We start from the raw sequence: 57,671 nt of genomic DNA, 5'->3' as shown, positions 1-57,671 counted from the left end.
GCGCGCACAGGGCTGTTGACCCCGCCGGGCATCAACGTCTTCGCTTTTTCAAATGCTTTTATCGAACGTTCATATTTCATGAAATGAGCCCCCTTTTCAATAATCAGACTGTTCATCTAACCAACGGGCAACATCTTTTGCATGGTACGTAATCATTAAATCCGCGCCGGCTCTTTTCATGCTTGTAAGCATTTCAAGGACAGTGCCTTTTTCATCAATCCATCCATTTTCAGCTGCCGCTTTAATCATTGAGTACTCGCCGCTTACATTATAAGCAACGACAGGAAGGTTAAAATGATTTTTAACATCACGGACAATGTCTAAATAAGAAAGCGCCGGTTTCACAATTAAAAAATCGCATCCTTGTTCAACATCTGCTTCTGCTTCCCTTAATGCCTCCAGTCTGTTAGCCGGATCCATCTGGTACGTCTTCCGATCACCGAATTTCGGCGTGCTTTCAGCTGCTTCCCGGAACGGTCCGTAAAAAGCACTGGCATATTTGACCGCATATGACATAATTGGAATATGAACAAATCCTTCTTCATCAAGCGCTTCCCGAATGGCTGCGACAAATCCGTCCATCATATTGGATGGAGCAATTATATCCGCCCCGGCTTTTGCCTGACTGACAGCTGTTTTGGCTAATAATTTTAACGAAGCATCATTTACAATTTGCCCGTTTTCCACAACTCCGCAATGACCGTGATCAGTATATTCGCATAGACAAGTATCTGCGATAACGACAAGATCAGAATGCTGCTGTTTAATTTGAGCGATAGCCCGCTGCACGATGCCGTGATCATGGTATGCTCCTGAACCGACTTCATCCTTTTCATGAGGAATGCCGAATAAAATAACTGATTTAATTCCCAGCTTGACAACTTCTTCAATTTCTTCATTTAACAGGTCCAATGAAACTTGAAAAACTCCCGGCATCGATTGCACTGGATTTTTTTGATTTTCTCCTTCGACAACAAAAATCGGATATATTAAATCTTCTTTATGAAGGCGGGTTTCCCTGACCATAGCCCGCAGATTAGCTGTATGCCGCAATCGTCTGTGCCGTGCAAAATTCAGCATGATCTATTCCTCCCTTTTTTCTGCGTATGCACACATTTTTTCCAGCATTCCATCAATTGTATATTTTTCCGGCATAATGCAAGTACACTTTATTTTATAAGACAGCAATTTATCTCTTGTTATCGGTCCGATGCAAACAAACACAATATCCTGAATCCTGTTTTCCAACCCGTTTCTTTTGACAATTTGCATAAATGCAGAAGCTGTGGAAGAACTCGTCAGCGTAATAAAATCAATCGTTTTATTTTCAAGCAAATGCAACACTTCTTTTTCATTTTCCAACAATTGTATTGTTTCATAAACAACAAAATCAAAGAAAAAAATCTTTTTTTCTGTTAATACTTCACGTAAATAAGTGCGTGCCAAATTCCCGCGGGCAATTACTATTTTGCTGTCTTGCCGAACATGATCGATTAATTCTTCCGCTAAGCTTTCGGCACGAAACTCTTCAGGACATAAAGAAACCTTCCATCCTATTTTCTCCGCAGCTTTTTTTGTCTTTACACCGACACAAGCAACGTTGACGTTTTTCAGATCTTCTAATTCCAATGACAAGTCTTTTACATGTTCGGAAAAATATTGAACGCCGTTTGCACTAGTAAAAACAATCCAGTCTTTAGATGTTAACTGTTTTAAAACGGGGAGGGCATTGAAATCCGTTTCTGTTTTCCTTGTTGCAATTAACGGAACTTCTATAGGACAGCCTCCCGCCGCTTGAATTTTCTTTGAGAATTCGGCAGCCTGGCTGTTCGCTCTCGTCACTAACACATTAAAACCATTCAATGGTTTTTCAGCACTCATTCATGGTTTAGCTCCTTTCTCACTTGTTCGACCAGCTCTTTGGCGCCTTGAGACGATAGAAGTGCTGCCATATCCTTTCCAAGTAAATTCGGATCTTTTCCAGTTTTCGTCTCTTTATATACCGTTTTTCCATTCGGAGATGCAACAAGTGCTGTTAACACAATTTCTTCATTTTCATCAACTTGAGCTAAACCAGCAATAGGCACTTGACAGCTTCCTTCCATATCATGCAAAAAAGCCCGCTCTGTCAAAACGGCTTTCTCCGTCCGTTCGTCATTTAGTTTTCTTAAAGCTGCAAGCAGTTCATGATCATCTTCTCGGCATTCTATCGCCAAAGCTCCCTGACCGACTGCCGGAACGCACATATCAGGCGGTAAAAAGTACGCTTTTTCCAATTCGTCTTTCCAGCCCATTCGTTTAAGACCTGCTGCTGCTAAAATGATTGCATCATAATCGTTGCCTTCCCGCAGCTTCTTTAGACGCGTATCAATATTTCCGCGAATCCAACGGACGGTTACATCGGGGCGGACGGCTAAAATTTGGGCGCTCCTTCTTAAGCTGCTCGTTCCAACAACAGCGCCAGCTTTCAAATCTCTTAAAGTTTGGCAATCCTTCGAAATCAAAACATCGCGGTAATCTTCTCGTTTAGGAATGCAGCCGATCGTCAAGCCATTCGGCAAGACAGACGGCACATCCTTCATGCTGTGCACGGCCATATCAATATCACCGTTTAGCATAGCCTGCTCAATTTCTTTTACAAAAAGGCCTTTCCCGCCTACTTTTGAAAGAGTGACATCAACTATTTTATCACCTTTTGTGACAATTTCTTTTATTTCGAATTCAAATGGGGCTCCAAGCTCTTTTAATCTCTTGATCACCCAATTTGTTTGGGCGATTGCTAACCGACTTCGCCTTGACCCGACAATAATTTTTCGCATAAACATCCTCCTGAGCACATGCATTAATGGAAATTCGATAAGCTTCCAAATAAAAAGAAATTAACTAACAGCACTAAAAATGAGGCAACGTTTAAAAAGGCAATTCTTTTCCATTGCCACTCTTTTACTACTCTGGCATACAAATAAAAACTGTATATGCCTAAAACAGAAAATGAGCCGATCACTTTTGCATCATACCAGTTCAAATTTGGTACCTTTAAATAAGCCCATATCATTCCTAAAATGAGAGCTAGCAGCAATATAGGTACACCGATCATATTTAAAACATATGTCATATAATCCAGTTTTGCCAAATCTTGAATGCGATGAAGCCTTTTCCCCCATTTTTTCTTTTTTAATAAGTTGTGCTGTATCAAATAAAGAATGGAAAAAACAAATGAAAGCGAAAACGCTCCGTATGATAGTATCGCCATCGTGATATGGATCAATAACAGTTCTGAAATTAACCTGCTGGATACTTCAGTCGATACTGCCTCTGAAGGAGCAAACGTCCGGATGGCCATAATGATAAAACCAATGACATTCGTAAAGAAGACAATAAAATCGACTCGAAGCAGCCGGTTGATCACAAGGGAAAGAGTGACCAATACCCATGCATAAAAATAAAGGCCTTCCGCTACGTTTAAAACCGGAAATCTGCCCGTTTGCGCCATTTGCGAAAATAAAAAAAAGGATTGTAAAACCCAGACAATAGAAAGTAACCAGAAGGCTATTTTGTTTGCCTTCCGGTTATGATGCAAAAAATCTATAAAATATAAGAAAACGCTCAATGCATATAAAACAATCATCAATTCGTTTAATCTAATGATATTCCAATCAAACATATATTAGTTTTTCCTTTCACTTACATTTCAAGTGAAACATTTTTTGAATGCGTTTTTAATTGAACGGAAGGAGTTTGTTCTATTAATTCCTCATCTAAATCTAAATTAAAAATCTCTTTAAACAATTCCAAAGATTGTTCGCCATTTGGAAGAGCAGCCAGCTCTTTCACTTTTAAAATCGGATCTCTCAACATTTGATTGACAATGCTTTTCGTATGTTTATTTAATATTTTTCTTTCGCGTTCTGTCAAATTCGGCAGCTTCCGTTCAATACTTTTCATTGTTTCCGATTGGATAAGAAGAGCTTTTTCCCTCAATGCAGCAATAACCGGAACAACCCCTAATGTATTCAGCCATTTCGAAAACTCCAAGACCTCTCGCTCGATCATGATTTCAATTTGTTCAGCCGCTTCTTTTCTTTCCTGCAAATTCGCTTCGACAATTCCTTCCAAATCATCGATATCATATAAAAAAATGCTGTCTATTTCACTCAATGCAGGATCTAAATCGCGTGGAACCGCAATATCCACCATCAGAAACGGGCGGCCTTTTCTTAACTTTTCAACATCTAACATCATGTCTTTCGAAATCACAAAACTCTTTGCACCTGTTGAACTAATTAAAATATCTGCCTCAATAAGCGCACACTGAAGCTCAGACATCATTTTTGCTTGTCCGGAAAAACGCTTCGCCAATTCATTCGCTTTTTCAAATGTACGGTTCATAACTGTAATTTGTTTGACTCCGCTGCCATGTAAATTTTGTACGGCAAGCTCTCCCATTTTTCCTGCGCCTAAAATAAGCACATGCTTGCTCGATAGGTCGCCGAAAATTTTTTTTGCCAATTCTACGGCAGCATAGCTGACGGAAACAGCATTTGAACCGATTTCCGTTTCCGAATGTGCTTCTTTAGCCAATGTAACTGCCTGTTTAAACAGTTGATTAAAAATCGTTCCGATCGTGTTATGTTCTTGAGCTAATAAAAAGCTTGAACGGACTTGTCCTAAAATTTGCGTTTCGCCTAAAATCATAGAATCCAGGCCGCATGCCACCCGAAACAAGTGCTGGACAGCCTGTTCATTTTCAAAGTATTTTAGATACGAATCGAACTCCTCAATGTCCATATTGAACCATTCAGCTAAAAATGCTTTTATATAATAACGCCCTGTATGAAGCTGATCAACAACTGCATAGATTTCTGTCCGGTTGCAGGTGGAAACGATCACGTTTTCCAAAATGCTTTTTTCATTCTTCAACCGTTTCATTGCAGAAGCTAAATCATTGCTGCTAAAACTCAACCTTTCGCGAATTTCAACAGGGGCTGTTTTATAATTTAACCCAACAGCTAAAATATGCATCTCCGACCCCCCAAAAGCAAATACATACTGACTTTATTATAACAAAATATCGACAAAAAAATGTGAACAGTATATGAAACTGTATGATATGATGAATTAAGTAAGAAACAGATATAAATTATATTAATTATTACATTAAAAATATTATCAAAAAAGAGGGCCGGAATCAAGTCATCAAAACAGAGGTGATCGTTAAGTGCGTTGGACGTTTGTTGCTATGATTATGCTGGAGATCGGGCTTTATTTCTTGTTGAAAAATTTCGATCTCTTTTTCAATATGAACATGAACACTTTGCCTTTCTTTTTCATCATGTTTGGCATCGCCTTTATGGTTCAGGCAAAAGCGGAAAAGGATGACCAAGCAATCGTTCCTGCCGTTCTGCTGCTTGGCCTTGGCATCCATTTTTTATGGGGAAAATCATTCCCGTTCTGGCCTGATGATTTAACCGCAATGATCTGGATCATTGCCCTTGCTTTCATTATTCGGTCTGCTCAAGCAAAAAGCGGGTTTGCACAAGGATTTATCCTTCTTTTGATCGGAAGTTTCCTTTACTATTTTCCTTCCGCTTTGACATCTTTTATTCAAAAGAGCGTTTCCAATTGGCAAGCCTTTTGGCCGATTCTTTTTGTTATTGCAGGTTTGTATTTATTGTTTTTCAGAAAAAAATAAAAGGAAACAGCTCGAAGCGGTTAAGCTTCTCGAGCTTTTCCTTCTGTATCCAGCCTAAAGCAATTTCATTTTATGATAGGAATGGATAAATGGCTGACCATGCATCCTCTTTTCCGTAACCAGTTTCTGCTGAAAAAAGAATAAGCGGATCATTTTTTTCCATTTTTAGCGTTTCTTTCACTACTTTTAAGTGTTTTTGCCATTTTCCTTTAGGAATTTTATCCGCCTTTGTGGCGACAATTACAGCAGGAATTCCATGATATTTTAAAAATTCGTACATCATGACATCATCAGATGTAGGTGCATGGCGGATGTCTATGATAAGAATACATGCTTTAAGCTGTTCTCTTTTGAGCAAATACGCTTCGATCATTTTCCCCCATTTTTCCCGCTCCCTTTTCGACACTTTGGCAAATCCATATCCGGGAACATCAACGAAATAAAATTGATCGTTAATTAAATAAAAGTTTAACGTTTGCGTTTTCCCAGGCTTTGAAGAGGTTCTCGCCAAATTTTTTCTATTGATCATTTTATTAATAAACGAAGATTTCCCGACGTTAGACCTTCCTGCCAGAGCGATTTCTGGAAAATCGGTTGATGGATATTGATCAGATTTAACCGCACTTATGACAATTTCTGCTTTTGTTACCTTCATTCTTTTTCTCCTGCCAATGCATGTTTTAATACTTCATCCATATGTGAGACAAGAACAAAAGTCAATTCTTTTCTCACGCTTTCTGGTATATCATCTAAATCCTTTTCATTTTCCTTCGGCAAAATAATTTTCTTTAAACCGGCACGATGGGCGCTTAATGTTTTTTCTTTTAAACCGCCTATCGGCAGAACGCGACCTCTTAAAGTAATTTCACCTGTCATTCCGACTTCTTTTCGAACCGGTCTTCCAGTTAATGCTGAAATAAGCGCCGTTGCCATCGTAATGCCTGCAGACGGTCCATCTTTTGGAACAGCTCCTTCAGGCACATGAATATGGATATCATATTGTTCGTGGAAATCTGGATCTATCTTTAGTTCTTTTGTTCTAGATCGAATATAGCTGAAAGCGGCTTGAGCCGATTCCTTCATGACATCTCCGAGCTTTCCGGTTAAAATCAGCTTGCCTTTACCCGGAGAGATGGACACTTCAATGGACAGCGTATCGCCGCCGACCGTCGTATATGCGAGACCGGTTGCCACACCGATTTGATCCTGCAATTCTGCCTGACCGTATCGAAACAATTTTTTGCCCAAAAAGTCTTCAAGAGTTTTAGCGGTTACAACAATTCTTTTTCTTTCACCTGTTACAATCGTTTTCGCTGCTTTTCGGCATATTGCTGCGATTTGGCGTTCTAACCCTCTTACCCCTGCTTCGCGCGTATAATAACGAATTATATTTAAAATTGCTTCTTCTCTTATTTGCAAGTGACCTTTTTTCAGTCCATGCTCTTTTAATTGTTTTGGAAGAAGATGATCTTTGGCGATATGAACTTTTTCTAATTCGGTATAACCGGCAATTGTGATAATTTCCATTCTGTCGCGCAGCGGACCTGGAATAGTTGCTAAATTATTGGCTGTCGCAATAAACATGACTTTTGATAAATCATATGGCTCTTCAATATAATGATCGCTGAAATTATGGTTTTGCTCCGGATCCAGCACTTCAAGAAGAGCAGCTGAAGGATCACCGCGAAAATCGCTGGACATTTTATCAATTTCATCCAGCAAAAATACCGGATTAATGGTTCCCGCTTTTTTCATCCCTTGAATGATCCGACCCGGCATCGCACCGACATATGTTCTTCTATGGCCTCTTATTTCCGATTCATCCCGAACGCCGCCAAGAGAAATTCGAACGAACTTTCTATTTAATGATTTTGCAACAGAACGGGCAAGAGATGTTTTCCCAACGCCAGGCGGTCCCACTAAACATAAAATAGGGCCCTTAAGCGAATTTGTTAATTTTTGCACTGCTAAATATTCAAGCACCCGTTCCTTTACTTTATCTAGTCCGTAATGCTCTTCATTTAAGATCACTTCCGCCAGCTTTATATCCAGTCTGTCCTCTGTTGCCTTGTTCCACGGCAAAGAAATAAGCCAGTCTAAGTAATTGCGGATCACCGCACTTTCAGCGGATGTTGAAGGGATTTTTTCATATCGGCTGAGCTCTTTCATAGCCGTTTTATAAACATGTTCCGGCATTCCCGATTTTTCGATTTTTTCAGTCAAATCTTCTATTTCGCCCGTTTTCCCTTCCTTTTCTCCGAGCTCTTTTTGAATGGCCTTCATTTGTTCGCGCAAATAATATTCTTTTTGCGTCCGTTCCATTGATTGACGGACCCGCTGGCCTATTTTCTTTTCAAGCTGCAGGACTTCCTTCTCATTATGGAGCATTTGAATAATTTTATTTAATCTTTCTTTCACATCAAATGTTTCTAATATTTCTTGCTTATCTTTCAGCTTGATCGGCAAGTGGGAAGCAATAATATCGGCCAATCTTCCCGGTTCATCTATATCCAAAACGGTTGCAAACGTCTCACTTGAAATTTTTTTAGACATTTTTATGTATTGCTCAAAATATTCAAGCGCAGTTCGCATCAAAGCTTCTTCTTCAACATCTTTTTGAAGCGGTTCTTCATAAGTATCAACTTGTACAGAAATATATGGTTCCTTGCTTTCAAAACTTTTGATTTCGCCTCTTTTTTGTCCCTCGACAAGCACGCGAATGGTGCCGTTCGGCAGTTTGAGCATTTGCTTAATTTTCGTCAGCGTTCCAATATGGTATAAATCATCCTCTTTTGGATCATCTATTGAAACTTCCTTTTGTGTTGTTAAAAATATCATATGATCATCCATCATCGCCTTCTCAAGCGCCTGTACAGATTTATCGCGTCCTACATCTAAATGTAGCACCATCGATGGATAAACTAACAAACCTCGAAGCGGTAGGAGGGGGACGATTCTATTCTCTTTTTTCGCCATATTTTTACACCTCCATCATGTGAAAAATAGATTATACAGCGTCCTTGTTCAATTCTATCCTATTCTTTCTGCACTGTCTATTTTCAAACTTATCTTTATTGAAAGGAATAAATAACTGCCTCAATAAAAATAAAGGTTCAGTGCCACGGCCTGAACCCTGTTAGGCATTTGGAATAAAGACTCTGCTTTAAACCGATTTTTTCTCTATGATTGTCTCTGGATAAATTTGCTCCGTTGGAGGATTGATGAGCGCACAATCTAACACTTCCTGAAAGCTTCGAACAGGAATAATTTCAATGTCTTCAATCGTTTTTAAAATTGACTGCATATTCTCCTCTGGTATGATCACTTTTTTTGCACCTGCCATCTTGGCAGCTTTTATTTTTGGAATAATTCCGCCAATCGGTTTTACATTCCCATGAATGCTGATCTCTCCAGTCATCGCAACGGTATTATCAACAGGAATTTTGTGGATGGCAGAAAAAATGCCGGTTGCCATCGCTATTCCTGCACTCGGTCCATCAACAGGTACCCCGCCGGGAAAGTTTACATGAATATCATAATCATGGGCATTAACTCCCATTGATCGTAACACTGTTATGACATTTTCAACGGAGCCTTTGGCCATGCTTTTTCTTTTGATGGATTTTCCGCGGTCGCCAATGTTTTCTTCTTCTACAATACCTGTAATGTTGATCGTTCCTTTTTCTTTTGCCGGAATAACCGTCACTTCCACCTCTAATAAAGAGCCGCTGTTTGGTCCGTAAACAGCAAGACCGTTCACCAGTCCAACTTTAGGTTCATTTCCAATTTTCTTTTCATATTTTGGTGTAAGCTGGCTGGAATGGACAATCCATTCAATATCTTCGACTTTCACTTCATTTCGGTCCTCGGTGATGGCAATTCCAGCAGCAATTTGCATCATATTGGCAATTTCTCTTCCATTGCGGGCATAAGAAGTTAAAATGGATATTCCTTTTTCTGAAATTTTTACATTTACTTTTTCAGCCGCTTTCCGAGCAACGACCGCGAGTTCATCGGCCGTTAAATCTCTAAAAAATACTTCAAGGCAGCGCGAGCGAATGGCGGGCGGTATTTCAGATGGTGTTCTTGTAGTTGCCCCGATCAAGCGAAAATCAGCCGGGAGACCGTTTTGGAAAATATCATGAATATGACTTGGAATTTGAGAATTTTCTTCACTATAATAGGCGCTTTCTAAAAAAACTTTTCGGTCTTCAAGTACTTTTAACAGTTTATTCATTTGAATGGGATGGAGTTCGCCAATTTCATCAATAAACAACACGCCGCCGTGTGCATGTGTCACTGCTCCTTGTTTCGGCTGTGGAATTCCGGCTTGTCCCATCGCCCCAGCACCTTGATAAATGGGATCATGAACAGAACCTATTAAAGGATCAGCTATTCCCCGTTCATCAAATCTCGCTGTTGTTGCATCCAATTCAACAAAAACAGCATTATGTTGAAAAGGAGACTTTTTATTTCTTTTCGCTTCTTCAAGAACGAGCCTTGCAGCAGCCGTTTTTCCTACACCAGGAGGTCCGTAAATAATAACATGCTGGGGATTCGGCCCGCATAAAGCTGCTTTTAATGCTTTGATGCCATCCTCCTGTCCGACGATGTCAGAAAAGCTTTTTGGACGAATTCGTTCTGAAAGCGGCTTTGATAATTGGATAGCTCTCATTTTTCTCAATTGTTCCATTTCTTTTTTCGACTCGCGGTCAATGGAAATTTTTTGCGTCCGCTGATTCCGCAATAAATTCCAAAAATAAAGACCGACAATGACTCCGAAAATTAATTGTATGAAAAGGGCAATCCCTGTCCAGTTCATCCTGAGTTTCCTCCTCAACAAATGTTTATCCCCTATTATCTCCTTTGCATATACGGATTAAACATATGTTGAGGACGGATTTTAATGAAAAGAAGGATCGAGTTGTATGAACTCGATCCTTCTTATTTTTATGAGAACAACTATCTTTTTACAAAAGCAAATTCAAGACTAAAAAGCCCGTCAAAACCTGTCTTATGCGGAAGTTTTCGTATCTTCATTTATAATGGTTCCATCATTTGCAATCAGCTTCGGAGGAATTTTTTCTCTTACAGTGTTTGCCGTGATGACACATTTTGTAATATCATCACGAGACGGCAATTCAAACATCACATCAAGCATAATGCCCTCAATGATAGAACGAAGGCCGCGCGCACCTGTTTTTCGTTCAATTGCTTTTTTCGCAATTTCTGATAATGCTTCTTCTTCAAATTCCAGCTCAACGCCATCTAGCTCGAGCATTTTTTGATATTGTTTAACAAGCGCGTTTTTCGGTTTTGTTAATATTTCGACAAGTGCTGCTTCATCAAGCGGTTCAAGGCTGGCAATGACAGGCAAACGCCCGATAAATTCCGGAATTAACCCGAATTTTAATAAATCCTCAGGTAGCACCTTTGAAAGCAGCTGCTTTTGATCAAGCTCTTTGTTTCGGCTATCTGCTCCAAATCCAATGACCTTTTGCCCTAATCTGCGCTTGATGATTTGCTCTATGCCGTCAAATGCTCCGCCGCAAATAAATAATATATTAGTCGTATCGATTTGGATAAATTCTTGATGCGGATGTTTTCTTCCGCCTTGTGGAGGAACACTTGCTACAGTTCCTTCCAAAATTTTCAGAAGTGCTTGTTGGACGCCTTCACCAGACACATCTCTTGTAATGGATGGATTTTCTGATTTTCTAGCAATTTTGTCAATCTCATCGATGTAAATAATTCCTTTTTCCGCTTTTTCCACATCGTAATCAGCAGCTTGGATTAGCTTCAGCAAAATATTTTCAACATCTTCCCCAACGTATCCAGCTTCCGTTAACGACGTTGCGTCAGCAATTGCAAATGGAACATTCAAAATGCGTGCAAGCGTTTGTGCAAGCAGCGTTTTTCCGCTTCCTGTCGGCCCGATTAACACAATATTACTTTTGGACAGCTCAACATCATCAATTTTATTGTTTGAATTAATCCGCTTATAATGGTTGTAAACTGCAACCGCCAAAGATTTTTTTGCCTGCTCCTGCCCGATTACATATTCATCTAAGATGCTGAGAATTTCTTTCGGTTTCGGAACATCCTTAAATTCAGCCTCTTCTTCCGTGCCAAGCTCCTCTTCTACAATTTCTGTGCAAAGTTCAATACATTCATCGCATATATAGACGCCAGGACCAGCAACCAGCTTTCTCACTTGATCTTGAGTTTTTCCGCAAAACGAACATTTTAACTGTCCCTTTTCATCGTTAAACTTAAACATGATATCACCCCTTAATTTCCTTCATTGCCTCCCCACCCATATATAAACCGCACGCATGAATCGGGGAACAATGCTTTTCAAACAAAAGAAAAGTATGTATCGCATTTTATCATAAAACAAAAGAAAAGCGGTAATGAAAAGTATGTATAGTTATGTGACAATTATTATGTACAGTTTCGAACGATTTAACGCTTTTCATTTTATAAAACAAGGCACGATCAAATCGCGCCTTGTTATCAACTTTATCAAAGATCATGATGTTCCTGTAACTATATTATGCAACATCTTTTCTATTTTCTACAAGAAAATCGACCGCTTTTTTAATTTTTAAATCTTCTTTTATTCCTTCTGTTGAACCGAGTGCTCTCTTAACGCTTTCAACTGGCATATTGTACATGTCAGCCATTTTTTGCAGCTCTTCATTTACTTCTTCTTCTGTCACATCAATGTTTTCAGCTTTCGCAATTGCTTCTAATGTTAAGTTATATTTCACGCGCTTTTCAGCGTCTTTTCTCATTTGTTCACGCAATTCTTCTTCGCTTTGGCCAGAGAATTGGTAATACAGTTCTAAGTTCAAGCCTTGCAATTGCAAGCGTTGTTGAAATTCATTCATCATTCTTTCAAGTTCATTGTCAATCATCACTTGCGGAATGTCCACTTCAACATTTTCTGCAGCTTTTTCAACAAGTTCATCACGAAGTTTATTTTCAGCTTGTGTGTTCTTTTGCTCTTCTAAACGCTCTCTAATTTTCGCCTTTAATTCTTCAAGTGTTTCAACCTCATCGTTTACATCTTTTGCAAATTCATCATCCAATGCAGGGAGTTCTTTCGTTTTGATTTCATGAATTTTCACTTTAAAGACAGCCGGTTTTCCAGCAAGCTTTTCCTCATGATATTCTTCAGGGAACGTTACTTCTACATCCTTTTCTTCGCCTGCTTCAAGCCCGATCAACTGATCTTCAAAACCAGGGATAAATGTGCCGGAGCCGACTTCCAAAGAATAATTCTCAGCTTTTCCGCCTTCAAACGCTTCGCCGTCAACAAAACCTTCGAAGTCGAGGACGACTGTATCTCCCTCTTCCACTTTTCCTTCTTCTTTCACAACCAATTCAGCATGCCGTTCTTGAAGCTGTTTTAATTCGTTTTCCACATCTTCATCCGTAACGGTTGTATCTTCTTTTTGGACATCCAAACCTTTATATTCGCCAAGTTTCACTTCTGGTTTGACCGTTACTTTAGCCGTAAAAATAAGCGGTTTATCTTTTTCAATTTGTTCAATATCAATTTCAGGACGGTCTACCGGTTCAATTCCAGCTTCTTCAACCGCTTTTGGGTAAACTTCTGGAAGCAAAATATCAAGCGCATCTTGATATAGCGCCTCAACACCGAATCTCTTTTCAAAAATAGGGCGCGGCACTCTTCCTTTTCGGAATCCTGGAACGGCTACATTTTTTACAACTTTTTTAAATGCTCGATCCAGCGCTTCTTTAAATGTTTGTGCATCTACTTCAACGGTTAAGACTCCTTCGTTTTTCTCTAATTTTTCCCATTTAACTGACATTTGTTTCCCTCCAACAATCTATAAATATTATTCGTGAGTACACGATAAAAATTTTTTATATGCCTTGTCCGTAAAGAAACAAGCCATAAAATAAATATGTCAAAAAAGGGTAATCGGCACCAATAGCAAGAAAGGTGCATACAAAAAATATACATTTTACAACCATTTTATTATACCATAGGATACAATCCTTTCAATAGGACTCTACCATCTAATGTTTGAAATTTCTTCAATTTGTCTAATTTTATCGCAAACTGAAATAAACTCAGCACTTTTTATGTTGTAAATCCGCTCAACTTCCGTCAGCTTGATGACGATCCCAAAAATTTCGTAGCCAACGTAATGAAGCGCTGCTGCCCAAATATTTGCATTTTCCGGTTTAGGATGAAAAGGATACATGACATATAAATGACGAATCCATATATCTTTTACAGCTTCGAAAAGGGTTGGATTTTCATTTCCTAAAAAATCGTCCAAAAGATTGAGCACTTTTTTGGCAAACGTCATTTCTAATAAATCTTGAAGATGGATAGGATTTACAGCGGTAGTTTCCCCGAATTTCTCAACGGTCATTATTCGTGCTATTTCATGATCTCGCAATATTTGCAGCAGCATTGTTTTCACAACCGGATGGACCGTTTTTGACTGAAGCATCTCTTCAATCGTATGTAAATTTTTTTTAACATTATTATTATTTTTGATCGAATGTATGTAGGAAATTTGCTTGTCCAGCCTGCTGAAAAGATCATCGTCATTCGGTTCTGGACTGATTTGCTCTTCGCTCATCCTCCGGCTAAAATGAAGCAGCTTGTAAAACTGTTCTGCATGTGCTGCCGGAAGTTTATTTTCTTCCAAAACCGCTTCAATCGTCGTTTTTACCTCATCATATTGTCCAAGCTGTACTAAAATCGTTAAATACATCTGCAATATTTCAAAATAATTTCCTTTTGCTTCGTGAAGCATTTTTTTACAAATTTGTTTTGCTTCCTGATATTCTCCAAGCTCCATTAAGCATAAAGCAATTCCTATTTCAATATCAGGGTGATTTGAATTCCAAGATCTCGCCTCTAAAAAAAGGTCAAGCGCTTGTTCAAATTGTTTATTATGTAACGCATTCATTCCTTTTTCAATCAATCGTTCTTTAAGTCGGGGAAAGGGAATGATTTTTCCATTCGCTTTTTTCATTGTAGAAAACCTCTTTATGATTTTGCTACAAGTTTACCAGCTGGGCAACGAGAAAACAAGAATCAAAAGAAAAAGCGGAGGATGCAATCATCATCCCCACGCTTTTGCCTTTTGTTCAAATTGGCTGATCTGCTCTTCATATAATAATGTAAATCCTATTTCGTCGCGTCCATTTAAAAGCATTTCCTTCCAATGCTCATTAATGTCAAAATGAAACTCAAATCCTTCTTGATCAAATACTTTTTGCTGCTCTAAATCAATCGTGCATTCGTACACATTTCCTTCCGCTTTTTTGAGCAATGTTTCAAACACTTCTTCATTGACCCGTATCGGCAGGATTCCATTTTTTAAACAGTTTTGATAAAAAATATCTGCGAAGCTAGGCGCGATAATTGCGCGGAAACCAAAGTCTGCTAAAGCCCATGGAGCATGCTCTCTTGATGAACCGCAACCAAAATTTTCGCCAGCCAGCAAAATTTGTGCGCCTTTGTAGGCTGGCTGATTTAACTCGAATTGTGGATTTTCCTCACCATTATCTAAATATCTCCAATCAAAAAAAGCAAATCTTCCATAACCTGTCCGTTCAATTCGTTTTAAAAATTGTTTCGGAATGATTTGGTCCGTATCCACATTTGTTCTATTTAATACTGCAATATGGCTAGTTAATGTTGTAAAAGGCTGCATGCTGCTTCTTCCCTCCTCATTTTACTGCTTCAAGCTTCTCTGTCCGAATATCAACAAACTTACCATAAATTGCTGCCACTGCTGCCATTGCAGGACTCACTAAGTGAGTTCTTGCCCCTTTCCCTTGACGTCCTTCAAAGTTGCGGTTGGAAGTAGACGCACATCGTTTTCCAGGAGGCACGACATCGTTATTCATGCTTAAACACATGCTGCATCCAGAATCTCTCCATTCAAAACCAGCATTGATGAAAATTTCATGCAATCCTTCTTGTTCTGCTGCTTGTTTTACTTTTTGGGAGCCTGGAACTACGATCGCTTTCACATTTGGAGCAACCTTTCGTCCTTTAATTACATTCGCCGCTGCACGCAAATCAGTTAGTCTTGAGTTTGTACATGATCCAATGAATACATAATCGATTTCAATGTCTTGAATGTTCGTTCCCGGTTCAAGTCCCATGTACTCATACGCCCGTTTGAAGGAAGCTGCTTCATTTTCATTGCGTGCATCCTCAAGTGTCGGAATCGAATGGTCAACAGGCAGCACCATGCTTGGATTTGTACCCCAGGTAACCATCGGTGCGATGTCTTCCCCGCGGATTTCAATCGTTTTATCAAATGTAGCTCCTGGATCAGATCTTAAAGATTTCCAGTAAGCAACTGCTTTTTCGAACTCTTCCCCTTTCGGAGCATATTTTCTTCCTTTTATATAATTAAAGGTTGTTTCATCCGGAGCTATTAAACCGGCGCGGGCACCTGCTTCGATTGACATATTGCAAATGGTCATCCGTTCATCCATTGATAAGCTTTCAATCACTTCACCCGAATATTCAATAACATAGCCTGTACCGAAATCAACACCAAATTTTCCAATAATGTAAAGGATGACGTCTTTGGCCGTGACTCCTTCTGACAAAGATCCTGTCACTTTCACTTGCAAAGTTTTCGGACGGTGCTGCCATAATGTTTGAGTGGCCAAAACGTGTTCTACTTCACTTGTTCCGATTCCAAATGCCAGCGCCCCAAAAGCGCCGTGTGTCGATGTATGGCTGTCTCCGCATACAATAGTCTTTCCTGGAAGAGTAAGCCCTAATTCCGGACCGATAACATGGACAATTCCTTGATCATCGCTGTCTAGTCCTGCCAGAGTAATTCCAAATTCTTGGCAGTTTCTTTCTAAAGCACTTATTTGGTTTTTAGCTACATCATCTTCAATGACAAAGCGGTTCACGGTTGGGATATTATGATCCATTGTGGCAAAGGTTAGATCAGGACGTCTCACTTTCCGTCCGTTTTGTCTCAATCCTTCAAAAGCTTGCGGTGATGTAACTTCATGTATGAGATGAAGGTCAATATAAAGCAGATCCGGTTTTCCCTCTTCCCTCACGACCACATGATCATCCCAGATTTTTTCTATTATGTTTCGAGGCTTCATTTTCTTTTTCCCCCTATTTCCTGTTTTGTATCTATTAAGAAAACGGTGAGCTTCTCCTGCCGGAAAAGCCCACACCCCCCCATTTTATTCGTAGGAATCGATAATATTTAATAGTGCATAATCGTTCGCAAGCACTTCTTTGATTTCTTCCACCATTTCAGTTGTATGAATAAATGCACCTTCATTATTTGTTAAATCTCTCGTGCACTTTCCGGAATCCAACACATGTTTAACCGCTTTTTCAATGGCTCTAGCTTCTTCATGAAGATCAAAGGAATAGCGGAGCATGAGCGCACCAGATAAGATCATTCCGACAGGGTTTGCCAGGTTTTGGCCAGCAATGTCAGGAGCTGATCCATGCACCGGTTCATATAAGTGCAATCCACTGTTTGATAAGCTTGCTGAAGGAAGCATGCCCAACGATCCAGTGATCATAGATGCTTCATCGCTTAAAATGTCACCGAACATATTTTCCGTTACAATCACATCAAACTGGCTTGGCATGCGGATCAATTGCATGGCCGCATTATCAACAAGCATATGCTCCAATGTGACATCAGGGTATTTTGAAGCCAATTCTTCGGCAATTTCACGCCAAAGCTTGCTAGTTGTAAGCACGTTTGCCTTATCAACAGACGTTACTTTTCCTCGGCGTTTTTGCGCCATTTGAAAAGCTGTTTCCAAAATGCGTTCAATTTCTTTCCGTTTATAAAAAAGCGTGTCAACCGCTGCTTCTTCTCCGTCTGAAACGATTCTTTCACTCGGTTTCCCGAAATAAAGTCCGCTTGTCAATTCGCGTACAATCACCAAGTCAACATCTTCTATTTTTTCTCCCTTTAACGGAGATATTTCTTGAAGGGCTTTATAAGTTTGAACAGGGCGGATATTTGCAAATAAGTCCAACTCTTTTCGAATGCCTAGCAATCCTTTTTCCGGACGGAGTTCAGGAAGATTTTTATCCCATTTCGGACCGCCTACAGCTCCTAATAAAACCGCATCGCTTGAACGACATAATTCAATCGTTTCTTCAGGAAGAGGTGTCCCGCACTTATCTATCGCTTCTCCGCCAATTAAGCCGAATTCAAATTCAAAATCATGTTTGTAATATTGTCCAATAGCCTTTAAAACCTCAATAGCTCCGTTCGCTACTTCTTTTCCAATGCCGTCTCCCGGCAAAACAGCGATTTTTTTCTTCATCACGTTCCACCCCTTTCATGATTTTATACAGTCGCCTGATGTTTTTCCTTCGCTGTATGTTTGAGTAATATCGCCCTGTTGACAGCATTTAGATAGGCTTTGGCAGATGCTTCAAGCACATCCTGGGCAATGCCGCGTCCTCCCATTTCAATTCCGTCCACGTTAACTTTTACATATACTTGCGCTAACGCATCGCGTCCTCCTGAATTAGATTGGATTCGGTAGTCCAGCAAAGTGACGGACTGCTTCAAACAGCGCTCTAACGTATTGTAAATAGCTTCTACGCTTCCATTTCCTGTCGCAGCCTCTTGAATTTCCTCGTTTTCTTTCGTTTTCAGCGTCACAGTGGCAGACGGGACTCCAGTCGTACCATATGTTACCTGCAGCGCCGCAAGTTCATATGTTCCTTCTTCACCTGTTAATTGTTCTTCTAATACAAGAGCTACAAGATCATCTTCCGTCAATTCTTTTTTCTTTTCAGAAAGTTCCTTAAAAGCAGTGAATAAACGATTTGTCGCTTCTTCATCCATTGTAAAGCCTAATTCCTTGAGCTTTACCCGAAATGCGTGACGACCAGAATGTTTTCCTAATACTAAACTGTTGGACTGTACCCCAACAAGTTCAGGAGATATGATCTCATATGTTGTTTTTTCTTTCAGCACACCGTCTTGATGTATGCCAGATTCATGGGCAAAAGCGTTTTTCCCGACGATCGCTTTGTTTGGCGGAACTATCATTCCTGTCAATTTGCTCACTAAATCACTTGTTCTCTTAATTTCATTTAAGCGGATGTTTGTTTCAACTTTGTAATAGTCTTTTCGAATGTACAGAGCGACAGCCACTTCCTCTAAAGCTGAATTGCCCGCACGCTCTCCAATTCCGTTAATCGTACCTTCAATTTGCCCTGCTCCATGTTCTACAGCGCTGAGAGCGTTCGCTACTGCCATTCCTAAATCGTCGTGGCAATGAGCGGACAAAATGACTTGATCAATGTTTTTCACATTTTGTTTTAAATATTCAAATATTTTGCCATATTCAATCGGAGTGATATAGCCTACAGTATCAGGAATATTGATGACTTTCGCGCCGGCTTCAATCACTTTTTCAACAATTTCCGCCAAAAAATCGAGTTCAGTGCGGCAGGCATCCTCTGCAGACCATTGTATAATAGGGAAAAATTTCGCTGCATATTTGACGGATTCTACTGCACGCTCGATCACTTGCTCCTTCGTCATTTTCAATTTATATTCCCGATGAACAGGCGATGTTGCAATAAACGTATGAAGTCTTGGCTCCGCCCCGTCTTTCAATGCTTCCCACGCCGCATCGATATCTCCTTTAACAGATCTCGCCAATCCTGTAACAGAAGAATTTTTGATTGTTCTGGCAATTTCCTGTACTGAGCGAAAATCTCCTGGAGAGGAGGCAGGAAAGCCTGCCTCAATAATGTCCATTCCAACTCGTTCCAGCTGTTTTGCGATTTCTAATTTTTCTTTTAAGTTTAGGTTTACTCCAGCGGATTGCTCGCCATCTCTTAAGGTTGTGTCAAAAAAGTTAATTTTTCGCACCAGTTACCACCGCTTCCTTATTTTTAGGCTTTACAAACGGCATCATGTCTCTTAACACTCTTCCGACCTGTTCAATTTGATGCTCATTTTCACGATTGTTGATCGCGTTAAACTGTGGTCTTCCTACTTGGTTTTCCAAAATCCATTCTTTCGCAAATTTTCCAGTTTGAATATCATTCAATACAGCTTTCATGTTTTCTTTTACATGCGCATCGATTACGCGCGGTCCAGATACGAAATCACCCCATTGAGCTGTATCGGAAATGGAGTATCTCATGTTGGAAAGTCCGCCTTCATACAGTAAATCCACAATTAATTTTAGTTCGTGCAAACATTCAAAATATGCAACTTCAGGCTTGTAACCTGCTTCAACAAGCGTTTCAAATCCAGCTTTCACAAGGGATGTTAACCCGCCGCAAAGAACTGCTTGCTCACCGAAAAGATCCGTTTCTGTTTCTTCTTTAAACGTTGTTTCAAGAACGCCGGCACGTGCGGATCCGATTGCTTTTGCATATGCTAAAGCCAATTCTTTCGCTTGACCTGTTACATTTTGCTCAACAGCAATCAATGCCGGAACCCCAGCTCCTTCAGTGTAAGTTCTTCGCACAAGATGACCTGGGCCTTTAGGTGCAACTAAAAATACATCCACATCGCTTGGCGGAACAATTTGATTAAAATGAACGTTAAATCCATGGGCAAATACGAGAGCATTTCCTGCTTTTAGTCCCGGCTTCACTTCATTTTCATAAAGCTCTCTTTGCTTTTCATCCGGAACAAGCACCATAATAATGTCTGCTTCTTCAACAGCTTCACGAACTGTTTTAACTTCCAATCCATCCTCTTGAGCTTTTTCAAATGATTTACCTTTTCTAACGCCAACTACTACATCTACGCCGCTTTCTTTTAAATTTAAAGCATGCGCGTGACCTTGAGAACCATATCCTAAAATCGCTACTTTCTTCCCTTCTAATACAGCTCCGTTAATATCTCCGTTATAGTATACTTTTGTCATTTGTACATCTCCCTTTCTTAAATGTTTTACTATATTTAAAAATGTATTAGACGATTGAAAAAGTTTTTTCGGACTGCTGCAGCTTTTGTGTACCGCGAGGAAAAGCTGTCAGTCCTGTTCTTGCTATTTCCTTGATGCCGTACGGTTTCAATAAGTCAATCAGCGCTTCAATTTTGTTCGGCTCACCTGTTACCTGTACGACAACGCTGTCTCTGCTAACATCAATGATCGATGCGCGAAACGGTTCGATCACACCGTATATTTCCATTCTTGTCGATGGATTTGCAACAACTTTAATTAATGCTAGTTCTCTTGCAACAATTGATTGATTTGTGATATCCATCACTTTCAACACATCAATTTGCTTATTTAATTGCTTTGTAATTTGTTCAATTTCTTTTTCTTCTTTAACATTTACAACAAATGTAATTCGCGAAACGCCTTCTATTTCCGAATGGCCGACAGAAATGCTTTCGATATTATAGTGTCTTTTCGTAAACAGGCCAGTAATTCGGTTTAAAACTCCTGATCTATTCATGACAGTCAGCGTAATGATTCGCTTCATTTCTTTATCCCCACCATTTCATTCAGTCCTTTGCCAGGAGCAATCATTGGATATACGTTTTCTTCCGGTGCTACGACGATTTCAATCAGCTCCGGCTCTCTGTTTGCAAAGCTTTTTTCCAACACTGTCTTAAGATTTTGATGATTTTGGATTCTTACTCCTTTTATTCCAAACGCTTCTGCCAATTTAATAAAATCAGGCTGCGTTTGAAAGACGGAATGAGAATAACGTTTTTCATAAAAGAGCTCTTGCCATTGGCGAACCATACCGAGCGAATTGTTGTTCAAAACGATTACTTTGATTGGCAAATTGTGCTCTTTGATTACCGCAAGCTCTTGGAAGGTCATTTGGAACCCTCCATCTCCCAATATCGCGACAACCGTTCTGTTGCGGTCAGCAAATTGCGCGCCGATAGCTGAAGGGAGTCCAAAGCCCATCGTTCCAAGTCCGCCCGATGTCACCCATCTGTTTGGCGAATTAAAGCGATAATATTGCGCAGCCCACATTTGATGCTGGCCTACATCTGTTGTAACAATTGCTTCTCCTTTTGTTTGTTTATAAATTTCTTCGATCACTTCTTGAGGTTTGATTTCATTTTCAGATTTTTCATACCATAATGGATATTCTTTTTTATATTCAGCAAGATGCTGAATCCACTCTTGATGATCGCCTTTATTTCCTTCCTGCTCGATCAAAAGCTTCAATACTTGTTTCGCATCGCCGACAATCGGAATTTGTGTGGGAACATTTTTACCAATTTCGGCAGGATCAATGTCAATATGTGCTACAGTTGCATTAGGCGCAAAATGTTTAAGATTTCCTGTTACTCTGTCATCAAAGCGGGCTCCGATGCTAATCAATAAGTCGCATTCATAAAGAGCCATGTTAGCCGCGTATGTTCCATGCATTCCTGCCATTCCTAAAAATAGAGGATGATCCGCTGGGAAACTTCCTAATCCAAGTAGAGTGTTTGTGATCGGAATTTGCTGCTGTTCAACATATTCTCTCAGTTCATTCGCAGCATTGGCATGGAGAACGCCGGCACCAGCTAAAATCACCGGTTTTTTTGCACTGCTGACCGATTCCACCAGCCTGCGGATTTGCAAGTAATTCGGCTCTAATTTCGGCTGGTAGCCGGGCAATGACAATTCCATATCATATTCGAAATTGCCTTCCGCCTGTGAAATATCTTTTGGAATATCGATCAATACAGGTCCTGGTCTTCCAGTTGTTGCGATATGAAACGCTTCTTTAACAATTCTCGGTAAATCATTTATATCCCGAACTTGATAATTATGTTTTGTAACGGGCATGGTAATTCCGATCACATCTGCTTCTTGGAAAGCATCAGAACCGATCACAGTTGTTGCTACTTGCCCTGTAAAGACGACGAGCGGCAAAGAATCAATTAATGCATCCGCAAGCCCTGTCACTAAGTTGGTTGCACCAGGTCCTGAAGTGGCAATGACGACACCCGGTTTTCCGGATATACGTGCATATCCTTCAGCAGCATGGATTCCTCCTTGCTCGTGTCTTGTTAAGACGTGAAAGACTCCAGAATTATATAGCTTATCATATATTGGCAAAACGGCTCCACCGGGATAGCCGAAAATGACTTCTACATTTTCCCTTTTTAAGGCTTCGATGAGCATTTCCGACCCCGTCATGGTTGTTGTTGTACATTTGGTTTTCAACTCATCCAACTGTACATTCGCAGTCATGAATATATCCTCCTTTTAAACAGATGTGATAGAATTTTTAGATAATGAAAAACCTTCCCGCCCCTATGAAACCCACTTATAGCAGGCCAAAGGGGCGAGAAGGTTGAATTCCCGCGGTACCACCCTTCTTCGTGATCAAATCGATCACCTCATGAACGGAATATCCGTTCTTTTCCTAACGAGTGCATTGGGATGCACCCGGCCAATCCTACTCGCTGTCCGCTTTCGAAAAGGCACTCGGAGGCGAGTTCATCCTTGGTGATAACGCCGGTTTTCAGCTCCCCCGGCTCTCTGGAGTTATCTTAACCAAAGATTACTAATCCTCTTCATCGTTTTCATCTATAAATTTTTACATTCAATCCTTATACGAAAATTTATGTTTGAGCCTTATAATACGCTGATTTTTCAAAAGTGTCAACACCATTTTTATGAATTATTTGATTATTTTTATGAAACAGTTTTTTGGCAACGTTTACAAACTTATTATTTCAACATTTTATAATACAATGAAAATTTTTTATGCTCTAAATTGAAATAAATAACGATTCCAAACCATTTGGCAAAATGTGCGTAATATTTTATGAAATTAATTTGAATAGCCAACGTTTTCAACAAATGCGGCAAAAGAAAAAACATCCATTTTATTCGAAATTACACCAGTTTTTCTTAAAGGCTCGGCAACCCGAACACTTCAGAAAGAGGGCTGTAATCTGTTTTAAACAGTAATGCAGCATATGTATGTTCTAAAACCTTGAACGTTATTCGATTTTAAATAAAAGCCCTTCACTTGAAACGAGCAATTTCGGAAGAAGGAAAAAAGACAAAGTATGTTGTATAAAAAATATTTGGAACAATATATGGTGGAGGAGATTATATGATGAACAAACAAAAGCTTGAATCTTTCTGTCTCAAACTTCCCGGTTCTGTTCATGATTACCAAATTGATTGGGAAGCAGACCGATATAAAGTGGGAGACAAAATATTTGCGATTATAGGATGTGATTCTGAAGGAAAGCCAATCATCACGTTAAAATGTGATCCGCATCATTCTGAACAATTAAGAGAAAATTACGATGGCGTCATCCCAGGGTACTATATGAACAAAAATCATTGGATCTCAATATATTTTAACACGAACATCCCGGAGGAAATTTTGGAAAACCTGATTTTTCGTTCCTACGAACTTGTTTTTCAAAAATTGCCGAAGAAAATACAAAAACAAATAAAACTGCAATAACTTCGGAAATAATGACATTGCTGTTTTGGGCGTCACTTATTAGATGTGAACTCCTCCTCAGTGAAAAGCCTCAAATCTTTTTAAATGGAGCTTAGAATTGGATTTGCATCCACGGATTTCGCTTATACACATGCTAGTCTTTCAATGCATAGAAACCATAGGCCTGCAGCAATAAATTTTTAAACATTGAAACGATAAAAAGCAGAGCAAGCTAAATCCTTACTCTGTCTAATAAACTGTATTAATTATTTTTTTAAATTACTAATTGTTCTAAAGCATGTTCATTGTATTTATTAAGATCTACAATATCAAACCCGATAAAATGTTCAAACTCTTTATCAGAAAAGCAAAAATTAAAAGCTCATAAATATTGACATATCAATATTTATGAGCATTATGTAATAAATTCATCCTATTCAAAATTAACATAAATGGCGTCCCAGGAGAGATTCGAACTCCCGACCGACGGCTTAGAAGGCCGCTGCTCTATCCAGCTGAGCTACTGGGACATTGGATAATTTTTTATTATTTTTTCGAAAGACAATGTTTATTATAATTTCATGCTAAAAGTATGTCAACTACTTTTTTAAAAAAATTTTTTGAGGGAGAAAAATTCTCCCTCAAGGAAGAGTGGTTAAGCAAATTGGAATTTAGTGGACAAGTTTGAAATTTTCTCTCCATGAAGATTGTAAAAATCTACAATTGCTTGGCCATTCATCAATTCTAGTATAGCATAAGTTTTTTCATTTCTCATCCTCGGAAGGAAAATACTTCCTGGATTAATAAACAATTTCCCGTCTACAAGCTCTGCTCCGGCTATATGCGAATGGCCGAAACAAACAATGTTCGCTTGCGCTTCCTCTGCACGATATTTTAATTTCATTAAAGTCGTTTTGACAGAATATAAATGGCCATGGGTGATAAAAAAGCGATAGGTTCCGATTGTTTCAATGATTTCATTCGGGAAGCTTCCAAGGAAATCGCAATTTCCTTTCACGATCAACATATCTTGAATTTGTTCCGCTCCATCATTCAGCTCTGAATCACCGCAATGGATGATTGCTTCTACTTCGTTTATATGCCTTTTCTTAATTTCCACAAGCTCATCCGTAAGACCGTGACTATCACTTATAATTAAAACTTTCACGATTAGCCTCTCCCCAATCGCCTATTAATTTTTCTAGTTTCTTCAAAGCTTTTGCACGATGGCTGATTTCGTTTTTTTCGAACTGCTCTAGTTGAGCCATCGTTTTTTCTTTGCCGTCCACAAGAAAAATAGGATCATATCCAAAGCCATTGTCACCGCGAGGTTCAGTTGTAATTTGTCCTTCACACACACCTTCCACCGTCATCGTTTCAAGGTCTGGAGCAGCAAACGCCAAAACACATATGAACCTTGCTTTTCGATTTTCAACGCCTTCCATTTTTTTTAAAACCTTTTGAATATTTTTTTGATCATCTTTTTCATTTCCTGCATATCGGGCCGAATAAACCCCCGGTTCGCCATTTAAAGCATCAATCGAAAGCCCGGAATCATCTGCAACAACGGGTTTATTAAGCAATTGGCTGATTGTCTCCGCTTTTAGAACAGCATTTTCATAAAAAGTTTGGCCGGTTTCTTCAACATCTGGCAAATTCGGATAATCCAACAGTGACTTGACCTGTATTCCTTTTTTTTCTAACATCGCGCGAAATTCTTCGATTTTCCCTTTGTTTTTGGTGGCGATCACCAATTCTTTCATGAGCATCCCTCTTCCCGCTGATCCCTGTTATTGATAATTTTTGCAGTCCATTCCCCTAATGCCGCTTTTTGTTTTTCGATTAGTTCCAAAATTCCTTTTTCAGCATATTCCAACAGTAAGTTCAGCTCTTCTTTTGAAAACGTGGATTCTTCCCCAGTTCCCTGCAATTCAACAAAATGGCGGCTTGATGTCATAACAACATTCATATCAACTTTTGCCGCTGAGTCCTCTTCATAATTCAAATCTAAAATGACTCCGTGTTCAGGAACGATCCCTACAGACGTAGCTGCTAAAAAATCTGTTACTGGATATGTATCTAGTACACCGTCATTGAATAATTTACCGAGAGCGAGATTTATTGCAACATAAGAACCTGTTATGGAAGCCGTTCTCGTTCCCCCGTCCGCTTGAATTACATCGCAATCAATCCATAATGTTCTTTCACCCAGTTTCTCCAAATCAACTACTGCACGCAAGCTTCTTCCAATCAGCCGTTGAATTTCCATTGTCCTTCCGGAGATTTTTCCTTTTGATGCCTCCCGGACCGTTCTTTGAGCCGTTGCACGCGGAAGCATGGAATATTCTGCGGTAATCCATCCTTTCCCTTCACCTCTCATAAAAGGAGGGACACGGTCTTCTACACTTGCGCTGCATATCACTTTTGTATCTCCAACCGTTATTAAAACAGACCCTTCTGGATGCTTCAAATAATCCGTTACTATTGTGACTTCTCTTAACTCATCTTGATTTCTGCCATCAAGGCGCATTGTTTTCCCTCCTACCAACTGCAATGTACGAAAACATGAAAGAAGAGGCAGCTATCATGCTCGCCTCTAAAGTCTCATTCTTATAGTATATCAAAAATAGATGTTTAAAAACTACCTGTGTTTACATTTTCAGGTCTTGACACTGGCTCTGACAAACTTTTTCCATCTTCATTCACAAGGTCTTGCTTGCCGTTCACTTTTAGTGCTACTTTTTCTATTCCTTCCTGCTCCGTCAATGTAAGCACAAGGGAGTTTATAACATGATTGGAAACGATCTTTTTCTCCTCATCATAGCTTCCATAAATCGCTTCGTTGAAGTTTAAAGTGACTTGACCGTCTTCATATTTTGGCTTTTCAATCAGCTTCACTTCAGACTGAAACTCGCTTAATAATCCGCTTGAACGGTCTGGACCTTCAACTAATGCGTTAACAGCAGCTACGACTTCGTCTTTTTCTTCATTGCTGATCCTCTTTGTCACGGGAACATAATATACGTTATCCCCTTCCTCCCCAATATAATACACGGTTAGAGGATGAGTATCCGTAATATCAACGGCATCGCTCGTATCAATATTGATGCCGTCTTTTCTAGTCGTTCCTTCGCCGATTGGGGTTCCGTTTACTGGCATTTCTTTCAGTTCATGGCCGTTCACCCAGAGCTTTACTTTATTAATATTTTTAAATTGGGTTAATGTCCATGTAATTGCCTGCAAAATTTTTTCTTCATCTTCCGGCTTGTAGTTAGTAAATTCATTTGAGAAATCTACAATAGCCGTTCCGTCTTTAATATCTACTCCTTTAACAACTGTATCTTCCGGCAATACCGCACGGAACCCGTTCGGGAGAATGTTTGAAACGGGCCCTCCAGCCACTAAATATTCAACGGCTTGTTTGGCTACTTCCTTCGTGTTAGGCAGCTCCAATGTTTGTGGAACGACCATTCCGTTTTTGTCAATTAAATACAGAACTCTTTTCACCGTTTCCTTTGAGGATTCCTCTTTGTCGGACGTTGATTTCGCTGAGTCTAATTGTTGATCAAGCTGATCCCCGTCCTCCAAATAGGTAATATCCTGCGGCGGATCTATTTCTTGTTTTGAACTCTTGCTTCCAAATGAAGAACACCCTGAAAGCAAAACAAAAGTAGCCAAAACTGCTGCTGTCACATTCACCCATCTGTTTTTTGGCATAACAATCCCTCCTAAGGCAGTTTGTACTACTATGTATACGAGCATTGAAAAAAAATAGACCAGCTCCAACCAAAAATTCAATGGACAAAAAAACAGCTTGCTCATTTAGAGCAAACTGTTTTCGTTAAAGTTATACTTTCTACATGATCAATGTGATGACCGAACCATTTTGAAGCAATCTTTTGAAACATTTGTTTCGACCCAGTAGTTAAAAATTTATGGTTTTTATTGCCATCCTCTTGGTTTAAACAATGATGAAAGGATAAAATAGCGCTCACTTCCCGGGCTGTTTCATCTCCCGAGGTGATTATTTTTACGTCTTTCCCGATATATTTTTGAATTAAAGGCCGTAATAGAGGATAATGTGTGCATCCTAAAATAAGCGTATCAATTCTCTTTCCTTTAAAAGGAAGTAAAGATTCTGCAACAATATATTCCGCCCGTTCACCTTCAAATTCGCCGCTTTCTACTACCGGCACAAACTCAGGGCAAGCGAGACTCTCCACAATGACGGAACTATTAATCGTTTTGAGCGCACGAACGTACGCGCCGCTCGATATAGTTCCTTTTGTTCCGATTACACCAATATGGCCTGAGCGTGTAGCATTTATGGCAGCTCTTGCCCCTGGTTGAATTACACCAATCACAGGGATATCAAGTTGTTCTTGAATTTCTTTTAATACAACTGCTGTTGCAGTATTACAAGCAATGACAAGCATTTTGATATGAAAGTTTGAAATTAAATAGTTGGTCAGCTCCCATGTAAATTGTCGAATTTCCGTTTTCGGCCTCGGGCCGTACGGACATCGGGCGGTATCACCCAAATAAATTAATTCTTCTTTTGGAAGCTGCCTCATCAACTCTTTAACAACAGTTAATCCACCAACACCTGAATCAATAACTCCAATTGGTCTATTCAAAAAATCGCCTCTATTCTTTCATTTCTTGTTGCAATTTTGCTAATAGCTTTTCCAATTGAACAATTTCTTGATCCGAGAAGTTTTTCAAAACTTCTCTTAAATATTCTTGCCGCTTCGCTAATGCAGCCTCGATAACGCGTTGTCCATTTTCAAGCAATTGAATCCTGACTAATCGACGATCCTTTTCGTCTTTCACCCTTTTAACAAGGTTGTTTTTTTCCATTCGATCAATTAAATCCGTGATCGTGCTGCATGCAAGATACATTTTATTTGAAAGTTCTCCAATTGTCATGTTTCCTGATTCATTCAATAACAGAAGCGCGTCAAATTGCGGAGGAGTAATCGAGTAGTTGCTTAAAATATCACGGCCCTTCTTTTTTAAGATCGCAGCTATGCAGCGGAGGGATTTTTCTATTTCTTCAACAGTATTGAAAACGTACGTCATAACGGGGAACCCTTTCTTTCAAGATTAACAGATAAGATCAAATCTATTTTCCATTTTTTTATGTAAAATTTCAAGCATAGCCGTATTTTCAAAATGTGGAAAGACGAATTTTTTCAAAAAGTCACAAGCCTTTTTAAGAAGCCAATGATTCATAGAAAAAGAGTAAAACAAACTCTGTCCTTATCAATCTAAAAAAGGCAGCCGACGGCGAAGTTCCACTAAGGCTGCCTCTACTGTTTAAAGCTTTAGTTCTCCCATACGAAGAAGTTCTAAGACTGCTTGTGAGCGCCCTTTCACACCTAATTTTTGCATAGCATTTGAAATATGGTTCCGCACCGTCTTTTCGCTTATGAAAAGTTCACTGGCTATTTCTCTTGTAGTCTTATCTTGCACTAATAACTCAAATACTTCTCTCTCTCTCTTTGTTAGCAGCGGCTTTGGCTGAAAATCCTTCTCATTCAAGTATTGTAACCCTCCTTGCAGATGAGAGCCAGTCGACAGGATGGATTTAAAAATTGTCACCATATAGTATGATCGCAAAAAGATGACCGTGACAAGATTCATAAAAGAAAGTTGCATTTTAGGCGAAAAGAAGCTTCTTTACGTTAAAGGGACTCGTTTGAAGGAGGAAATGTTCGAGAAAGATTCAACCGTTTCTAAAATTAGGAACACCTTGACATTGCAAGGTGTTCCTTTTTCACAATATACATCAGCTGTCAATATAGTCGCTTCCGAACATTTTACGAAATGCGTGAACAGTTGTTTCTCTATTTAATGCTGCAATCGATGTTGTAAGCGGAATTCCTTTTGGACAGGATTGAACGCAGTTTTGGGAATTTCCGCAGTTCGCAAGTCCGCCGTCGCCCATAATAGCTTCCAAGCGTTCTGATTTATGCATCGCGCCTGTCGGATGAGCGTTAAACAAACGAACTTGTGATAATGGCGCTGGACCGATGAAGTTCGATTTGCTGTTTACGTTTGGACAAGCTTCAAGGCATACGCCGCACGTCATACATTTTGAAAGCTCATATGCCCATTGGCGTTTTTTCTCAGGCATTCTTGGTCCTGGTCCTAAGTCATACGTACCGTCAATTGGTATCCATGCTTTTACTTTTTTCAAAGAGTCAAACATGCGGCTGCGGTCTACTTGAAGATCGCGAATAACCGGGAATGTGCGCATCGGCTCGAGACGAATAGGCTGTTCCAACTGATCAATAAGCGCTGTACATGATTGGCGTGGCTTCCCGTTAATGACCATTGAACAAGCACCGCATACTTCCTCTAAACAGTTCATATCCCATGTCACAGGCGTTGTTTTTTCGCCTTTGGCATTAACAGGATTACGGCGAATTTCCATTAAGGCCGAAATAACGTTCATATTCGGACGATATGGCACTTCAAATTCTTCTTGATATGGTTCCGTGTCTGGTCGATCCTGTCTAGTGATAATAAACCGCACTTTTTTTTCACTCATTGTTTACTCCCCCTTTTCTCCCAGCTTTTTTAATGTTTCTTCGTATAGTCACGCACACGAGGCTTAATGAGTGATACATCAACATCTTCGTAGTGGAATTTAGGAGCTTCCTTCAAGCCGGCAAACGTTGCCATAGTTGTTTTGAGCCACTCTTCATCATTTCGTTCCGGAAATTCTGGTTTATAGTGAGCACCTCGGCTTTCATTACGGTTATAAGCCCCAAGCGTAATAACCCGAGCCAACACAAGCATGTTTCTCAACTGGCGAGTAAAGCTTGCGCCTTGGTTGCTCCATTTCGCAGTATCGTTAATATTAATTCTTTCCCAACGTTCCATAAGCTCTTGAATTTTTTCATCTGTTTTTAGAAGTTTATCATTGTAGCGCACGACTGTAACATTATCCGTCATCCATTCACCAAGCTCTTTATGAAGAACGTAAGCATTTTCGTTTCCATCCATTTTCAGGATTTCGTCCCATTTGCTTTGTTCTTCTTTTACGCGTGCATCATATAATGTGGATGGTAAATCGTCAGCTGATTTTTCCAATCCATTCATATATTCAACAGCTTTTGGTCCTGCAACCATACCACCGTAAATTGCAGAAAGCAATGAGTTTGCTCCAAGCCGGTTCGCACCATGCTGAGAGTAATCGCATTCACCAGCTGCAAACAAACCAGGGATGTTTGTCATTTGATCGTAATCGATCCATAGACCTCCCATAGAATAATGGACGGCAGGGAAAATTTTCATCGGCACTTTTCTTGGATCTTCACCCATGAATTTTTCATAAATTTCGATAATACCGCCTAGTTTAATATCAAGCTCTTTTGGATCTTTATGAGAAAGATCAAGATATACCATGTTTTCGCCATTAATGCCTAATTTCAAGTCTACACATACATGGAATATTTCTCTCGTTGCAATATCACGAGGAACAAGGTTTCCATATGCCGGATATTTTTCTTCAAGGAAATACCATGGTTTTCCGTCTTTATATGTCCAAATTCTTCCGCCTTCGCCGCGTGCAGACTCGCTCATTAATCGAAGCTTGTCATCTCCAGGGATGGCTGTCGGATGAATTTGTATAAATTCCCCGTTTGCATAATAAGCTCCTTGCTGATAAACGATAGAAGCAGCCGATCCCGTATTAATCACAGAGTTTGTTGATTTACCAAAGATAATTCCAGGTCCTCCTGTCGCCATTATTACGGCATTCGAACGGAAAGCTTGAATCTCCATTGATTTTAAATCTTGAGCAACGATGCCGCGACAGCGTCCTTCATCATCTTGTATGATTCCCAAAAACTCCCAGCCTTCATATTTCGTCACAAGACCTGCTACTTCGTGACGTCGAACTTGCTCGTCCAATGCATATAAAAGCTGTTGTCCAGTTGTTGCTCCGGCAAACGCTGTCCGGTGATGCTGTGTTCCTCCAAAACGACGGAAATCCAACAATCCTTCTGGTGTACGGTTAAACATAACACCCATGCGATCTAAAAGGTTAATAATTCCCGGTGCTGCTTCACACATCGCTTTAACCGGTGGCTGGTTAGCCAAAAAGTCTCCGCCATAAATCGTATCATCAAAATGGATCCACGGAGAGTCTCCTTCTCCTTTCGTATTTACCGCCCCGTTGATCCCTCCTTGAGCACATACTGAATGGGAACGTTTTACAGGTACTAACGAGAATAAGTCAACAGACACCCCGGCTTCCGCAGCCTTTATAGTTGCCATTAAGCCAGCCAAGCCGCCGCCGACAACAATTAATTTTCCTTTACTCATTTTTTTGCCCACTCCCTTGAACGCAATTTAGTTAGATTAGACAAACGCAAAAATGGCACGAAGACCTACGATTGAAAGCAACACAAAAATACCTATTGTCACATAAGTTGAGACTAGCTGAGATTTTGGAGTAACCGTAATTCCCCAGCTGACTGCAAAAGACCATAGACCGTTGGAAAAATGGAAAATCGCTGAAAGAACGCCTACTATGTAAAACACTAAACTAACAGGATTGCTTAAAATGGATTCCATCATATCAAAATTAACTTCAGCCCCAAACATCGCGGCAATACGAGTTTCCCATACATGCCATGCAATAAAAACAAGGGTAATAATACCAGTTACACGTTGAAGCAGGAACATCCAATTGCGGAAATAGCCAAAGCGACCTACATTGTTTTTTGCTGTGAAAGCAATATAAATCCCATAAATGGCGTGGTATAACAGAGGAAGGAAAATAATGAAAATTTCCAGAAAATAGCGGAATGGTAAATTTTCCATAAAATGCGCTGCGTTGTTAAATGCTTCTTCGCCCCTTGTGGCGAAATGGTTGACAGTCAGGTGTTGAATTAAAAATACGCCAATCGGTACAACACCTAAAAGTGAATGTAGTCTGCGGTTTGCAAATTCTCTGTTACCAGACATATGCGTTTACCCCCTAATCTTAATAATTTGAAAGATTTCTTAAAAATCTCCTGCTCCCCCTGCTTGGCATGTAAAAATCCGCCGACAAAATATGACGAAATCTTAAAATAATAGGACAAATTCATTGTACTCCCATAAAGTAGTACCGTCAAGAAAACGTCTACAAAGTATTATTCAGTAAAATCATTTTTTCTGATCGGAAAATAGAATATTTCCCGTATCCGAAATTGATTTTATAAACTCTTTCATCTTATGTGAAAGCTGATATAATATAATTGTTCGCTAGAAAGAGGGGAAACGATTGAAAGAGCTGTCATATCACGATCAATTAAAAGAATTAGAAGAAATAACCTTACATCCTTTTAGCGTTTTGCTGCTTCGCGACTATTTACTTCCTGAACTTCTAGGAAAAGAGCATCATTCCATTTTGTATTGGGCAGGCAAACAGCTAGCTCGAAAAATTCAATTATCTACGTTAGAAGAACTTATATCTTTTTTTTCATCAGCCGGATGGGGCGATCTTCATATTATTCGCCAGAAAAAAAACGAAATGGAATTTGAATTAACAGGCCAATTGATCGAAAAAAGGATGAAGCTTTTCAAAGATTTATCCTTCCAACTAGAAGCAGGATTTATCGCGCAGCAAATCGAATGTATGAACGATGTCGTCACAGAAGCGTATGAACAGATAAACAAACGCTTAAACAAAGTTATTTTCATTGTAAAATGGGATGAAAAAGATAAAATTTAACAGAATGAAAGGGCAGTAGGAGGATTTAAAAGCTTCCTCCTATTTGTTTTATTACATCGCTATTCGCTGAAATATTGTAAAATGTTTTGTGCTGTTTTTTCAGGCATTCCTGCCTGTTTTAGCTCTTCAAGCGATGCCTTTTTAATATTTTCAACGGAACCGAACGATTTTAACAGTTGTTTTTTACGCTTAGGTCCTATGCCGGGGATTTCATCTAATACAGACTTAAACGTATTCTTTTGGCGGACTTGTCGATGAAACGTAATGGCAAAGCGGTGCACTTCATCTTGAATGCGCTGAAGCAAATAAAATTCTTGGCTGCTTCTTGACAATTGAACAGCAGCTTCCCGGTTGCCGAGAAGCAAATCGCTCGTTTTGTGCTTGTCATCTTTCACAAGCCCGGCAACAGGAACGTCAAGTCCCAGTTCGTTTTCTAATACATCCATAGCTGCTTGTACCTGTCCTTTTCCTCCATCAACAATAATAAGGTCCGGCAACGGCAGCTCCTCCTTCAGCACTCTAGTATATCGCCTGCGAATTACTTCCCTCATCGATTCATAATCATCAGGCCCGCTGACTGTTTTTATTTTAAACTTTCGATACTCTTTTCTCGCAGGTTTTCCATCTATGAAAACAACCATAGCCGAAACAGCGTCCGCGCCTTGAATATTGGAATTGTCAAAAGCTTCAATCCGATGTGGTGTAGGAATATTCAACTGCTTTCCTAAATTTTCAATTGCTTTGATCGTCCTTTCTTCATCTCGTTCAATGAGTGAAAACTTCTCTTTTAACGAAATTTTTGCATTTTGATAAGCTAGCTGTACGAGATCTTTCTTTTTTCCTTTCTTTGGTTTGCTGACCTGTACTTGTACTAAAGCTCGAACCATTTCCTCATTGACATCTTCCGGAATGACTATTTCTTTCGGAAGAAAATGGTCGTTCTTTGCGTAAAATTGACCAATAAATGTTAAAAATTCCTCCTCTGGCTCTTGGTACAGAGGGAAAATGGACACATCCCGTTCTATCAGTTTTCCTTGTCTGATAAAAAATACTTGGACGCACATCCATCCTTTATCGTAATAATAAGCAAATACATCGCGATCAATAAAATCATTGAGAACCATTTTTTGCTTTTCCATTGTTGCTTCGATATGCGCGATTTGGTCCCGATATTCTTTTGCCCTTTCAAATTCAAGATTTTCTGCACATTTCAGCATTTTTTCTGTTAATTCTTTTTTGATCTCCTTATATCCACCATTTAAAAAACGGATGATGCTTTCCACCATTTGTTTGTTCGTTTCTTCGGAAACTTCGTGAACACAAGGCGCAAGACACTGGCCCATATGATAATAGATGCAAACCCGGTCTGGAAGCGAATTGCATTTTCTCAAAGGATACATGCGGTCAAGCAGCTTTTTTGTCTCTCTCGCAGCTTGGACGTTTGCATACGGTCCAAAGTATTTCCCCTTATCTTTTTTTACTTTTCGTGTGACGATCAGCCGCGGATGGCGCTCGGAAGTAATTTTAATATACGGATAGCTTTTATCATCTTTTAGATTGACATTGTATTTCGGTTCATGTTTTTTAATTAAATTCATTTCTAATAGAAGCGCCTCAATATTCGAGGATGTTACGATATATTCAAAATCGGCAATTTCTTGAACGAGTCTTAACGTTTTTCCGTCATGTGATCCAGTAAAGTAGGAACGAACCCGGTTTTTCAATACTTTTGCCTTTCCAACATAAATGACGGTTCCGTTTTTGTCCTTCATTAAATAACAGCCAGGCTTATTCGGAAGAAGCGAAAGTTTTTCTTTTAAATGCTCATACATCGGTAAAACACTCCAACTTATTCTAATCTGTGCTGGATTTATTCAGCCGTTTTCATTTAAAAGCAAGAAGGCGCTCCAAAAGGTAACTTTCGTGAGCGCCTCTTTTTATATTTTATATTACAAATGTTTGTTAAGCAATTGCGCTAAAGCTTCTTTCGGCTGGTAACCGATCGCTTTATCCACTGCTTCACCATTTTTAAAGACGATTAACGTCGGAATGCTCATGACTCCGTATTGACCGGCAGTTTCTTGATTTTCATCCACGTTAAGCTTAACAATTTTTACTTTGTCACCAAGTTCTTGATCCAATTCTTCAAGGACTGGGGCAATCATTTTACATGGACCGCACCAAGGCGCCCAGAAATCTGCCAATACTACACCCTCGCTTGTTTCTTGGGAAAAATTCTGGTCAGTAACGTTTACAATTGCCATCTTAATTCCTCCTAATTCACTTTTTCTATGTGAAGTATACCATGTTCTTTCGCTTGAAGCGAATGTTTTGATCTGCAACTATTTTTTCATATTTTTTGTATTTTATGTACGTCGTGACCCGTCTCCACTTATACTAGGAGGAATGGATTTGTTCAAAAAAATACGAGTCCATTCAGGACACGTTAAGAGGAATGGATTTTTAATTTTTTAAATTCTTCCGTAAGCATTGGCACAACTTCAAATAAATCTCCGACAATACCGTAGTCTGCGACGTTGAAAATGTTCGCTTCCGGATCTTTATTGATTGCAACAATTACTTTAGAATTCGACATTCCCGCTAAATGCTGAATGGCTCCAGAAATTCCGCAGGCAATATATAAATCCGGTGTAACGACTTTTCCCGTTTGTCCGATTTGCAGCGAGTAGTCACAATAGTTTGCATCACAGGCACCGCGTGACGCCCCTACTGCTCCTCCGAGCACAGATGCCAATTCTTTTAACGGTTCAAACCCTTCTGCACTTTTTACCCCTCTCCCTCCGGCAACGATCACCTTTGCTTCAGATAAGTCAACGCCTTCCGCTGCATTTTGGACAACCTCACGCACGATCGTGCGCAGATCTTTTATTTCTACCGATATGGAAGCAACTTCTCCGCTCCTTGATTCATTTTTTTCGAGAGGTGGAATATTGTTCGGACGAACGGTCGCAAAAATAATCCCATCCGTAATGATTTTTTTCTCAAAAGCTTTTCCTGAATAGATCGGTCTTGTGAAAACAACGTTACCGCCCACTATTTCTACAGCGGTAGCATCAGAAATAAGACCTGCGTTTAATTTAGCCGCTATTTTTGGAGATAAATCTTTGCCTAATGCCGTATGTCCGAAAATAATAGCGTCAGGCTTTTCACTGTCAATGATCGCCATGACAGCTTGTGAATACCCGTCCGGACTATAATATTTCAATTTTTCATCTTCCACGATGACAACCCTATCCGCTCCATAATAAATCATGTCATTTGCAAGCGTTCTAACGTTCTCTCCAATTAATCCGGCGACCACCTCTCCGCCTTCGGATATTATCTTGCCGGCTGCAAGCGCTTCAAATGATACGTTCCTTAAAAATTGATCCCTTATTTCTCCCAATACGAACACTTTTCGAGCCATTTTTTCATCCCCCTGCTATATTCGTCTCCACTAAATAACTTTTGCTTCTGATCTCAATAAAGAAACAAGTTCCTTCACTTGATCCTGCAGTTCCCCTTGCAATATTTTTCCTGCTTCTTTTTTAGGCGGCAAATAAATTTCTAACGTTTTTGTTTTCGGCATGACATCTTCTTCTTCAAGATCTAAATCATCAAGCTCCAACTCTTCAAGGGGTTTTTTCTTTGCCTTCATAATTCCCGGCAAAGACGGGTATCTCGGTTCGTTTAAACCTTGTTGGGCAGTTACTAAAAGAGGGAGTGTTGTTTCAATGATTTCCGAATCCCCTTCAACATCTCTCACAATTTTCACGTTTTTTCCATCTATTTCAATATTTGTGATCGTTGTGACATACGGAATGTCAAGAAGCTCCGCCAAACGGGGGCCTACTTGGCCAGATCCTCCGTCAATGGCAACGTTTCCAGCTAATATAATGTCCGCTTCTTTATCCTTCAAAAATTCATATAGAATTTTTGCTGTTGTAAATTGATCTCCATCTTCCAAATCTTCCTCAATATTTATTAAGACAGCTTTATCGCATCCCATCGCAAGAGCCGTTCTCAGCTCTTTTTCGCTTTCTTCTGATCCTACTGTAACAACAGTTACTTCTCCGCCATGAGCCTCCTTAAGCTGCAGCGCTTCTTCAATGGCATATTCATCATAAGGGTTTATGATGAATTCTGCATCATCCTCGGAGATTGATCCGTTTTCAATTAAAATTTTTTCTTCTGTGTCAAAAGTTCTTTTCATAAGGACAAAAATATTCACCTTTCCCATCCCCTTTTTAAAAATTGATCATTCTCTTTTTATGAATGATTGCTTTTAAATCCGTTGATTAGCAGCTCAGGAATTTTTTCTGCAATTGCGAGGAGATCGTATTTTTGATCTTTCATTACCCACGTTGTCGCCGTTTCGTCCATCGTCCCAAAAATCATTTGTCTTGCCAGCCTTAAATCCAAATCTTGTCGAAACTCTCCCGTTTTTTTTCCGAATTCGATCACTTCGTCTATTACTTTCAAATATTCTTTAAAAATTTCATTTATGCGCCGGCGCAATTCTTTGTTTACTTGCCGCAATTCCAATTGAAGAACCACTGCCAAATTCCGATCATGAACTAGCATTTGAAAATGCTTTTCGATCAGCGCAAACAATTTTTCTGCAGCAGTCTGCTTTGCATCAATGCTTTTTTTCACTTCAGCGATATGATTCATCAATCTTTCTCGAAAAAGGGAGATTAAAATATCCTCCTTGTTTTTAAAATACAAATAAATCGTTCCATCTGCTACGCCCGCCTGTTTGGCAATTTTCGAAACCTGAGCGGAATGATAGCCGTTCTCCGCAATGACGACAATAGCTGCGTCAATGATTTGTTTATATTTTGCCTTTTTTTCTTTCAACGTGTATCTTCCCTTCAAAATGAATGAATGGTCATTCATTTATATGATATTTAGATTAAGCCTTTTTGTCAAGCATTGAGGGAAGTTTTTATTCTCGTTCAAAACCGATAGATGTCCGTTTTATATTTTTCTTTCTTCCTCTACTAGTTTTCTTCTTAAAATTTTTCCTACTGCTGTTTTCGGAAGCTCGTCGCGAAATTCGTATTTTTTCGGCACTTTGTACGGGGCAAGATGTTTTCGGGCGAATTGGTCAAGCTCTTGCTCCGTAAGCTGTGCTCCTCCCTTTGGTACAACATAAGCTTTCACGGTCTCGCCTCTGTAAGGATCCGGAACACCTGCAACGACAACCTCTTTAACCTTTTCATTAGCATACAACACTTCTTCTATCTCGCGGGGATAAATGTTGTACCCGCCAGCAATAATCATATCTTTTTTACGATCGACAATATAAAAGAATCCGTCTTCATCCATATAGCCGATATCTCCTGTAAAAAGCCATCCGTCTTTTAAAACCGCTTCCGTTTCCTCTCGGTTGTTCCAGTAGCCTTTCATCACCTGCGGTCCTTTTACAATAAGCTCGCCGAATTCGTTTACATCTGCAAATCCTTCTTTTTCAGCCGAATAAATGGCAGCATGCGTATTGGGCCAAGGGATGCCAATGCTTCCTTTTTTCTTGACATCTGAATAAAATAAGTTTGCATGCGTAACGGGAGAAGCTTCCGAGAGTCCATATCCTTCAACAAGCTTCCCGCCTGTTTCTTTTTCAAAGCGCTCCTGAATTTCTACCGGAAGAGGAGCCGAACCGCTGATACAATATTTAACCGAGGACAAGTCGTATTTTCGCAAATCTTTATGATTTAAAAGAGCAACATAAATCGTTGGCACTCCTGGAAAAAGCGTTGGCTTTTCTTTTTCAATCGCTTTCAAAATTTCGGTTGAATCAAATTTGGGGATTAAAATCATTTTAAAACCTTCCATGATCGATAAATTCATTACAGTCGTCATGCCATATACGTGAAAAAAAGGCAAAACTCCTAGTATGGACTCTTCTCCTTTCCTGCATTTATACATCCAGGCAGCACACATTTTCGTATTGGAAATTAAGTTTTCATGCGTCAACATCACCCCTTTAGGCGTCCCTGTCGTCCCTCCTGTATATTGCAAAAGGGCAATATCTTCTTTCGGATCAATATTTACTGTCAATTCTTTAGCAGGCGATGTTTTTAAGATCTCTGTCCATACATGAACACCATTTGCTGCGTTTACCTTTATTAAAAGATTTTGCTCCTTCTTTTGAATGAGCGGGTATAGAAGATTTTTTGGGAAAGGCAAATACTCTTGGATCTTTGTTATTATGATATGTTTGATATTTGTGAGAGATTTCAATTTCGAGGCTTTTGGATAGAAAAGATCTAATGTAATGAGATGTGTAGCACTGCTGTCATTCAACTGGTACTCCAGCTCTGATTCTGTATAAAGAGGGTTCAATTGAACGACTATTCCGCCTGCCTCCAGAACTGCATAATAAGCAATAACTGCCTGTGGACAGTTTGGAAGCATAATCGCTGCCCGATCCCCTTTTTCAAACCCTGTTTGCTCCAAATAATTAGCCAATTGAAGCATCTGTTCGTATAGTTTGCGGTACGTAATGTTCTTTCCAAGAAATGAAACGGCTGTATGATTCGGAAACTGATTAGCCGTATCTTGAAAATATTTGGAAAGCGGCTTATTCTCCCAAGAGATATTATGCGGAATTTCCGAGGGATAAAAATTGAGCCAAGGTTTTTGACATTCCATTTATCTCCTCTCCTTTGAAAAATAATGATGATTTTATTTCATTATATCAAAATAAAATTCAGAAATATAATTATTTTTAGAATTTTAAATAGGAAAAAGCGGAGACCTTTTCTTTTCTCCGCTTTTTCAAGCAAAAAACACCATATAAATAATACCGATCGCAATAAACAGACCGCACAAACCAAATAAAATTTTAGCCAGCGTTTCCATGTTCCCCTCTCCTAATTTGTAATTCCTGCTCCGATTACAAAGGACAAGCCTATGGATATGACCATTGAGATAAAACCAACTGCACGGTTATCCTTTTGAATTTCATCATCAATATTAAATTTAGGAGTCAGAAATTCAAAAATAAAATATCCGATTAAGAGCAAGGCAAATCCGTAAAAGCCCCAGCCAATCATTTCAAAAAGACCGTCATGCTGTTCAATTGAGAAGCGGAAAACGTTTGAAATCCCGAAAATTTTGCCGCCTGTTGCCATTGCAACAGCCACATTGCCTTTTTGGATTTCTTCCCAGTTTTTATATTTCGTCACCAATTCAAAAATGACTAAAAATAAAACCCCGCACAATATGACAACACTATAATTAGCAGCAGTTTGAACATATACGTTCTCCCAAAACAGATTCATGTTTACTCTCCTTAAAGAAAAGTTTATTTGAACTCCACAATCGTAACACCTGTTCCGCCTTCATTTGCTTCACCGAAACGGACGTTTTTAACAGCGCGGTGGTTTTGCAAAAATTCCCGCACCCCTTTTCTTAAAGCGCCCGTCCCTTTGCCATGAATAATGTGCGCCCGCGGATATCCTGCGAGAAGACAATCGTCAATATATTTTTCAAGACGGATGAGCGCATCTTCATATCGCTCTCCCCGCAAATCAAGTTCTAATGAAACATGAAAATCCTTCCCTTTTACTGTTGCGAGCGTTTTTTCTCCCTCTTGTTTCGGGCTGCCAATATATTCAAGATCTTCTTCTTTTACTTTCATTTTCAATATTCCAATTTGTACAAGCCATTCACTTTCATTTGCTTTTTCAAGCAGATGTCCTTTTTGATTTAAGTTGATCACTTTTACCTCATCGCCGGGGCGCAGCTGCTTTTTGCTTTTTTGTTTTTCAGATTTTTGTTCAGTATTTATAAATTCAGGCGCTGCATATTCAAGCCGCTTTTTTGCTTCTATTAATTCATGCTCTTTAATAGCTGAACTGTGCTCTTTTTGCATGTTTTTCAATTTTTGAATAATCTGATCTGCTTCTTTTTGCGCTTCTTCCAGCCTTTTTTTCACCATTTCCTCAGCTTCTTGATATAGGCGGTCTTTCTGCTTATTAAATTCAATGATTTGTTCTTGTAGTTCTTTATGAAGTTTTTCTGCTTCTTTCAGCGTTTTTTCAGCTTCCATCCAATCCTCTTCAGCACGTTTTTTGCTTTCCTCAAGGGAGGCAATCATTGCATCCGTTTTGGATCTGTCAGCGCTCATGAACGATTTGGCGCGCTCAATAATTTCTTTGCTCAATCCAAGCCTTTTTGATATTTCAAACGCATTGCTTCGGCCAGGTACACCGATCAACAATTTATACGTCGGCGATAATGTGTCGACATCAAACTCAACGCTTGCATTGATCACGCCCTTACGGTTAAATCCGTATGCTTTCAATTCGGGATAGTGGGTGGTTGCAACAACTTGCGCTCCTCTGTTTAAAGCTTCATCCAAAATTGCAATGGCTAGAGCAGCACCTTCTCCAGGATCTGTACCTGCCCCAAGTTCATCAAATAGTACGAGTGAGCGATCATTAAGTTCCTGTAAAATTTTGACGATGTTCACCATATGAGAAGAAAATGTACTCAAATTTTGTTCAATTGACTGTTCATCCCCAATATCTGCGTAAACTGCCTCAAATACCGGCATTGTAGATCCTTCTTCAGCAGGGATTTGCAGACCTGATTGCGCCATTAGTGCGAGCAGTCCAATTGTCTTCAGCGTCACCGTCTTACCGCCGGTGTTTGGACCGGTAATGACAATCGATTGAAAATCTTCCCCAAGTTCAATTGTATTTGGCACAACGGTTTCAGGGTCAATAAGAGGATGGCGGGCTTTATATAGCTTCATAATGCCACGATCATTTATATTTGGCTTTGTAGCCTTTAATTTTTTAGCATACAATGCCTTGGCAAACATAAAATCGATTTCACCCATTACAGTGATATTATGAATGATTCCCTTGCTTATGTCAGCAACCATTTTCGACAATTCCGTTAAGATCCGTTCAATTTCGCGCCTTTCCTTAATCCGCGCTTCATTTAAAGAGTTGTTCGCTTCTACGATAGCCTGCGGCTCAATAAACAGAGTTGCTCCTGAGGAAGATTGATCATGGACGATTCCTCCGTAAACTCCTCTATATTCTTGTTTGACAGGAATGCAATAGCGGTCATTTCGAATCGTAATAATGGCATCCGAAAGATTTTTTTGTGCAGATGGGGAGCGAATGATCGATTCCAGCTTTTCGCGAATACGAGCCTCCAGTGTACGGATTTGACCTCTTATCGCTTTTAATTTATCGCTCGCATCATCAACAATTTCCCCGTCATCGCGTATGCAACGTTGAATTTCTTTTTCTTCTTTTAAATAAATTCCGATTTCGCTGACCAATTGTTCTAAATGAGGAAGTGAAACCTCCTCTTCTTGAGTCAACTTTTCAATAAATTGCTTCATTTGTCTTGAAGCATATAACACGGCAGAAACAGCCACAAGCTCTTGCGGACCTAAAGTTCCGCCTATTTGCGCACGCTTTACACTCGGCCGTATGTCGCTTAATCCTCCGAAAGGGGCAGAGCCTTTCAATCGGAGCACTGTTAGTGCTTCATCTGTCTGCTCCTGCCTCTTCAGTACTTCGTTGATGTCTCCTGATGGCATAAGCTTTAACGCTTTCTCTTTTCCTAAAGAAGAAGAAGCATGCTCTTTCAGCTGTTCTCTTATTTTATTAAATTCCAAAACATGTAACACTCGTTCCTGCAACTTCTCAAAACCTCCTGACAGTTGAATGGTCAGTCTTTCCTTTTTAAAAATTGCTTTAATTGTTCAACATCCCACGTATTCACAACGTCATCCGGCTGAATGAAAGCTTTTCGCGCATACGCAACCCCTATCTCCATATGTTCTAGCATGTTTATGCTGTGGGCATCTGTATTAATCACAACCTTTACACCGTATTCCTTCGCTTTTTTCAAATGTTCTACACATAAGTCAAGCCTGTTCGGATTTGCGTTCAATTCTAAAATAGTATCTGTTTCCTTTGCAAGTTCTAAAAGCATTTCTATATCAACATCGTATCCTTCTCTTCGCCCAATTAACCTTCCAGTCGGATGAGCGATAATATCAACATGGTAATTATATAGGGCTGCTTTCAGCCTTTTCATAATTACACTCTGCGGCTGGGAAAAGTTCGAATGGATCGATGCAATAACTATATCTAGCTCTTTTAGACAATCGTCGTCATAATCAAGTGTACCGTCCGGCAAAATATCCATCTCGATTCCTCTGAAAATCGTAAAATCAGAATATTGTTCATTCAACATGTCAATTTCTTCTTTTTGTTCTTTCAGCTGCTCAGGAGTCAAGCCGTTGGCTACTTTTAAAAATTGCGAGTGATCTGTAATCGCGATGTACTTGTAGCCTTTTCTTTTAGCAGCCTCAGCCATTTCCTTGATTGAATGAGCGCCGTCGCTCCATGTTGAATGCATATGGAGATCTCCCTTTATTTCCTCGAGCGAAATAAGATTTCCTTTGTATTTTTCCACTTCCTCCCCATCTTCCCGAACCTCTGGCGGAATGTAGGGAAGCTGAAAGTGTGCATACAGCTCTTTTTCTGACTCAAATGTGAGCACTTCTCCGGATTCTATTATTTCTACGCCGTATTCGCTTATTTTTTCTCCTCTTTCCTTCGCTAGCTGGCGCATTTTTACATTATGCTCTTTTGAGCCTGTAAAATGGTGCAAAGCCGAAATGAATTCCTTTGGGTGCACGATGCGAAAATCGACCTGAACCTTGACATCAAACTTGAGTTCAATCGATATTTTCGTATCGCCTTTCGCAATGATTTCAGTTATATTCGGCATTGTTAAAATGTAATCTCGCACAGCTTCTTTATTTTCCGCCGCAATAATAAAGTCAAGGTCTTTTATCGTTTCTTTCATTCTTCTTAAGCTTCCTGCGCGAGAAAAGCGAACTATTCCGTTTCCTTGTCCTTTTTCTAAAAATTTCTCTATTTTTTCTGCAATCGGCAGCATATAAGCAAGAGGCAGTCGGCCCGGTTTTTTATTCATTTCATCGATCGCAGCCAATATTTTTTCTTCCGTTACTTTTCCAAAACCTTGTAAACTTTGCACTTTATGTTCTTCACAGGCTTTTTTTAAAGAATCGATGTCCACAACACCTAAATCCTTGTACAATTTTGCAATCTTCTTTCCGCCCAGCCCTGGCAATTGAAGAAGAGGGATTAACCCTTCAGGAACTTCCTTTTGCAAGGTTTGCAGCGTTTTTGACTCGCCGGTTTTTATGAATTCTTCGATGACTGCACTCGTTCCTTTCCCAATCCCACTGATTAAAGTAAAATCGTGGATGTCTGATAGGCTTCTCGCATCCCTTTCAAGGGCATTGGCAGCTTTATAAAACGCGGAGATTTTAAAAGGGTTTTCGCCTTTTAACTCCATATATACCGCAATTTTCTTTAACAGGCTGACAACATCCTTTTTGTGAACCGTCATGTTTTACGTCACCTCTTGAATCTTAAACAATATAAAAATCACCTGCTATTGAACTATTTAATAGAAACAGAGAAGGACGATGGGGGTCTAAATAAAGATGTTTCCATCGTCCCTTTACGTCTAACTTCCTTTACCGAAATAGCCGATCCAAAGATCGTGAATTTTATCAGATAAGACAGGGGTATGATTGACAATTAAATCAGCCAGCAGCGATTTATCGATAAGATTTTGAATTTGCTCGGCTGGAATGAGCGCTGCCAAAAAAAGCAGAATGAATAAAATGAGGTAAGTTTCCGCAAAACCTAAAACCGCACCCAGCAAGCGGTTGATTTGCTTAAGTATTGGAAGCATCGCAACAAAATCAAACATAGATCCGATGATGTGAAGCGCTATTTTTGATCCGATAAACAAAAGCACGAATGCAACTCCGCGATAGTAAGCTTCCTCCAAATGGCCCCCTGTCAATATAGATAGAGCAGCATTTGAATCTCCTATATTTGGATACGGTACCCATAATTCCAGTTTAGGAGCAAGATCGTCAAAATATGTTCTGGCAATTATGAAAGACACTATAACACTTGATAAATAAACTACTTGGAGAATAAATCCCCTTTTAAGGCCAGTGAGCAATCCGAATACTAAGAAAAATAAAATGATCAAATCAAGCATTTTAAATTTCAATCCTTTTCTTGAAGTTGCTTTTCTAGTTCTTCAAATTTCTCCTTTAATTTGAGATAATCATGAACAGCATTAACCGCAGTTAGTACTGCCAGCTTGTTTAAATCTAGAGATGGGTTTTTTTGACTGATTTCCCGCATTTTTTCGTCAACAATTGAAGCGACAAGCTTCATATGATTTACGCTCTCATTTCCAACAATCGAATACTGCTGTCCATATATATAAACAGTCGCTTTATTTTTAGGTTGATCAGACAAAGCGAATCCTCCATCCTCTATGAAAAAATATCGCAAAATGATTCAAAATCCTAATCATAATCATAACATGTTTGTCGAAAAGATGGAAAGAAGAACAAAAGAAAGGGTACAATAATATAGCATCCATTTTAGGAAAGCGAGGCGTTTTTTATTGTCCAATATCGTCATAAAAGTTGATCATGGGGGAATTCAAACTTTGAAAGATTTTTATAATCCTTTCATTATAGACAGAACCCCTCCAGGTGCCGTCTTTTCTGCCAAATTGACAAACTGTACGATCACTGCTTACAAGTCGGGAAAAGTGCTTTTTCAAGGATCTGCCGCTCAGCAGGAAGCAAACAGATGGGAAAAAACAGCAAAAACAGCCCCTTCTCAAACAGAGGATGAGCTTCAACAGCTTCAACAGATGTCAGTCATCGGCTCTGATGAAGCAGGAACGGGGGATTATTTTGGACCGATCACGGTTGCTGCAGTATTTGTCCCTAAAGAAAAAAGAAAACTGGTTCAGCAGCTTGGAGTAAAAGATTCAAAGGCTTTGACAGACAAACAAGTTTTTTCAATCGCCAACACTTTAATAGAGACAGTTCCGTACAGCCTCTTAATTTTGCGCAATGAAAAATACAATCAATTGCAAAAATCTGGAATGAACCAAGGGAAATTGAAAGCTATCCTTCATAATCAAGCGATCCATCATTTACTCAAGAAAATTTCTCCTGATAAACCAGAAGCTGTGTTGATCGATCAGTTTGCAGAGCCGAATGTTTACTTTCAATATCTTAAAGACCGGGATGTTCCGTTTAAAGACATAACCATCTTTAAACCGAAGGCGGAGCATATACACATATCTGTCGCTGCAGCATCCATTATCGCAAGATATGCTTTTTTAAAAGAATTAAACAGCTTATCCAACGCAGCCGGATTTTATTTGCCAAAAGGAGCCAGCCATACTGTTGATGAAGCTGCTGCCAAATTAATAAAGGAAAAAGGGAAAAACACACTTGGCAAAATGGCAAAGCTTCATTTTGCCAACACCGAAAAAGCTTTGAATCTATTGAATTGAAATGACGAATCCGGAAATCTTATTTTCTGAGGTTAGCAGGACCAATTTATGATTTCAATAAAAATGAAGGTGCTATCTGCACCTTCATTTGTTAGCTGGAATTATTTTAGGGATTTATCGTCCTGCGTTAGCTGCGAAGAACTGCTGAAAATTTTTCCTCTACCGCCTTAATTACTTTTTCATGAGCTTTTGCTGCTTCCTCATCCGTCAATGTTCGTTCAGGATCGTAGTAGCGGAGTGAAAATGCGATCGATTTTTTCCCTGCCCCCAAACGTTCTCCTTCATACACATCGAAAATGGAAATCTCTTTTAACAGTTTTCCGCCCGCTTCCCGGATCGTTTCTTGAAGCTCGCCAGCATGCACATGCTGATCAACGACTAAGGCGATATCCCTTGTAATGGATGGGAACCTTGGAATCGGCGTATATATGACTGGCTTAGCTTCATATTGAATGAGATCGGCTAGCTTCAGCTCAAAAACATATGTTTCATCTAAATCATACTCTTTTTCAACTTCCGGATTTAATTCGCCGACAAATCCGATGAATGATCCGTTTAAATAAATATCTGCCGTTCTGCCGGGATGCAGCCCTTCACGTTTTGCCTGTTTATACTCAATTTCATCCAACAGTCCAAGCAGATCAAATAAACCGTCTAAAATTCCTTTCACAACATAAAAATCAACTTTTGTTTTTTCCCCTTGCCATGGGTGATAAACGTAGTGACCCGTCATGACGCCTGATAAACGTTCTTTTTCCAAAGGCTTTTCTAAAGCATCGTCCGAAATGAAAACAGAACCAATTTCATAAAGATGAATATCATCGATTTGCCGCGCTTTATTATATTTTACGGACTCAAGCAAATGAGGAAGCAGGCTTAAACGCAAAACACTCCGCTCTTCACTCATCGGCAATGCTAATTGAGTAAAGCTTGACGTCTCCAGCGTAAATTGTCCCGCCTTTTCTTTGCTCGTTAATGAATATGTGATCGCTTGATAAAGCCCGGCGCCTTCCAAAAATCTTCGCACTTTTCTTCTTTTCAATTGATAGTCTGTTAATGCTCCGGATGTTGAAGATCCTTCAGGCAATGTTGACGGAATATAGTCATATCCGTAAAGGCGGGCTACTTCTTCAATTAAATCTTCTTCAATCGCAATATCGCCTCTTCTTGTCGGAACGGTTACTGTAAAAAGACCGTTTTCTTCAACGGTTTCAAATTGCAAGCGGTCAAAAATTTCTTTTATTTCATCTACTGCAATGTTTGTCCCTAAAACGTTGTTAATTTTCTCAGCGGAAATGGTGATCACTTTTTTCTCGATTGAAAAATCATGAAATTCTGCTTCACCTTCTAAAACAGTTCCGGAGGCGTATTTTGCGATCAATTGTGCTGCCCGCTCTGCTGCAGCTTTTACCCTGTTCGGGTCAACTCCCTTTTCAAATCTCAAGCTCGCTTCACTTCTAAGTCCGAAATCCTTCGACGCTTTTCGGACAACACTGCCTTTAAAATAGGCGGCCTCAAGCAAAACGGTCGTCGTATCGTCTCTTACTTCAGAATCGGCCCCTCCCATTACACCAGCTAATGCAACAGGTACTTTGCCATTTGTGATCACAAGGTGATCGCTTGTAAGCTTTCGTTCTTGATCATCAAGGGTCACGATCGTCTCTCCGTCATGTGCGCGGCGAACGAGTATTTCCTTTGATCCGAACCGGTCATAGTCAAACGCATGAAGCGGCTGGCCGTATTCTAATAAACAATAGTTTGTAATATCGACGACGTTGTTATGCGGTCTGATTCCGGCTTTTATTAAGCGCATTTGCATCCATAAAGGGGAAGGGGCAATTTTGACATTTTTAATAATTTTAGCTATATAGAATGGATTATCTTCTTTTGCTTCAACATTCACAGTAATATAATCAGTTGCTTTTTCTTCGGCAGCCTCATAATGAACTTCCGGCTTTCGAACCTCTTTCTTTAAAATTGCTGCAACTTCATAGGCAACACCGATCATGCTTAAACAGTCAGAACGGTTTGGTGTAAGACCTAATTCAAGTACATAATCGTCCATAAACAGCTGTTCCATCGCATTTTTTCCAACTTCAGCATCACTAGGGAAAACAAAAATGCCGTCAGAAAACTCTTTTGGGACAAGCTTTCCTTCAATGCCCAGCTCTTGCAAAGAACAAATCATACCGTTAGATTCTTCACCGCGCAGCTTTGCCCGTTTAATTTTGAAATTGCCCGGCAAAACCGCACCAACTTTGGCTACCGGCACTTTTTGACCTTTTTCAACGTTTTGGGCGCCGCATATAATTTGCACTGGTTCTCCTTCACCGATGTCAACTAAACATTTGCTTAATTTTTCTGCATTTGGATGCTGTTCTTTTTCAAGCACCTGTCCAACTACAACATCTTTTATTCCTTCATTAACAGCTTGAACATTTTCAACTTCAATGCCGCTCTTCGTTATTTTTTCAGCCAGCTCCTCAGGGGAAATGTCTAGATCAACATATTCAGAGAGCCATTTGTATGAAACGAACATGAGAAAACCTCCTTTTAAGCTTGTTTAAACTGTTTCAAAAAACGCACATCGTTTGTATAAAAATGACGAATATCATCAATTCCATATTTCAACATGGCAATCCGTTCCGGTCCCATTCCAAATGCAAAACCACGGTATTTTTTCGAATCGAATCCCGCCATTTCCAAAACGTTTGGATGAACCATCCCTGCTCCTAAAATTTCAATCCAGCCTGTTCCTTTGCATACATGACAGCCTTTCATGGAGCATTTAAAACAGGATACATCGACTTCCACCGACGGTTCAGTAAACGGGAAAAAGCTCGGACGCAGACGAATTTGCCTGTCTTCACCGAACAGTTTTTTCGCAAACACTTCGAGCGTTCCTTTTAAATCGCTCATGCGAATGTTTTCATCCACAACGAGCCCTTCAATTTGCGTAAATTGATGGGAGTGCGTTGCATCATCTGTATCACGTCTGTATACTTTCCCTGGACAAATGATTTTTACAGGACCTTTCCCTTTATATTTTTCTAGCGTTCTCGCCTGAACTGGAGATGTGTGTGTGCGCAGCAAAATTTCATCAGTTATGTAAAAGGAATCTTGCATATCCCTTGCCGGATGGCCTTTCGGCAAATTGAGCGCTTCAAAATTGTAATAATCTGTTTCAACTTCTGGACCTTCCTCTACTGTGTATCCCATGCCGATAAACAAATCTTCAATTTCTTCAATGACCGCTTGGAGAGGATGATGGTTTCCTGTTCGAACCGGTCTGCCTGGAAGGGTAACGTCAATCGTTTCTTGCTGTAATTTTTTCTCGATTTCTGCTTTTTCGAGTTGTTCTTGCTTACTTGTTATTTCCCCGGCAATCACTTCCCGAATTTCATTTGCTAACGCACCTATTTTCGGCCGTTCTTCTTTCGAAAGCTTTCCCATTCCGCGAAGAACTTCGGTAATCGGTCCTTTTTTTCCAAGATATTGAACGCGAATATTTTGCAATTGTTTTAAATCCGTTGCTTCCCGTACCTTTTGCAACGCTTCATCGCGAAGCTTTGTTAATTCTTCCTGCATGTAAATTCCTCCTTTTTTAAAATAAATAAAAAAACCCATCCCAAAAAAGGGACGAGTTGAATTTCGCGGTACCACCCTTATTAACAAAGAAAGAATCTTTGTTCACTTCATTATCATAACGGCACAGCCGGAGCGCCTTTACATGCTTCCGCATGGTCCTGGCGTCAACTCTGGAGGTGAATTCGTTTGCCTCTACCATAAAAATGCTTCCAGTCTACGGCATTTTCTCCCTAAATGGCGACCTGCAAACTACTCTTCTCCGTCATCGTTATTCCTTTATTCAATTGCTTTTAATTATAAAAAAAAGAAATTAAAGGCGCAACACTATTTGCGAAGATGGTACATGAAAATAGCTGAAGCAACGGCAACATTTAATGACTCCGCTTTTCCATAAATCGGAATGTGTAAATTTTGATCCGTCATATCCAGCAGCTCTTTTGAGACCCCATTTCCCTCATTTCCTACAAGGAGGGCAAATGTTTCAGATGGAGGGATCTCTTTATAGAAAACAGCATTTTTTGTTGAAGTTCCAAATACAGGAATTTTCTCTTCCTTCAATTTGTTTATAATCTGTTTTAATGACGAATTGACCACAGGCAAATGAAAAATTGATCCTTGTGTCGCCCGGATCGTTTTACTATTGTACAAATCAACCGTCCCGTCACCTAAAATCACAACATCCATTCCAGCCGCATCTGCAGTACGAATGATCGTACCGAGATTTCCTGGGTCTTGAACCGCATCTATTAACAGCCATTTTTTGGCGTTCAAATCGATTTCCCACCTAAGCTGCTTACAAACAGCCATGACACCTTGCGGGGAATCCGTTTCAGACAGAAGCGAAAACACCTCTTTGGAAACAATCGTTGTCGGAATAGTACCTTCGAAAAAATGATTTGGCAGCTTCGCTCCGTCTAAAACAATTAACTCTTGAACAATTGATTTGTATTTGAGAGCTTCCTCGATTAAATGCAAGCCTTCAATTAAAAACAGCCCGCGCTCTTCCCGTTTTTTTCTTGATTGCAGCTTTTTCCATTCTTTTACTCTTTCATTTTTAGTTGACGCAATCCGTTTCAATGATGGTGTCTCCTTCAACTGATAGTTCATTTCATATACATATTATAGAAAACAAAAGAAAAAATAAAGAAGAATGAAGAAAAACGAGGTGAAGGATATGAATTTTGATTTGCGCAATGCAGTCATTGCCAACATATCGCAAAATTCAAAAGACGAGCTGAGAGAAACGATCGTTGATGCCATCAATAGCAAGGAAGAAAAAATGCTTCCAGGGTTAGGCGTGTTATTTGAAATTATCTGGAACCATTCAAGTCAGCGTGATCAGCAGGAAATGGTTGAAACACTTGAACAAGGATTAAAAGAGACTGGAGCTGGGAAATAACCAGCTCCTGCTTTTTAGTTGTACGTAATGTTTTCAACCGTTTTTTTGTCGAGGCGTTTAATGACTTCTGTCAATAATTGAACCGTATGTTCAAAGTCTTCGCGATGAATCATCGCAGCGTGTGTATGAATGTAGCGCGTTGCAATCGTAATGGAAAGCGTTGGAACACCATTTCCTGTTAAATGAATCGATCCGGAGTCTGTACCGCCACCCGGCATAGCATCATACTGATATGGAATGCCGCATTCTTCAGCGACCCCTACGACAAAATCGCGAAGCCCTTTATGGGAGACCATAGAAGCATCATATAAAATAATTTGCGGACCTTTCCCCATTTTTCCCATCGCTTCTTTTTCGGAAATGCCTGGAGTGTCGCCGGCTATTCCGACGTCTACGCCGAAAGCAATATCAGGCTCAATATAATGGGCTGATGTGCGGGCTCCTCTTAATCCTACTTCCTCCTGAACGGTTCCTACACCGTAAACGACGTTCGGATGGTTTACCCCTTTCAGCTTTTTCAAAACTTCGATCGCTATTGCACAACCGATGCGGTTATCCCAAGCTTTCGCCAAAAGGATTTTATCATTTTTCATAACGGTGAACTCAAAATAAGGCACAATTTGGTCGCCGGGACGAACACCAAATTCCATCGCTTCTTCTCGGCTGCTGGCGCCAATATCAATAAACATGTCTTTGATCTCTACAGGCTTTTTTCGTGCTTCTGCCGGCAAAATATGCGGCGGCTTGGAACCGATGATGCCGGTCACATCTCCTTTTTGGGTGACAATCGTCACTCTTTGTGCGAGCATAACTTGATTCCACCAGCCACCAACAGGCTGAAAGCGAATGAACCCTTTATCATCAATTTGCGTAACCATAAAGCCGACCTCATCAAGATGGCCCGCGATCATAATTTTGGGTCCGCCTGATTCTCCTTCTTTTTTGGCAATTAAACTGCCGAGTCCATCCGTTTGGATATCATCCGCATAATCTTTTATGTACCCTCTCATTACTTCTCTGACTTCCCGTTCATTGCCGGCGATGCCTTTCGCGTCTGTTAAATCTTTTAACATTTTCAATGTTTCATCCCATTTCTCCACACTGAAACCTCCTTTAATTTATATTCTTCATTTTTTCCAAACGGAATTGTTAATATCCTTGATTTTGTCTAGCATGATTGACTTCATTTTTCGCCATGTATGCTGAAATAATATCTTCCTCTGAAAAGCCCAGCGCAGAGCCGAGTGTAACATAGTCGTTAAATAAATCGATATACGCTTGGACAGACAAATATTCACTGAATTTTGCCGTTTTTTGATAAACGTTTAAAAAAAGATCGGTCAGGCTTTTATCGATTTTTCTTGCTTTCATTTCCGGCAGTTTTTCAATATACAATTCATGGCCGATCGACAATAAAAAATGAAGGCCGTCTACATACTCTTCCAAAATAACCTCTCTGTCGGAAGGCGGCTTAACGCTCCAAAATTTAAAGCAGCGCGTTTCATTAGCCAATTCGCCAATTTCAACAAGCAAGGCTAAAACTTTTCTCTCGATCAGCCTTTCTTCCTCCAAACCGTGTTTCTTTTCAATTTTTTCATCCAATTCTTTTTGCATTTTATATAACTGTTCAAAATCCATTTTCTCAACCCCTAAAATATATCTAAAAAAATTATAGCAAATGTGATCATTAATGAAACCCCTTCAATTCCTTTTTCGTAATGTATATGTATGAATATGACCTTCGGGGAGGTTTAAAGTAAATGATTGTCATCCTTCTTCGTCTTTTCATAATTGCTGCGATTATTTTCCTAATTTATTCATTCATTAAATATTTATTGAACCCGAAGCGAAAGTTAGAATTGGCTCATGAGCAAAAAAAATTTTTCTTTCTTGATGATAAAGAAAATGTCCACAAAAATTTTTTGTTAACGCATAAAGGAGTTTTATTTGAAGGGGAAAAATATTTAGGCACGACTGAAACTTCTTTTGAAGTTATCTCCGTTTTTATTTGGACATCTACTCCAAATAAGTTAAGGGGGTTTACAAAAGAAGATTTTCAATTTATAGAATCGAAAATAAAAGAAGCATATCCTTACGCCAAAATCGACTGGAAAAGTCCAATTAAAGAGTTTTTGAATCGGAACGAATCGGAATTCCCGACACTATCTTAAGACGGCAAAAAAGAAAGAGCAGCTTGACATTCCCGTTCAAAATTGACAGCGTTAAAAGACTATGCGGTTCATGACTGGACGATCATGGTGTCGCTTTTTTGATCAATCTATGCAACATTTCTGATTTAAAAAGAAAATAAGCATTCTGAAGGCAGTTCCCATTGCGGGAGCTGCTGTTAGCTTCCATTTCTATTTTTATCCCATTACCTTTTCTCTTCCTCTATGAAATTTTGTAAAACAGCTCGGTAATTGATTATAATTTTTCGAAGTCTCCTTTTTAATGGGGTTTGGTCACTTTCATTATAAAACAGAGTGCTTCGTAAATGCTTTTTTCATTTTGATGATATTCTTGATCCCAACATTTAGTATAGAACCTAAATTTTTTGCATCGGCCTAAAAAACCCTTGAACTTTTGACTTTTTTCACTGTTGAGAAACGTAAAGCCATAATCGTTTACCTTTTCAGCCATATAAAAATCCCCTCCAAATAGAAGTGCAGCATCCGCGAGTCATTGCGCAGATTTTTTACACGTCTACTTAAAGGGGATCAATTATGTGCTGTTCAATTATGTCCAGCCCAAAGGGCAATGTACGTTTATAGGTGGCTTGCTTTTTCGATTACTTATTTAATTCAGCTTTAGCTGTTTCGGCGAGTTGTGCAAATCCTTTTTCATCATTTACTGCTAAGTCAGCAAGCATTTTTCTGTTTACTTCAATGCCAGCAAGCTTTAAACCGTGCATGAACCGGTTGTAGGAAAGACCGTGAATGCGCGCAGCAGCATTGATTCTCGTAATCCAAAGCTTACGGAAATCGCGTTTTCTTTGGCGACGGTCACGGTATGCATACATTAAAGATTTCATTACTTGCTGGTTAGCAACTTTATATAAACGATGCTTCGAACCGTAATAACCTTTTGCAAGCTTAATAATTTTTTTGCGGCGTCTGCGTGTCACTGTACCGCCTTTAACACGTGCCATAATGCATTCCCTCCTAAAAAATCGAAGTTAAAAATTATTTTATATTGTCAAGCATTTGATGAATACGTTTAAAGTCACCTTTGCTTACTAATGCTGGTTTGCGAAGTTTGCGTTTTTGCTTTTGAGTTTTGTTAGCGAATAAATGACTAGTAAATGCATGAGACCGTTTCAAATTTCCGTTCCCAGTTTTTTTAAATCTTTTCGCAGAGCCGCGATGAGTTTTCATTTTAGGCATAAAAGGATCCTCCTTCTATTTCTTTTCGTTTTTCGGTGCTAGCACTAGAAACATGCTGCGCCCATCCATTTTCGGCTTCGTTTCAACAGAACTGATGTCAGCGCATGCTTCAGAAAATCTTTCTAGAACTCGTTGGCCGATTTCTTTATGGGTAATCGCTCTTCCTTTAAAGCGGATCGATGCTTTCACCTTGTCACCCTTCTCCAAAAATTTCCGAGCATTGCGAAGCTTTGTATTAAAGTCATGCTCTTCAATTGTTGGGCTTAGGCGGACTTCCTTCACATTAATAACTTTCTGCTTTTTACGCGCCTCTTTTTCTTTCTTTTGCTGCTCGAAGCGGTATTTTCCGTAATCCATGATGCGAGCAACCGGCGGTTTTGCATTCGGAGCAACAAGAACGAGATCCAAATTGGCATTTGCGGCAATATCAAGCGCTTCTTGCCGTGATTTAATGCCTAATTGATTACCGTTTTGATCGACCAGTCGAACTTCACGAGCGCGGATGCCCTCGTTTACTAACATGTCTTTGCTAATAATGAGCCACCTCCAAGATTTTATAAACAAAGTGCACGTTCGCCTTGACAGAGCTTATACATTCGTTTATGCAAATAAAAAACGCGTAGACGCACACTGCACCCACACGTTGAATACACGAACTTTTTGTCCAATGTATAAACCTGTCAACAGCAACGATGTGCGTCAATCAGGTGAGAAGCGGGTGCTTCTGCTTGTTCTCCTTGACTATAATATTCTATCATGGCAAAGCAGCTTTGTCAAAACAACATTTCTTCAAAAACGATACCATTTTAAACTATTCAAACAGAAAATGCAAGAGACTATTTGAATGAACATACATAAATCGGAATGGAGTGGACATGATAATCAATATATCATATAACTATTGGAGTGATCGAAATGGATGCAAACCGCGTAAAACAAATTTTATCCTCGCCGGCTGATATTGAAGTTCTCTATAACGGAGCTTCCGTTTGGATTGATCAGCTAAATGAAGATGGAAAAACAGCAACCGTTCATGTAAGAGGTCCGTTTAAAGAACGTACGGTTGTAAATATTTCTGAGCTTGAAGAAAAATAATTCCTCCATTGTTTTAAACTTTATTGATATAAAATAGCTCCCAATGCTCCGGTAAAAGAACCGTTTGATAAAAATATGCTTTGCAGACCTGTCATGGAATCAAAGCTTTGGATGATTTGTTGTAAAGGAGGGTTTTGCGAAATTGCAGCTCCAACATAGACACACGTGTCCACTTGATGAAGCTCGGCACATTGCTTTGCCAAAAGAACGATCGTTTCACCAATCAATTGAAATAACGCTGCAGCAGCATCTTTTTTCCGTGCTCTCGATAAATCCGGATTGCCAAAATTAGCAGCGGTTAAATCTCCTAAAATTGGAGGAGCCTCTTCTCCATACAAATCTTTTACCAACAAATCAACATGGCTTCGATCACCTTTTTTCGCCAAATCAACGATTTGATAAAAATTGCTCTCCTGCAAAATGAGCCGGCTTAAACCGGAAATAACACCGCCGCCGATACCGCTACCAAGCAGACGCTCATAACGCTCGCCCTTCATAAGGAAAAAAGATGTTCCCGTTCCGATGCTGACGATTAAAAAATCGCTCTTTGGCTCCTTTCCTTCTTTTACTAAAAGCTCTCTTGTTCCTATACAAACTGAATCAAATTCTGGAATAAAGGTCACATCAGCTCCGGTCAATTTTTCTTTTACTTTTGCAGCTCTGCCTCCTGTTATTCTATAGCGGGCAGCCGGCTTCAATCTCTTCATCCAAGAAAGAGCTTGATCCATTTCATCAATTGGAAACCATTTATACCGATATCGCCCATGTTCAACATAAGCAATTTTTAATAAACTTCCCCCTGCATCAATTCCTACTATTTCCATCCGTACACCCCTCGCTTATGTTTCAAAAAAAGGGGCTGTCCGATAAGTCCCTAAAATGAAGCAAGTGGAGAAAAACAATTCGTTTCTCTCCACTTGCTTTTATATTTTTTCGATTTTTAT

General features: G+C 39.6%; 57 protein-coding genes, 1 tRNA gene and 3 other annotated features (1 of these 61 running past the window's edge). Of the genes, 7 read left to right on the top strand and 51 right to left on the bottom strand.

Annotated features, from left to right (window positions below; genetic code table 11):
* The 6 genes in view from hemL to hemA are tightly spaced (at most 23 nt apart) and all read right to left on the bottom strand, a layout consistent with a single transcriptional unit that may run on beyond the window.
* Positions 1–80, bottom strand: partial view of a glutamate-1-semialdehyde 2,1-aminomutase gene (gene hemL / locus FB379_RS07480; protein WP_144597683.1) — the start only. Its footprint begins 1,204 nt before the window's first position; only the first 80 of its 1,284 coding nucleotides appear in the window; the start codon lies at positions 78–80; its stop codon lies off the left edge, out of view.
* Between the two features lie 16 nt (positions 81–96).
* Positions 97–1,080 carry a porphobilinogen synthase gene (gene hemB, locus FB379_RS07475; RefSeq protein WP_144597681.1) on the bottom strand — a complete coding sequence of 328 codons (984 nt, stop codon included), beginning with the start codon at positions 1,078–1,080 and terminating at the stop codon, positions 97–99.
* Between the two features lie 3 nt (positions 1,081–1,083).
* Positions 1,084–1,881: a uroporphyrinogen-III synthase gene (locus FB379_RS07470; protein ID WP_144597679.1), complete on the bottom strand. Its 798-nt coding sequence runs from the start codon at positions 1,879–1,881 to the stop codon at positions 1,084–1,086.
* On the bottom strand, positions 1,878–2,819 hold the full coding sequence (gene hemC, locus FB379_RS07465) for a hydroxymethylbilane synthase (protein WP_144597677.1): 942 nt from the start codon (positions 2,817–2,819) through the stop codon (positions 1,878–1,880). Before hemC ends, FB379_RS07470 begins: the two co-directional genes overlap by 4 nt.
* Before the next feature lie 23 nt (positions 2,820–2,842).
* Positions 2,843–3,664 (bottom strand): cytochrome c biogenesis protein, encoded by an 822-nt coding sequence (locus FB379_RS07460; protein ID WP_144597675.1) that lies wholly within the window; start codon positions 3,662–3,664, stop codon positions 2,843–2,845.
* 20 nt (positions 3,665–3,684) lie between these two features.
* Positions 3,685–5,022, bottom strand: coding sequence for a glutamyl-tRNA reductase (gene hemA, locus FB379_RS07455; RefSeq protein WP_094246302.1), 1,338 nt, complete (start codon positions 5,020–5,022; stop codon positions 3,685–3,687).
* A 196-nt stretch (positions 5,023–5,218) separates the two neighbouring features.
* Between hemA and FB379_RS07450 the strand changes: the two genes are divergently transcribed.
* Positions 5,219–5,692 (top strand): hypothetical protein, encoded by a 474-nt coding sequence (locus tag FB379_RS07450; protein WP_063387466.1) that lies wholly within the window; start codon positions 5,219–5,221, stop codon positions 5,690–5,692.
* Between the two features lie 70 nt (positions 5,693–5,762).
* On the opposite strand, the gene yihA is transcribed toward FB379_RS07450, so the two are convergent.
* The 13 genes from yihA to ilvB form a co-directional block, all read right to left on the bottom strand.
* On the bottom strand, positions 5,763–6,347 hold the full coding sequence (gene yihA / locus FB379_RS07445) for a ribosome biogenesis GTP-binding protein YihA/YsxC (protein WP_063387465.1): 585 nt from the start codon (positions 6,345–6,347) through the stop codon (positions 5,763–5,765).
* Positions 6,344–8,668: an endopeptidase La gene (gene lon, locus FB379_RS07440; RefSeq protein ID WP_066249767.1), complete on the bottom strand. Its 2,325-nt coding sequence runs from the start codon at positions 8,666–8,668 to the stop codon at positions 6,344–6,346. Before lon ends, yihA begins: the two co-directional genes overlap by 4 nt.
* Positions 8,669–8,855: 187 nt before the next feature.
* A complete protein-coding gene (gene lonB, locus FB379_RS07435; RefSeq protein WP_063387463.1) occupies positions 8,856–10,514 on the bottom strand; it encodes an ATP-dependent protease LonB in 1,659 nt (552 codons plus the stop codon).
* A gap of 192 nt (positions 10,515–10,706) precedes the next feature.
* Positions 10,707–11,972: an ATP-dependent protease ATP-binding subunit ClpX gene (gene clpX, locus FB379_RS07430; RefSeq protein ID WP_066249773.1), complete on the bottom strand. Its 1,266-nt coding sequence runs from the start codon at positions 11,970–11,972 to the stop codon at positions 10,707–10,709.
* Positions 11,973–12,246: 274 nt separating this feature from the next.
* Positions 12,247–13,533, bottom strand: coding sequence for a trigger factor (tig, locus tag FB379_RS07425; protein WP_063387461.1), 1,287 nt, complete (start codon positions 13,531–13,533; stop codon positions 12,247–12,249).
* A 204-nt stretch (positions 13,534–13,737) separates the two neighbouring features.
* A complete protein-coding gene (locus FB379_RS07420; RefSeq protein ID WP_063387460.1) occupies positions 13,738–14,718 on the bottom strand; it encodes a tetratricopeptide repeat protein in 981 nt (326 codons plus the stop codon).
* A 90-nt stretch (positions 14,719–14,808) separates the two neighbouring features.
* The gene (gene leuD / locus FB379_RS07415; protein ID WP_144597673.1) at positions 14,809–15,402 is read right to left on the bottom strand and encodes a 3-isopropylmalate dehydratase small subunit; all 594 of its coding nucleotides are present in this window, start codon (positions 15,400–15,402) and stop codon (positions 14,809–14,811) included.
* A gap of 16 nt (positions 15,403–15,418) precedes the next feature.
* The gene (gene leuC, locus FB379_RS07410) at positions 15,419–16,834 is read right to left on the bottom strand and encodes a 3-isopropylmalate dehydratase large subunit (RefSeq protein ID WP_063387458.1); all 1,416 of its coding nucleotides are present in this window, start codon (positions 16,832–16,834) and stop codon (positions 15,419–15,421) included.
* 84 nt (positions 16,835–16,918) lie between these two features.
* Positions 16,919–18,031, bottom strand: coding sequence for a 3-isopropylmalate dehydrogenase (gene leuB, locus FB379_RS07405; protein WP_063387457.1), 1,113 nt, complete (start codon positions 18,029–18,031; stop codon positions 16,919–16,921).
* A 23-nt stretch (positions 18,032–18,054) separates the two neighbouring features.
* On the bottom strand, positions 18,055–19,599 hold the full coding sequence (locus FB379_RS07400; protein WP_063387456.1) for a 2-isopropylmalate synthase: 1,545 nt from the start codon (positions 19,597–19,599) through the stop codon (positions 18,055–18,057).
* The gene (gene ilvC, locus FB379_RS07395; RefSeq protein WP_257790183.1) at positions 19,586–20,644 is read right to left on the bottom strand and encodes a ketol-acid reductoisomerase; all 1,059 of its coding nucleotides are present in this window, start codon (positions 20,642–20,644) and stop codon (positions 19,586–19,588) included. The genes FB379_RS07400 and ilvC overlap by 14 nt, the downstream gene beginning before the upstream one ends.
* Before the next feature lie 13 nt (positions 20,645–20,657).
* Entirely contained in the window at positions 20,658–21,176 is a 519-nt protein-coding gene (gene ilvN, locus FB379_RS07390) for an acetolactate synthase small subunit (protein ID WP_144597671.1), read from the bottom strand.
* A complete protein-coding gene (ilvB, locus tag FB379_RS07385) occupies positions 21,173–22,897 on the bottom strand; it encodes an acetolactate synthase large subunit (protein ID WP_063387453.1) in 1,725 nt (574 codons plus the stop codon). The genes ilvN and ilvB overlap by 4 nt, the downstream gene beginning before the upstream one ends.
* Before the next feature lie 87 nt (positions 22,898–22,984).
* Positions 22,985–23,236, bottom strand: a binding site (T-box leader).
* Between the two features lie 538 nt (positions 23,237–23,774).
* Here ilvB and FB379_RS07380 point away from each other — a divergent pair.
* Positions 23,775–24,134 (top strand): MmcQ/YjbR family DNA-binding protein, encoded by a 360-nt coding sequence (locus FB379_RS07380; protein ID WP_066249800.1) that lies wholly within the window; start codon positions 23,775–23,777, stop codon positions 24,132–24,134.
* Between the two features lie 432 nt (positions 24,135–24,566).
* Here FB379_RS07380 and FB379_RS07375 read toward each other — a convergent pair.
* The 11 genes from FB379_RS07375 to FB379_RS07325 form a co-directional block, all read right to left on the bottom strand.
* A tRNA-Arg gene (locus FB379_RS07375) sits at positions 24,567–24,643 on the bottom strand.
* Between the two features lie 125 nt (positions 24,644–24,768).
* Positions 24,769–25,281 (bottom strand): metallophosphoesterase family protein, encoded by a 513-nt coding sequence (locus FB379_RS07370; RefSeq protein WP_144597669.1) that lies wholly within the window; start codon positions 25,279–25,281, stop codon positions 24,769–24,771.
* A complete protein-coding gene (locus FB379_RS07365) occupies positions 25,259–25,876 on the bottom strand; it encodes an XTP/dITP diphosphatase (protein ID WP_066252188.1) in 618 nt (205 codons plus the stop codon). Before FB379_RS07365 ends, FB379_RS07370 begins: the two co-directional genes overlap by 23 nt.
* Entirely contained in the window at positions 25,873–26,643 is a 771-nt protein-coding gene (gene rph / locus FB379_RS07360) for a ribonuclease PH (RefSeq protein WP_063387450.1), read from the bottom strand. Before rph ends, FB379_RS07365 begins: the two co-directional genes overlap by 4 nt.
* A gap of 104 nt (positions 26,644–26,747) precedes the next feature.
* The gene (locus FB379_RS07355) at positions 26,748–27,830 is read right to left on the bottom strand and encodes a GerMN domain-containing protein (RefSeq protein WP_144597666.1); all 1,083 of its coding nucleotides are present in this window, start codon (positions 27,828–27,830) and stop codon (positions 26,748–26,750) included.
* A gap of 101 nt (positions 27,831–27,931) precedes the next feature.
* Complete coding sequence (racE, locus tag FB379_RS07350; RefSeq protein WP_144597664.1) at positions 27,932–28,750, bottom strand: glutamate racemase; 819 nt, start codon at positions 28,748–28,750, stop codon at positions 27,932–27,934.
* Between the two features lie 10 nt (positions 28,751–28,760).
* A complete protein-coding gene (locus FB379_RS07345; protein ID WP_063387447.1) occupies positions 28,761–29,195 on the bottom strand; it encodes a MarR family winged helix-turn-helix transcriptional regulator in 435 nt (144 codons plus the stop codon).
* A 237-nt stretch (positions 29,196–29,432) separates the two neighbouring features.
* Positions 29,433–29,657, bottom strand: a complete 225-nt coding sequence (locus FB379_RS07340; protein WP_144597662.1) for a helix-turn-helix domain-containing protein — start codon at positions 29,655–29,657, stop codon at positions 29,433–29,435.
* 247 nt (positions 29,658–29,904) lie between these two features.
* On the bottom strand, positions 29,905–30,669 hold the full coding sequence (gene sdhB, locus FB379_RS07335) for a succinate dehydrogenase iron-sulfur subunit (protein ID WP_063387445.1): 765 nt from the start codon (positions 30,667–30,669) through the stop codon (positions 29,905–29,907).
* Between the two features lie 29 nt (positions 30,670–30,698).
* Positions 30,699–32,450, bottom strand: coding sequence for a succinate dehydrogenase flavoprotein subunit (sdhA, locus tag FB379_RS07330; protein WP_066247775.1), 1,752 nt, complete (start codon positions 32,448–32,450; stop codon positions 30,699–30,701).
* Between the two features lie 36 nt (positions 32,451–32,486).
* Complete coding sequence (locus tag FB379_RS07325; RefSeq protein WP_063387443.1) at positions 32,487–33,095, bottom strand: succinate dehydrogenase cytochrome b558 subunit; 609 nt, start codon at positions 33,093–33,095, stop codon at positions 32,487–32,489.
* Between the two features lie 301 nt (positions 33,096–33,396).
* Here FB379_RS07325 and FB379_RS07320 point away from each other — a divergent pair, with 301 nt between their 5' ends.
* Positions 33,397–33,846, top strand: a complete 450-nt coding sequence (locus tag FB379_RS07320; RefSeq protein ID WP_242009312.1) for a YslB family protein — start codon at positions 33,397–33,399, stop codon at positions 33,844–33,846.
* A 59-nt stretch (positions 33,847–33,905) separates the two neighbouring features.
* Here the strand turns inward: FB379_RS07320 and uvrC are convergent, their stop codons facing one another.
* The 11 genes from uvrC to zapA form a co-directional block, all read right to left on the bottom strand.
* The gene (uvrC, locus tag FB379_RS07315; RefSeq protein WP_094246311.1) at positions 33,906–35,678 is read right to left on the bottom strand and encodes an excinuclease ABC subunit UvrC; all 1,773 of its coding nucleotides are present in this window, start codon (positions 35,676–35,678) and stop codon (positions 33,906–33,908) included.
* A gap of 117 nt (positions 35,679–35,795) precedes the next feature.
* A complete protein-coding gene (gene trxA / locus FB379_RS07310) occupies positions 35,796–36,110 on the bottom strand; it encodes a thioredoxin (protein ID WP_063387440.1) in 315 nt (104 codons plus the stop codon).
* A gap of 182 nt (positions 36,111–36,292) precedes the next feature.
* Positions 36,293–37,273, bottom strand: coding sequence for an electron transfer flavoprotein subunit alpha/FixB family protein (locus tag FB379_RS07305; RefSeq protein WP_063387439.1), 981 nt, complete (start codon positions 37,271–37,273; stop codon positions 36,293–36,295).
* A gap of 30 nt (positions 37,274–37,303) precedes the next feature.
* Positions 37,304–38,077 (bottom strand): electron transfer flavoprotein subunit beta/FixA family protein, encoded by a 774-nt coding sequence (locus FB379_RS07300; RefSeq protein ID WP_063387438.1) that lies wholly within the window; start codon positions 38,075–38,077, stop codon positions 37,304–37,306.
* A gap of 38 nt (positions 38,078–38,115) precedes the next feature.
* Positions 38,116–38,706, bottom strand: coding sequence for a TetR/AcrR family transcriptional regulator (locus tag FB379_RS07295; protein WP_063387437.1), 591 nt, complete (start codon positions 38,704–38,706; stop codon positions 38,116–38,118).
* Between the two features lie 120 nt (positions 38,707–38,826).
* A complete protein-coding gene (locus tag FB379_RS07290; RefSeq protein ID WP_144597660.1) occupies positions 38,827–40,503 on the bottom strand; it encodes a long-chain-fatty-acid--CoA ligase in 1,677 nt (558 codons plus the stop codon).
* Positions 40,504–40,724: 221 nt separating this feature from the next.
* Positions 40,725–41,135 (bottom strand): DUF350 domain-containing protein, encoded by a 411-nt coding sequence (locus tag FB379_RS07285; RefSeq protein WP_063387435.1) that lies wholly within the window; start codon positions 41,133–41,135, stop codon positions 40,725–40,727.
* A 23-nt stretch (positions 41,136–41,158) separates the two neighbouring features.
* Positions 41,159–43,519, bottom strand: coding sequence for an endonuclease MutS2 (locus FB379_RS07280; protein ID WP_066247785.1), 2,361 nt, complete (start codon positions 43,517–43,519; stop codon positions 41,159–41,161).
* Positions 43,520–43,548: 29 nt separating this feature from the next.
* Positions 43,549–45,267, bottom strand: coding sequence for a DNA polymerase/3'-5' exonuclease PolX (gene polX / locus FB379_RS07275; RefSeq protein WP_144597658.1), 1,719 nt, complete (start codon positions 45,265–45,267; stop codon positions 43,549–43,551).
* Positions 45,268–45,387: 120 nt separating this feature from the next.
* Positions 45,388–45,936 carry a CvpA family protein gene (locus FB379_RS07270; RefSeq protein ID WP_063387432.1) on the bottom strand — a complete coding sequence of 183 codons (549 nt, stop codon included), beginning with the start codon at positions 45,934–45,936 and terminating at the stop codon, positions 45,388–45,390.
* Between the two features lie 8 nt (positions 45,937–45,944).
* Entirely contained in the window at positions 45,945–46,202 is a 258-nt protein-coding gene (gene zapA / locus FB379_RS07265; protein ID WP_063387431.1) for a cell division protein ZapA, read from the bottom strand.
* A 151-nt stretch (positions 46,203–46,353) separates the two neighbouring features.
* On the opposite strand from zapA, the gene rnhC reads away from it, so the two are divergent.
* A complete protein-coding gene (gene rnhC / locus FB379_RS07260) occupies positions 46,354–47,262 on the top strand; it encodes a ribonuclease HIII (RefSeq protein WP_094246316.1) in 909 nt (302 codons plus the stop codon).
* 127 nt (positions 47,263–47,389) lie between these two features.
* Here the strand turns inward: rnhC and pheT are convergent, their stop codons facing one another.
* The 3 genes from pheT to FB379_RS07245 all read right to left on the bottom strand — a co-directional run bounded on the left by pheT (position 47,390) and on the right by FB379_RS07245 (position 51,957).
* Positions 47,390–49,801, bottom strand: coding sequence for a phenylalanine--tRNA ligase subunit beta (pheT, locus tag FB379_RS07255; RefSeq protein WP_144597656.1), 2,412 nt, complete (start codon positions 49,799–49,801; stop codon positions 47,390–47,392).
* A 14-nt stretch (positions 49,802–49,815) separates the two neighbouring features.
* On the bottom strand, positions 49,816–50,850 hold the full coding sequence (pheS, locus tag FB379_RS07250) for a phenylalanine--tRNA ligase subunit alpha (protein WP_063387428.1): 1,035 nt from the start codon (positions 50,848–50,850) through the stop codon (positions 49,816–49,818).
* Between the two features lie 44 nt (positions 50,851–50,894).
* Positions 50,895–51,125, bottom strand: a binding site (T-box leader).
* A 49-nt stretch (positions 51,126–51,174) separates the two neighbouring features.
* Entirely contained in the window at positions 51,175–51,957 is a 783-nt protein-coding gene (locus FB379_RS07245) for a TrmH family RNA methyltransferase (RefSeq protein ID WP_375338756.1), read from the bottom strand.
* A 67-nt stretch (positions 51,958–52,024) separates the two neighbouring features.
* Here FB379_RS07245 and sspI point away from each other — a divergent pair, with 67 nt between their 5' ends.
* A complete protein-coding gene (gene sspI, locus FB379_RS07240; protein ID WP_063387425.1) occupies positions 52,025–52,249 on the top strand; it encodes a small acid-soluble spore protein SspI in 225 nt (74 codons plus the stop codon).
* Between the two features lie 14 nt (positions 52,250–52,263).
* Here sspI and FB379_RS07235 read toward each other — a convergent pair whose 3' ends face one another.
* Positions 52,264–53,349 (bottom strand): M42 family metallopeptidase, encoded by a 1,086-nt coding sequence (locus FB379_RS07235; RefSeq protein ID WP_063387424.1) that lies wholly within the window; start codon positions 53,347–53,349, stop codon positions 52,264–52,266.
* A 49-nt stretch (positions 53,350–53,398) separates the two neighbouring features.
* Entirely contained in the window at positions 53,399–53,887 is a 489-nt protein-coding gene (locus tag FB379_RS07230) for a dUTP diphosphatase (RefSeq protein ID WP_063387423.1), read from the bottom strand.
* A 122-nt stretch (positions 53,888–54,009) separates the two neighbouring features.
* Between FB379_RS07230 and FB379_RS07225 the strand changes: the two genes are divergently transcribed.
* Positions 54,010–54,420: a hypothetical protein gene (locus FB379_RS07225; RefSeq protein ID WP_063387422.1), complete on the top strand. Its 411-nt coding sequence runs from the start codon at positions 54,010–54,012 to the stop codon at positions 54,418–54,420.
* A 277-nt stretch (positions 54,421–54,697) separates the two neighbouring features.
* Here FB379_RS07225 and FB379_RS07220 read toward each other — a convergent pair whose 3' ends face one another.
* From FB379_RS07220 to infC, 4 genes are all read right to left on the bottom strand, one after another.
* Positions 54,698–54,889 carry a hypothetical protein gene (locus FB379_RS07220; protein ID WP_144597652.1) on the bottom strand — a complete coding sequence of 64 codons (192 nt, stop codon included), beginning with the start codon at positions 54,887–54,889 and terminating at the stop codon, positions 54,698–54,700.
* A 148-nt stretch (positions 54,890–55,037) separates the two neighbouring features.
* Positions 55,038–55,397, bottom strand: a complete 360-nt coding sequence (rplT, locus tag FB379_RS07215; protein ID WP_063387420.1) for a 50S ribosomal protein L20 — start codon at positions 55,395–55,397, stop codon at positions 55,038–55,040.
* Between the two features lie 34 nt (positions 55,398–55,431).
* Positions 55,432–55,632, bottom strand: coding sequence for a 50S ribosomal protein L35 (rpmI, locus tag FB379_RS07210; RefSeq protein ID WP_063387419.1), 201 nt, complete (start codon positions 55,630–55,632; stop codon positions 55,432–55,434).
* 15 nt (positions 55,633–55,647) lie between these two features.
* Entirely contained in the window at positions 55,648–56,169 is a 522-nt protein-coding gene (gene infC, locus FB379_RS07205) for a translation initiation factor IF-3 (protein WP_222422773.1), read from the bottom strand.
* A 68-nt stretch (positions 56,170–56,237) separates the two neighbouring features.
* Positions 56,238–56,368, bottom strand: a sequence feature (ribosomal protein L20 leader region).
* Between the two features lie 179 nt (positions 56,369–56,547).
* Between infC and FB379_RS07200 the strand changes: the two genes are divergently transcribed.
* Entirely contained in the window at positions 56,548–56,727 is a 180-nt protein-coding gene (locus FB379_RS07200) for an H-type small acid-soluble spore protein (RefSeq protein WP_094246321.1), read from the top strand.
* Positions 56,728–56,747: 20 nt separating this feature from the next.
* On the opposite strand, the gene coaW is transcribed toward FB379_RS07200, so the two are convergent.
* Positions 56,748–57,551, bottom strand: a complete 804-nt coding sequence (gene coaW / locus FB379_RS07195) for a type II pantothenate kinase (RefSeq protein WP_144597650.1) — start codon at positions 57,549–57,551, stop codon at positions 56,748–56,750.
* Positions 57,552–57,671: the final 120 nt, after the last annotated feature.

Source organism: Aeribacillus composti (assembly GCF_007827555.1).
GTDB classification, from domain to species: Bacteria; Bacillota; Bacilli; order Bacillales; family Aeribacillaceae; genus Aeribacillus; species Aeribacillus composti.
This window is presented reverse-complemented; position numbering and strand designations above follow the sequence as displayed.

Bases quoted from the DNA above. Each gene is read 5' to 3' on its own strand.
- hemB (WP_144597681.1), bottom strand. From the start codon at position 1,080: ATGCTGAATTTTGCACGGCACAGACGATTGCGGCATACAGCTAATCTG.
- FB379_RS07470 (WP_144597679.1), bottom strand. From the start codon at position 1,881: ATGAGTGCTGAAAAACCATTGAATGGTTTTAATGTGTTAGTGACGAGA.
- hemC (WP_144597677.1), bottom strand. From the start codon at position 2,819: ATGCGAAAAATTATTGTCGGGTCAAGGCGAAGTCGGTTAGCAATCGCC.
- FB379_RS07460 (WP_144597675.1), bottom strand. From the start codon at position 3,664: ATGTTTGATTGGAATATCATTAGATTAAACGAATTGATGATTGTTTTA.
- hemA (WP_094246302.1), bottom strand. From the start codon at position 5,022: ATGCATATTTTAGCTGTTGGGTTAAATTATAAAACAGCCCCTGTTGAA.
- yihA (WP_063387465.1), bottom strand. From the start codon at position 6,347: ATGAAGGTAACAAAAGCAGAAATTGTCATAAGTGCGGTTAAATCTGAT.
- lon (WP_066249767.1), bottom strand. From the start codon at position 8,668: ATGGCGAAAAAAGAGAATAGAATCGTCCCCCTCCTACCGCTTCGAGGT.
- lonB (WP_063387463.1), bottom strand. From the start codon at position 10,514: ATGAACTGGACAGGGATTGCCCTTTTCATACAATTAATTTTCGGAGTC.
- clpX (WP_066249773.1), bottom strand. From the start codon at position 11,972: ATGTTTAAGTTTAACGATGAAAAGGGACAGTTAAAATGTTCGTTTTGC.
- tig (WP_063387461.1), bottom strand. From the start codon at position 13,533: ATGTCAGTTAAATGGGAAAAATTAGAGAAAAACGAAGGAGTCTTAACC.
- FB379_RS07420 (WP_063387460.1), bottom strand. From the start codon at position 14,718: ATGAAAAAAGCGAATGGAAAAATCATTCCCTTTCCCCGACTTAAAGAA.
- leuD (WP_144597673.1), bottom strand. From the start codon at position 15,402: ATGCAGCCTTTTACAACATTAACTAGCCATATTGCAGTATTAAATAGA.
- leuC (WP_063387458.1), bottom strand. From the start codon at position 16,834: ATGAAGCCTCGAAACATAATAGAAAAAATCTGGGATGATCATGTGGTC.
- leuB (WP_063387457.1), bottom strand. From the start codon at position 18,031: ATGAAGAAAAAAATCGCTGTTTTGCCGGGAGACGGCATTGGAAAAGAA.
- ilvN (WP_144597671.1), bottom strand. From the start codon at position 21,176: ATGAAGCGAATCATTACGCTGACTGTCATGAATAGATCAGGAGTTTTA.
- ilvB (WP_063387453.1), bottom strand. From the start codon at position 22,897: ATGACTGCGAATGTACAGTTGGATGAGTTGAAAACCAAATGTACAACA.
- FB379_RS07380 (WP_066249800.1), top strand. From the start codon at position 23,775: ATGAACAAACAAAAGCTTGAATCTTTCTGTCTCAAACTTCCCGGTTCT.
- FB379_RS07365 (WP_066252188.1), bottom strand. From the start codon at position 25,876: ATGAAAGAATTGGTGATCGCCACCAAAAACAAAGGGAAAATCGAAGAA.
- rph (WP_063387450.1), bottom strand. From the start codon at position 26,643: ATGCGCCTTGATGGCAGAAATCAAGATGAGTTAAGAGAAGTCACAATA.
- FB379_RS07355 (WP_144597666.1), bottom strand. From the start codon at position 27,830: ATGCCAAAAAACAGATGGGTGAATGTGACAGCAGCAGTTTTGGCTACT.
- FB379_RS07345 (WP_063387447.1), bottom strand. From the start codon at position 29,195: ATGACGTACGTTTTCAATACTGTTGAAGAAATAGAAAAATCCCTCCGC.
- sdhB (WP_063387445.1), bottom strand. From the start codon at position 30,669: ATGAGTGAAAAAAAAGTGCGGTTTATTATCACTAGACAGGATCGACCA.
- sdhA (WP_066247775.1), bottom strand. From the start codon at position 32,450: ATGAGTAAAGGAAAATTAATTGTTGTCGGCGGCGGCTTGGCTGGCTTA.
- FB379_RS07325 (WP_063387443.1), bottom strand. From the start codon at position 33,095: ATGTCTGGTAACAGAGAATTTGCAAACCGCAGACTACATTCACTTTTA.
- uvrC (WP_094246311.1), bottom strand. From the start codon at position 35,678: ATGTATGAGCATTTAAAAGAAAAACTTTCGCTTCTTCCGAATAAGCCT.
- trxA (WP_063387440.1), bottom strand. From the start codon at position 36,110: ATGGCAATTGTAAACGTTACTGACCAGAATTTTTCCCAAGAAACAAGC.
- FB379_RS07305 (WP_063387439.1), bottom strand. From the start codon at position 37,273: ATGGCTCGAAAAGTGTTCGTATTGGGAGAAATAAGGGATCAATTTTTA.
- FB379_RS07290 (WP_144597660.1), bottom strand. From the start codon at position 40,503: ATGGAATGTCAAAAACCTTGGCTCAATTTTTATCCCTCGGAAATTCCG.
- FB379_RS07285 (WP_063387435.1), bottom strand. From the start codon at position 41,135: ATGAATCTGTTTTGGGAGAACGTATATGTTCAAACTGCTGCTAATTAT.
- polX (WP_144597658.1), bottom strand. From the start codon at position 45,267: ATGACGGTTCACAAAAAGGATGTTGTCAGCCTGTTAAAGAAAATTGCG.
- FB379_RS07270 (WP_063387432.1), bottom strand. From the start codon at position 45,936: ATGCTTGATTTGATCATTTTATTTTTCTTAGTATTCGGATTGCTCACT.
- pheT (WP_144597656.1), bottom strand. From the start codon at position 49,801: ATGTTCGTTTCATACAAATGGCTCTCTGAATATGTTGATCTAGACATT.
- pheS (WP_063387428.1), bottom strand. From the start codon at position 50,850: ATGCAGGAAGAATTAACAAAGCTTCGCGATGAAGCGTTGCAAAAGGTA.
- FB379_RS07245 (WP_375338756.1), bottom strand. From the start codon at position 51,957: ATGAACTATCAGTTGAAGGAGACACCATCATTGAAACGGATTGCGTCA.
- sspI (WP_063387425.1), top strand. From the start codon at position 52,025: ATGAATTTTGATTTGCGCAATGCAGTCATTGCCAACATATCGCAAAAT.
- FB379_RS07230 (WP_063387423.1), bottom strand. From the start codon at position 53,887: ATGGATTTTGAACAGTTATATAAAATGCAAAAAGAATTGGATGAAAAA.
- FB379_RS07225 (WP_063387422.1), top strand. From the start codon at position 54,010: ATGATTGTCATCCTTCTTCGTCTTTTCATAATTGCTGCGATTATTTTC.
- FB379_RS07220 (WP_144597652.1), bottom strand. From the start codon at position 54,889: ATGGCTGAAAAGGTAAACGATTATGGCTTTACGTTTCTCAACAGTGAA.
- rplT (WP_063387420.1), bottom strand. From the start codon at position 55,397: ATGGCACGTGTTAAAGGCGGTACAGTGACACGCAGACGCCGCAAAAAA.
- rpmI (WP_063387419.1), bottom strand. From the start codon at position 55,632: ATGCCTAAAATGAAAACTCATCGCGGCTCTGCGAAAAGATTTAAAAAA.
- FB379_RS07200 (WP_094246321.1), top strand. From the start codon at position 56,548: ATGGATGCAAACCGCGTAAAACAAATTTTATCCTCGCCGGCTGATATT.
- coaW (WP_144597650.1), bottom strand. From the start codon at position 57,551: ATGGAAATAGTAGGAATTGATGCAGGGGGAAGTTTATTAAAAATTGCT.